The sequence below is a fragment of the Erythrobacter longus genome (assembly GCF_000715015.1).
GTDB lineage: Bacteria > Pseudomonadota > Alphaproteobacteria > Sphingomonadales > Sphingomonadaceae > Erythrobacter > Erythrobacter longus.
In genome coordinates, this window is record NZ_JMIW01000006.1 from 210,344 (window position 1) to 268,014 (window position 57,671).

Genomic DNA, 57,671 nt, shown 5'->3' on the forward strand with positions numbered 1-57,671 from the left:
TTCGCGTGTAAATTACCGTCCATAGTCGCACACATGTGTCCAATCAGATTGACACTACCTAAGGCAAGTTCATCTGCAGTTCATTGATTTAGGTCAAATTTGAAAATAAATGATGCCGCCTGATCATGCCGCTGCCAGAACATGGCCAGCACGCGCTTTCAAACCCTCCAGGTCAAGCAGGCGGATCCCTGAACGGCCCTGCGTCTCGATCAAGCCAAGAGAACGCAATTCGCTGAATTGGCGACTGACGGTTTCGATCGTCAAACCAAGGCTGTCGCCGATATCTTTGCGTGACATGGGCAGGCTCATTTCCTGCTGATTTCCCTCAACCGCACCAACCCGGTCGTTCATCGTGACAAGAAAGCTTGCCAGTTTCTCTTGCGCGGTCTTCCTGCCAAGCGCGACCGTCTTTTCCCGGCATCGCTCCAATGCGCGAAGTGCCCGGGTGAGCACTTCTGCCACCATTCCCGATTCCTCCTGAGCTAGCGCCAAAAATTTATCAGCAGGAAAATAAACCAGCTCACAATCCTCGAGCGCGCATAATGAATAAGCATGCGCGGTGCTCGACGGGATCGAAACAAGATCCCCAGCGAAATGGAAGGCAACCACCTGTTCGCGCCCCTGCGAGGCCTGCGCCACCAATTTTGTGCTGCCGCTTGCTACGAAGGCGATCTGGTCCTTGCCGTTGCCCCTGAACGGCGCGTCGCCCGCGCGGGCAGTGACAAACCGAGCAACCGATTGAAAGCGCAGGTGCGTTCCATCGGAAACGCCAAGCGGCAGCACTTCTACAGCAAAGCGTTCGAACAGCTCCGGAAAGGCCATGGATCAATCCCTTGTTTAATCTCAAGGCGTCTATGTGGGCCTCATGGGCGCAACCCACATTGATTTAGATCAATGCACGATCGTCTGACCCCAGCCATTTGACCGTCAGCAGCAAACATCCTGGGTCGCAATGGGCGGCCACTGCTGCTCATGGGAACAGAGCCAAGACAAATAAAGGTGGGAAGAAGCCGGCTTAGGCCAAACGGCCCTCCATCTGGCTGACGACAATTGTGTGTGATGCTGTTGTTATGCTGGGCGGAGCCCCCTCCAATTATTCAGGCTAAATCAGGGATTTGACGTAATGAAGAAGACACTATTTTGCGCCGCAACTGCTGCAATGGCAATTGTAAGCTCACCTGCTATGGCCCAAGAGGCTGGCGATATTCAGCTCAAGGTTGTGGGTACGTTCGTCTCGCCAGATGGCGGAATTGAGGAAGTCGTAGTCGACGGAGTCGGCCTTCCAGCTGGCACCGATACGGCGGCCAACGACAACTTCGTGCCAACGATTGCGGTTGAGTATTTTGTATCGAAAAACTTCTCTATCGAGACCATCGCAGGCACTACGCAGCACGACGTTGATGCCGTATCAGGTCTCCCGGCTGGCACCGAAGTCGTCTCCAACGCCCTTCTGTTGCCTGCGACCTTCACCGCAAAGGCCCACTTCGACCTTGGCGGGGTAAAGCCATATGTCGGTGCTGGCGGTGCTTATTTTATTTGGCTCAGAGACAGTGCAGGTGGAGGAATTGTCCCGTTGGGCGCGACCGACGCTGATCTTTCGAACGAACTAGGCTTCGTTCTGCAAGCTGGTGTCGATATTCCAGTGAACGATAGTGGATTTGGCGTGACCCTTGATGCGAAGCGCTATTTCATCGACACAACGCTTCAGGTGCGCGCAGGCGACACTCTTGTGCTTGAGACCGACCACAAGCTCGATCCGTGGGTGCTCAGCGCCGGAGTCAGCTATCGGTTCTAGTATGCAATAGGGGGAGAGGAATGAGCCAAGGCGATCACGCAAATGAATTGCAAACGCCGCGCGATCAGAGGCATTCGGGCGATCTTCAAATAGGAGATTTGCGCGTTGCCCTGATTGCTGGCTGGAAGGACTTTGTGGCTGCGCCGCGATATGGATTGTTCTTCGGAGCGATCTATGCGCTTGCAGGTCTTGCTCTAAGTTATCTTCTGATTGCGCGCGGAGAGGTCTCATGGCTGATCCCTGCAACGGCAGGTTTCCCGCTCCTCGCCCCCTTTACCGCCGTCGGCCTTTACGAAGTCAGCCGGCGACGCGAGCTCGACCTCCCTATGACTTGGCCCGCAATCCTGGGAGCAGTCAGAGGACGAGGCGACGAACAAATCTTGTCCATGGGCGTGATCATCTTTGTCGCTTTCGGCTTTTGGGTGATTATCGCGCATTTGGTCTTCTCCATATTCCTGGTCGAGGCCGGAGCAGGCTCTGAATCGCTGGCATTTTTGTTCACATCCCTTGGCATCACCATGCTGCTCGTGGGGAGTGTGATTGGAGCGGTGATCGCTTTGGTCTTTTTCGCGATCACCGTCTTCAGTCTCCCAATGCTGGTCGACAAACAGACCGATTTCCTAACTGCTATCTTCACGAGCCTGAGAGTGTTCCGTGACAATTTTTGGGTGCTGATAGCTTGGGCAGCGTTGATTGCAGTCATGTTGGGAGCGGCGATGACGCTTGCCTTCCTCGGCTTGCTGATCGTCTTGCCCGTTCTGGGACATGCAACCTGGCACCTTTATCGAAGGGCACTGCCATAATTGATAGGCGGACTTTGCGCTCAAAAGCGCAATCTGGTTTTGCATGTACCGGACAAAATGTGCATCCCTAGGCGAATTCATTTTTGCAAAGAGAGCGGATGCTATGTTCGAAGTGCCCAAGGACATCCAAGAATACCTGACAGTGCTCGATGACTTTATCGAGCGCGAGATCAAGCCGCTTGAGGCACGCGATGACAATATCCGCTTTTTCGACCACCGGCGCGAACATGCGCGGACCGATTGGGACAATGACGGGCTCCCTCGCGAAGAGTGGGAGGAGCTGCTGAAAGAGGCGAAAACCCTGGCAGATAAAGCCGGCCACTATCGGTATCAGCTACCCAAAGAGTTCGGGGGACAGGACGGCACAAACATTGGCATGGCAGTCATCCGCCATCACCTCGCCAAAAAGGGTCTGGGCCTCCATAATGACCTGCAAAACGAACACTCGATAGTCGGCAACCTTGTCCAGCCGCTGATGATGCGCGACTTCGGTACGCCATCTCAGAAAGAGCGGTTCATGGAAGGGATGCTTCAGGGCAAGCATCGCTGGGCCTTCGGCTTGACCGAAGAGGCCCACGGTTCAGACGCCACCCATATGGAAACAACGGCTGTGCGTCACACCAAGGATGGTGTTGAAGGCTGGCTCATCAATGGCGAGAAAATGTGGACTACGGGGCTTCACACCGCGACCCATGTCATGACCTTCGCGCGCCATTCGGGCGATGCGGGCGAGCCGAAAGGGCTTGGCTGTTTTGTTGTCGATACATCGGCTGAAGGATTTGAGGTTGGCGAATATCTGTGGACCTTCAACATGCCTACAGACCACCCGAAATGCTCGTTCACGGATGTGTTCGTCCCTGACGACATGGTATTGGGCGATCTTGACTGGGGGCTCGCCGCGGCTCAGCATTTCGTCCACGAAAACCGCATCCGGCAGGCGGCAAGCTCGCTTGGCGCGGCAGAGTATTGCGTGGCTGAATCGATTGCATATGCGCAGGAACGCAAGCCTTTTGGGAAGCCATTGTGGCTTAATCAGGCGATCCAGTTCCCGATCGTGGAGCTATCAACCCAGTGCGAAATGCTCCGGTTGCTGATCTTCAAGACCGCTTGGGAAATGGATCAGATGACCAAACCAGAGGTTGTCAAAAGGCTCTCTCACAAGGTTTCCATGTGCAATTACTGGGCGAACCGACTGGTGTGTGATGCAGCAGACCGCGCGATGCAAGTGCATGGCGGGATTGGTTATTCACGGCACAAACCGTTCGAACACATCTATCGCCACCATCGCCGTTATCGCATCACGGAAGGCTCAGAAGAGATTCAGATGCGTAAAGTGGCCGGGGTCCTGTTTGGAAAGATCAAAACCTGACGCACCTTATTCAATAATCACAAAAGGCGCCCACAGTGCAGGCGATGCTGCGCCATCGAGCGAGCGATCGCCCATCACTGCCAATTGCGCCTGTCTCAACGCTTCACTGCGTTCGACACCGCGGCTCGAATTTTTGACAGTGGCGACGCTAAGCCTTGCCGCAACATCATCGCGCACCGGCCAATGGGAGAGCAGCAAAGAACGCGCTCCTGCCAATTGGAATGCGCGGGCCAAACCGGAGTAAGTTGGCGATGCCTGCCCTTCACCAGCAGCAGTGTTGCAAGCGGACAAAACTACCCAGTCTGCGGCCAACTTCAACCGTCCTATTTCACTCGCCGTGAGGAGGCCGTCATTGTCCTCACCTTTATTGGCATTATCAGGGGTAAGGACCAAAGCCGGCTCGCTTAGCCCGGCGATCTGGCCACTGACCAATCCATGGGTTGCAAAGGCCAGCACCTGAAACTGTTTCAATGGCGCGGCACGAACCGCTTTTTCAGTGGCGGCGGCGCCTGACAGGACGAGTGTGCCTTCATCTGCAAAGGCGGCCTTGAGCGCGGCAAGCTCCTCGCTCGCGCCGGGAAGCGAGGGTAGAGCGCTGATTGTTTCTGCGTCCACGACCTGCCCCCTTAACGCCGCCCTGTCTGATGGAGGCGCTGCAAGGCTGGGCGCGCCGATCCCGGCAAAACGCTTTGGCGCCAAGGTCCGGGCAAGCTGACGCTGACCAAGGCCGGGCGTGATCGCGATGGCCTTGTCCTCGATAAGATAGCGCGGCCGCGATTGACCGGTTGGCTCTGTCACCAGAACGCTTGGCGGGATGACAGCAAGCGGCCCTCCAGCCGGGAAGATGAGCTTGGCCTTTGTGGCAACCAATGCGGTGATCTGCGAAGGGAAAATATAGCGATAAAGCGTATGGGCTGCATCGACATCAAATTTGTCTTCCCCGCCAAGGCTTGCATCAAGACTGGTCCGAACACTGCTGATCAAGCTACGCGCTTCAAACAGGGAGGTCATCGATTGACCCCACGCAAATCCATCCAATGTAATCGCAATGGTCACCACCCGGTCGGAATAGATCATCGGCAGGAGATAGGCTTCGTTTTCTGAAAGAAGCGCCTGTGCCTGAGCAATCGCAAGAGGTTGGGGGCGCAGATATTCTGCAAAATCGGGATACCCTTGGCGAAGTGTCGCCTCCGCTGCCTCACGCGCTGTCACTGCAAGCGCCAGCTCAGCCGACCCGCCATCGCCTTCCGCAAAACTGGCACGCGCGGCTTGTTCCGCGTTGCGCGCCAAGCGTACATCATCAAGCGCTTTGGCAAACCCCTCGGCATCTCCGGGGTAGGAAAAGGTAGCGGCGCTTAATGCAAGGTCGCTGATCACCGACAGCTGTGCGCTGCGCCAGGCACGTTCGTGGTCGCCATTCAGCAAGGAAATCAGCATGGAATCGCGAAAAATCTCAGTCCCATCTGACGCAATGGCGCGGCGATCCTGATCCTGCGCATAAACGTCGAGCAAACCCGCTTCATTAAATTCGAGCACCGGCGCAATCGCCTGTGCAGCCGCAGCGGTTTGCCCGGCCCGCGCAAGGAAGACAGCAGAAAGTGTCTGGCGCTCACGCCATTCAGGGGTTGTTTGATCAAGCTTTGCGTATTCAACCATTGCCAGATGATTCAAGGCCAACGCATCCCCATGCCTGCCCTGAATGCTCAAGATGTTGGCAAGGTCAGATCGTGCGCGGGCCAGATCCCTACCTGTCACATCGGCGCTGCCAAAAATGGTCAAGGCTGTTTGGAAATAATCGATCGCTTCTTCAGGCCGGGCCGCTTCGAATAAAAGGCGTGCTACGAGGGCTTGTTGGTAAGCCAGTTCGTTTTCATCCGAATACGCCTCGTTATTCTCAGCCATCATAGCGACGTCGACGGCCTCCTGATTGCGGCCAAGCCGCGAAAGCAAGACGGCGGTGTTTTGATAGATCGAGAGAAGCTGGGGATTATCGGGGCCCCATTCTTTGACGCCGATATCGGCGATGCGCCCGAACAAATCCGCCGCCTCTGCCGTGCGTCCCTTGTCCAACGCGATCAAGGCATTGGCAAGGAACACATAAAGCCATCCCAAGTGGTCATCGCGCGGGAGCAATTCGAAGGCGAGCTTTTCAGTGAAACGCACCGCCTCGCCGGCTGCCTGAAGGTCCTGATTGCGAAGGTAGGCTGCATATTGATAAGCAAAATTGACCCGCGCCGGATCGTTGGGAGCCAGGTCCTCAAGAGCAAGATCGAGCGCCTTTTTGTGCCAAGTGATAGACTTGGCAAGATCGTCCTCTTTGAGGAAATAATACCGCGCCAGATGATGCGCTGCAAAGGTTCGGGCATAGCACGGCGAACAGCTGTCGCTCACAACCATCTGGTTCAGTTGTGCGATGTAGTCTGCTTTTACGGTTTCATCTGTCACGAACGCCACGAGGCCATGCCCGACTGCCCCCATCCGCGCATCGACATGCAAATCCAGCGACTCGTTCTCAACGTAGAGTTCATGCGCCTCTTTGTACTTTGCCTTGCCGATCAGCCCCATGATGAGGTCAGATGTAAGCTTGCTGCGTTCAGCTTTTGACGCCTCATCCCCCATCGCGTCATAGGCTTCTTGGGCCTCGGGCAGAGAGCGGTTTGCATCGCCGTAAATATCGAAATACTGGGCCGCTGCAGGGGTTCCTGAAACAAGGATTGTGGCGGCTGCAAACGCCTTAATCAAAGACGAGAAAATATACCGCACGTTCGGGCCCCTCATTGACCAATTCGATCGAGTAACGTTGAGTGTAGAGGGGAGTAAACCGGCACGCTGGTGTCGCTTCACGCCCAACCGCACAAACGCTGCGCGACCTTTGATCGCTTACACTGATGCTGACCGGTCCAGATCCCTTATGCGAAACGGCAAGGGTGCTGGGTTCGCCGGATTTAAATGTCTGCGCGCTTTTCCAGCGCTGGCCCGGGGCAAGTTCACCGCGAACATAGGCAGGCCCCAGCAACCGTCCGCGATAAGCGGCTGCCTCTCCCCCAGAAAATGCCGCCCACTGCGCAAGCACATCGGCTTGCTCTTCACTGCGCGGGCCAATTCCGCTTGCATATAGAGCGCCGACTAACTCGCCAAGACGCGCCTTTTCCCCCAGGTCATGCGCCATCTCAGCATCAGCTAAGTCCCGCGCCAAGCGCGCAGCACGCGCACTTGGCGCGGGACGATCTGCAAGCGGCGCTTTTACTGAGGCAACCGATTGTCCGGTCGCGCTTGGCGCACAAGCGGCCCCTGCCAAAAGCCCCCCGGCCAAGGCCGCCAATGCAGCAAGTCTTTTACCCTCCATCGGATGATAGTTAGAGAGCTTGTCTCGCAAATTCTTGTAAGAACCCGACCAAGCAGAATGTCTTTGCATCAGCTACCCCTCCAATCTGAAACTTGAACCGGACACGCAGTCCTCAAGCGTCAATTGCAGACCATGGCGTTCAGCAATTGCCCTTGCCAAAGCCAATCCCAGACCGCTCCCATGCGCATCGTGCGAATGACCTTGACCTCTGTAAAACCGGTCGAAAATCTTCTTTCTATCCGCAGGCGAAATGCCCGGTCCGTCGTCTGAAACAACCAAAACAGGCCCCGGCCCAACTGATACCTCAATCTTGCCGCCGGGGGGAACATATTTGAGCGCATTGTCGAGCAGATTGGTCACCAATCGGCTCAGTTGGCGTTCTTCGCCATCGATCATTACCCCCGGAGCAATTTCCCAGGTAAGCGAATGGCCGGTTTCCTCTGCGCTCCCGGAATACAGTTCGCAAAGGCTTGTCACCATCGCGCTCAGATCAACCGGCAAAAGTCCAGCCTTGTCCCCGCGCCTGCTTTTGCTCGACGCAATATCGAGCAGCGATTCCAGCGTTTGCACCAAGCGTTTGATTTCAGCACGAGCCTCGACCAGCCGTTCTGCAACACGCGGAGCGGGCTCTGCCTGTAATGCCTTGAGCAAGCGATTATCCAGATGCGATAATGGCGTGCGCATTTCATGGGCCAATTGCTCGGAGGTTTCCTTATATGCCTCCATCAGGCCGCGCTGCCTCTCCAAAGCCCGGGCGCTGTGACCGGCCAGCTCGTCAATCTCATCGCGGCCTCTAACCCCGATAAGCTCAACCGCTTTGCCTGGCTCGCGAAATGCAAGATTGATACGGCCAATCCTGCGCTGCAAATCCAAGGCCGCCAATCGGCCCAGCAAGGCGACCAAAAGCACAAACATGCCCCCCCCTATTGCAAAGGCAATGGCGATATTGCGCAAGACCGCAGCGCTTGCGTCTGTCCGGCGCGCGACCAGCAAGCGCAAGTCCGGCCCCAGTTGTACAGCGCGGGCAAAACCGCGCGACTTTTCGCCAATCGCGATTGCTCCTGCCTCTGACACCATCGGATCAAGCGCGGGCCAGCGCGTAAGATCACCAGCCAGCCGTTCACCTGCATCATTGGCCAGCAGATAGTGCGGCGTTCTGCCTTCGGCTGGGGTGAGAGCCACGCGGTCGGCAATCCTATCCCGCAATTCATCCAGCCCGCTGGTGGCATAAATGTCGACAAGCCCTGCGATGTCCACATCGACCTCTTTTGCCGCGCCTTCATTCAAGGTCGTGACAACGGTTTGGTGGGTCACAAACCACAGCACCAAGACCAAAGCGAGGGACAGGCCGATCGCTGCCAGCACGAGACGTGAAAATATGGAGCGCCGGGCTTCCAAAGTCATTTGCCTTCAAGAATGCGGTAGCCAGAGCCAAAGATTGTTTCGAGCGCAGGCGTGCCAAAACCTTCTTCAAGCTTGCGCCGTAACCGTCCAATGTTGACATCAACCACATTGGTTTGCGGATCAAAGTCGATATTCCAGACATCGCGCAAAAGCATCTCGCGCGTGACCATTTCGCCAGCGTTTTCCATAAAATAGCGGAATAGTTCGAATTCCTTGGGACTAAGCGAAAGGTGTTGGTTGTCACGAAACGCAGTGCGCGCTTTCAAATGGCATTCAAATGAGCCGTAAATGATCACAGCCTGGTGCTCTTTGCCAGCAGAGCGCCGGTGGAGAGCCCGCAACCGGGCCATCAATTCATCGGGTTCGTAAGGCTTTGCCATGTAGTCATCTGCGCCTGCATCAAGCCCTTCGGCCCGGTCACTGCTTCGGCCCAAAGCGCTCATTATCAAGATCGGTGTGCCAATTCCGCTTTCGCGAAGGCGCCGGGTGATCGTCAGGCCGTCAATGTCGCCAAGCATCCGGTCAAGGATGATAACATCAAACGCCTCCATGCCTGCCCTTAAAAGAGCAGCGCTGCCATTCTCTTCCCAGATCAGCACATCGCCGCTTGCCTGAGCCAATTCGCTTACCGCAGCGGCGGTGCGTTGATCATCCTCAACATAGAGAATTCTGAGCGGTGTATTTGTCATTCCCCCATCCCGGCCACATTGAACGACCGCATGACTTTGTGCTGCGTCATGAGTTGCCATTGCTTAGCCTTCCCTGCAAGCGAACGATTAAGACGAACAAAAAGGCGCCCAAAGGGCAGGCTGTACCAGGCTTGCACAAAGCCGATGCAGCCTGCCCCCTCGGGTCGCTCAGTTAAGCGATTCGACCGATACCCATCCTTTGGTGCCAAAGTTGTCTTCAACTTCAACAAACAAACCTTCACGTCGACCGGTGGTATTGAGCGTTGTACCAGGCTCTAACCCGCGAACAGCTTCGCCATCGGCCATGGGCATCGCCATCATTGAAGTAGCAACAGTGACAGTCGTGATATTGGCGTTTTTTGATGCAACGCTGACCGCTGGCACCGAAGCGATCACAGCATCTTGAGCAACAACTTCATTGAAGGCGATGACAAAGGCTTCGACCAATTGCTTGCCGGTGCGGCTATCGCGATAGCCGACTTGATCGGCGCGTGCGATCCATGGCGATGATCCGCGAAAATCTAGCGAACTGCGCTTGACCGTAGCAGAGCCGGTAACAATGGTCTGGCCGGTCGCAGGCGAAAGCAGTTTGATGCCGGCGGCCACGCGCTTTTTCTTGCCGCCAAACATATTGAACATGCCCACAACCGCGCCTGCACCAGGCACTCGGCCCAGGACCTGCCCAGCTGCGCCTGAACGCACTAAGCCTTCAACCGCTGCCGACTTGGCGATTTCAATCGATTGATCGACCTCTTCGCTAGACCCGGCGATGACATTCATCAGAAAGTCGGCAGGTTGGCCGCTGGCCGCGGAATGGGGCGTGAAACAACCAGAGTCGATTGCGAAAGAATTGATAAGCTCGCGCGGTGAACCAAGGTCGAACTCCGCCCAGCCTTGCGTGTCGCCATCAACAACCGCAATAGTGCCAAGGCTCTCCTCGCAAGTCACAAGTTCAAGATCATCATCTGCCATTGCCGATGTTGGCGCACAAAGTGCCGCGATAATGGCGATGCTGGCCATACCTGATTTAAAGTGTTTCATTGCTTCATTCCCCTCGCATTGTTCTGCTTGCAGTTGTGTCGCAAGGGCTTTGAGGGGACCACACACAGCTTCTGTCACATGGATGACAATAGCTGTTAGAATTGTGGTCCCCTTGGCTAATCAGCGCATCTGGCGTTGTTCACCCCATGTAATCGTTCCGCCCATGATGGCCTCAATGTCAGCAATCGCCGCGGCCCTTTCGGCAGGTCCAATCGCGCCTTTGAGACCAGGTGCAATCGGCTGCGAAACCGAAACAGAACCATCAGCCGGATTATCACCGCCAGGCAGAGGCCCTACACCCCAACGGCCCCAATCGGTGGGAACCGCGGGCGTTTGCATCGGCGCGGCAGCGAGCGCATTTTGAACCGGATCAACAATCGACGCGGCTGCACCTTCTTGCCCGAATATCGCGAGGCCCGACGCAGCGACAACGCGGCCAAGGCCGCTGTCGGTCACATTCATCGCAAGCGCTGCATAGGCAGCGTCATCGCCATACAGCGTACCGCTGACATTGACGAAGCAACTTATCGAGCAGGTGTCTCCAGTTGAGGTGACGGTACCAACCGAGTTGGTGTAAGAACCGCCAAATGTAAAGCCTGCGCTGCCGACGACGAGGTTGATATCGCTGCTTGCCGGATTGGCTGCACCGCCGTTGGTCGACACAGACCAGCTGCGCCCGCCAACGGCCATGGTAAGGTCGTAGCCGACAAGGTTGCTTGCTCCAAAAGCGATGGCAAGATCGCCCGTGAGCGTGCCGGGCGCAGAGCCCGCGTTATCGGTTGCTGAAGTTCCACCGATCAGCTCGTAGGCGATCGTGCCGCCGGGCAGGCTTGTAGTGACTTCGCCGGTCATCACATGATAGCCGCCATTGGCGCCCACGGGGAAATCGAGATTGCCAAGAAGGCCAGCGGTTTGAACCGTGCCATTGGTCCATCTCGCCCACGCCACTTCACCCAAATCGGTGGCTTCAACGATGGTGGTGTCGTTGCTGGAGACGGTGCCCACGAGCGATGACATACCCGTGATCTGGCCATTGACGAAGTCGGCCGACCCACCAAAACCGGTGTTAAGCGAACCGTCGAGATAGGCGTAGTACACCTGACCATCGCGTGTGCCGGTAAAGCCGGTGCCGGTGCTGCCGCCGCCTGCACCACCATCATAAACACCATTCCCGAAAATCGCGGCACCATCGATACGCCTGGTGTTGATTGTGGCATCGACCGTGGTGGTCGCCGAATAGGTCAGGCCAAGCTGGTTGATATCGGCACCAGCGAAATAGCCTGCGAACGAAATCGTGCAATTGGCATCGCAAGCGTTGTCGCTGGTGGTGATACCGCTACCGAGCACCGAGAAATTCACATTGCGCCCTTGTGTCACGCGGAACTCTGATGTGCTTTGCGAGGCATTGGCGATGCCGCCTTCGGTGGAGAAGCCATAGACATAATCGCCGGTGGCCGTTGGCATGGTGATCTGGCCTTCGATGGCTACACGGTTGGTGGAGCCGAAAAGCACGGCCATATCCGCTTCGAACTTGCCTGGGGCTAGCGAGCCATCGGCGATAGTGGGTGCAGTGGCTGCTATCAGTTGATAATCGATGCGACCCATCGTTGGGAGCACGAAGGCACCCATCGAAGTGGGAGCCGCGATTAGGTAATGCAGTCCTTGTGTACCTGATAGCGTGGTGTCCTCGGAGGGATTGGTACTGCTGACATACAAGCCATCTCTCCAACGCCCGATGGCGAAGCGGTCATTGGTCGAGATATCGGTGACCATGGCCGTACCGATGCTGCGCGGGCGGAAGCTGTCATCGATTGCCGTGACACCCCGAGCTTCATTGAAATCGACGGTAGTGGCGCTGAAACCGCTCAAGCGCGTCGATGGTCCTGCAAGATTAAAGTTCACCCCGCTGGTCGCCGTAAAATCGCTCTGAGTGGCAAGGATCAACGGCGTACCTGCATCGCCGCCATTGCCGCCGCCCGTTCCGACGCCACCGGGCAGGGTGCCAAGGCTGGCCAAGGCGGTGCCGTTTTGGCCATAAACCGCCAGACCGCTGACATTGGAGAACCTGGCGTCAGTGGTACCGTTGGCGACGGCCGAGATTTGATAGGCAAAGCCCGCATATGGCGCGCCATCGCCAAACAGCGAACCGAACACGCGGGTTGAACAGGACACTGCGCAAGAGCCTTCGATCAAGGCGGTAGTGGTCAATTCTGTGCCAGAGGTGAAACTGAAGCGCCCATCTGCGCCGACCAACAGCCCTTGCGCATCGGGATCATCCGCGCCGCCAGCAGTGCGTGTATTCCACCCGCGCCCACCGAAATAGACATCGAAATCGAGGCCCACTTCGGGGATGGTTTTGAAAGCAATCGCCATCCGCCCGGAGAATGATCCGGTGGTGCCTTGTTCGACAAACACGTCAGTAGGCAATGTGCCACCAACCAGTGCGTATTCGACGGTTCCGGTAGTAGGTATACTGGTAGCGAAATTGCCAACCAGCAAATGCGTGTTCTGATTTGTGGCTTGCCCGTTCGCAACCGCGTTTTCATAGCGGGTGAAAGCCACATCATTGCCAAAGCGGCCATGCTCACGCAGCGTGCCTGCCGTTGTAGCATGATCGGTGACTACGCCGCTGGACGATGTTGTGGTCGTGATCTGGCCATCGGTTGTCACAGTGGCAGCCCTGGCTGGACCGAACGAGCTAACCCCTGGTTGCAATATGGCCCTATAATTATTCTCGAAATTTGTTCCTTGACCACCTGAAAGACCGGCAAAATCGTTCGGATTGCCTCCGCCAAGAAGGAAAGCGTAATAGTCGACAAAGAACGAATTAAGGTTGCCAAACCCAGCAAGTCCGCCCTGCAGGCCAGCGAGCGCGGCAAGGTACTGCTCAATCGTCACTGCATCCAGAACGGTATATTCGCTTGGCAAATTGCCCGCTTCGAGGAAGGCGAAATAGGCGTTTAGCTGCGCCACATAGTCGAGATAGATCGGTAGCGCCGCAAAGCCGTCAACGGCCCCTCCGTTATCAAGAAAGGCGAAATAGGCTAACAGCAATGCGCCATTATCGCCAAGCAAGGTATCGACCTGACCTGATTGCTGAACCGCGTTGAAAAACTGCTGTAACGTGCCAAGATCGCCCTCAGTAAAGTCTGACGGCAGGCCATTGGCAGCCAGGAATACGGCATAGGCATTGAGAGCGGCAGCAAAGGCCGGGAAATCCGGCGGCACGGGAAGCTGCGCAAAGTTATCCGGGTTTCCACCACCAGAAACAAAGGCAAAATACGCCTGATAGAAATCAGCAAGATCGCCAAGGAAGAACTGCGTTGCACCTGCCGTCTCAAGCGCGGCGAGATATTGCGCGATCACCTCTTGTGAAAGAGGGGTATAGGCCGATGGAATACCGCCATTCTCAAGGAATGCGAAGTAAGCGGCAAGATCTGTCTGGTATCCTGCAAAGATGTTTGCAGGCAGTCCGACAAATGCATCAACATCGCCGCCCGCCTGCAAGAATGCGAGGTAATCGGCGAAAAATTGGGCTTGGCCTTCTTCAAGGTTCGCAAGAAGCCCGGTGCGTGCAAGTGTCTCAAGATAGCTGCGCAAGGTCGCTTGATTGAGCACGGTGTAGCTGCTTGGCCGCTCACCGCTGGCAAGGAATGCAAAATAGTCGGCAAGCGCGGTCTGGAACTGGCCTGCAAAACCGATCCCGCCATTGTTCAGGAATGCTGTGATCAAGGCTTGATCGGCAGCGCTAAGCTGGAGCAGTAATCCGCTTTCCTGCAAGAATGCAATCGACTGCACGAGCGCTTCCTGACTTGCGTCTGCAAACTCACTAGGAATGCCGCCAGACCGCAAGAATGCAAAATAGGCAGTCGTGAGGTCGGCAAAGGAGGAGGCAAACAGGTCGCGGTTTTGCCCGCTGGCGATGAACGCCAAATAGGCATCCGCAAGAACGCGATCCTGTGCGCCAAGCGCGGAAATTGCGCCGGTCCGGCTGATGAAAGCGAGGTAGGCGTCAATATCGCCTGCACTTGTATTGCCACTGGCAAAGCCGCTGGGCACGCCGCCTGCCCGGATCAATTCGAGGTAACTCAGTGTGAAACTGCTATACGTGGTCAGGAACTCGGCACCCGATGCTCCGCTTGCGAGAAAGGCAAGATAGGTTCTGATGATGTCGGCTTGTGCTGCATTAAAAGGCGATCCGCCATAAGCGCGCTCAAGGTCAGCCGCTGCCGCCACCAGCAGCGCCAGATCACCGCTGGGAAACCGATCAAGCGATGGGTTTGCAACGGCGGCCTCAACCCTGCGCCCTGCATCAATAATGTCAGAGGACGCACCCGCGGCCGCAAGTCCATCGCCAAGGGTCACCGGAATGCCGTTCAATGCCGCATTAACAGGCCCCGAATCGCCGCCAATGGCAACAATTTGTGCCGGGTCCAAGCCATCAGAAGACACATTGCCGGGTTGCTCAACCGCTCCATTGGCTATGGTGCGCGTGGGGCTCTCGCCAGACTGCGCGCTCCACATTTGGCCTTCGCGATAGGGGCGTTGGCGTTTGCCCTCGGTGCCAACTCGAACAACGCCGGTGAGTGTGTGGCCAGAGGCTGTGCCGTCATTGGCTACCGAAAAACTGGATGAAGACGACGTGCCAACAATGCGCGCCACGACGCCGCCTGGCATTCGCACTTCCACCGGTGAATGCGCAGCGCCTGTGACTGTGATGGAGCCTTCAAAAAGGTCAATCGAGCCGTCTTCATTGATAGTGTATTGCGCCCCTTGTGTAATCGAGGCCATACCACCTGATGCCAGCCTGATCTGTGTAATGCCTTGGGCTTGCGTGGTGCGTTTGCCTGGCACAATCTGCGCGTCAGACGAGGTGAAGATCACGTCGTTGGCAGCAACTGCTCCGGGTACAAACCCTGTCAAAGCAAGGCTTGAACAACCAACCAAAAGGAAGCGCAGTTTGCGCGATGAAGTCATCGGAAACGAGGTCATGTCATATTCTCCTGATGGCGATCAAAATTCGAACCGGGCACCGACCGACACGGTCCAACGTTCGAAGTCGAACAGAGCGATATTGCTCCAGTTGCGGGTGTAAGTGGCTGTGGGCTGGAGGAAGAGGCGGTCGAGCACGGCAACCTTGAGTCCCGCTCGAAGATCAAGCCTTTCATCCTCGCGCTCGGCCAAGAACAGGGGGTCGGGCGCGTCATGGCGTCTCAGGTCAAAAGCTGCTCCACCCACGACTGCGACACGTTTGGAAACGGGCAATTCTGCCCCGACATTGGCGGTTACAAAGCCAAAACTCTGCGCATCGCCTGCTGTGCGCCGGGTTTCTTCTTTGCCGCCCGTAAGGTTGATCGCGAACTGTTTGCCGACAAACCCAACGCCCGCTGCAAACCGGTCGGCATCGCGCAAGGGATCATTGTCAAAGTCGAGCCTGTTCCATTGTGCGGAAATGGTAAGCGCACGCCCACTTGCAATTGGCTTTGTGTATTGCGCAATCGCCCCGTAACTTGTCCGAAAGCCGCTATCATCAAGCCAGAATTTCTGGACCTGGCCAGACAGCGACAGGACATCGCGATTGGCGAACGTGCGCGCATAACCAGCCGTTCCGGTGAGCGCGGCCTGATCGAAAGCACTGCTGTCGAAATTGTCGCGCCAGCTGCCGAGAGCGGAAGCGAAAAGACGATCTTGCCGACCGATCGCGGTCACTCCTGACACACCGGCGGTAACTTCGTAAAACTCGTCTTCCTGTGCGATCGCATTGGCACCAAGCTGTCCTGCGCCAAGGAAGCTGAACAGCGGGATCACAATGGTATCGAGCTCGGTGGCGGTGTTGATATTGCTATCAAAGCCCAACCTCGTATCGACGAAACCGCTCACATCCGATCCGCCGCCTGCAATCTGGCGATCAAATTGACGGACAAATCCGGTGAAGCGTTGACGCACCGGATCGGGCAGCGTTGGGTCTTCCACGACGGTCGCAAATTGCTCTCGCGCTGTATCGATATCGCCTGCAAGGGCATAGGCACGCGCAAGCTCCGCTCTTGCCGCTGCATTGCCGGGTTTAACCGCAAGCACGCGCTGAAACGCGATGATCGCATCGCCAAAACGTCCTGCATCCAGCGCGGCAATACCAAGCTGATAATCGAACGAAGGATCGCCCGCCCGCTCGCTTACTTGAGCATTGAGCGCATCAAATGCGCCTTGCGCAGCATTCTCTTCTGATTGCGTGGCTTCTTCATTTTGTGCGTGCGCTGTTATTGGTATCAAAATTCCGAATGAAGCGGCGCCCAGCATCGCTGCTTTGATCACCAATCTACAAAGTCTGTTCATCGTGTGCTTGCCCCCGGTTTGCCATCAATTGCCTCCGCAAAGGAGGCTCTGACAGAGCAATGGGGCAGTCACGCGGCTACGTCCGCTGACAAGCTTGGTTACGCTTATGACAATCGCTGTTAGGTGGCTGGAAAGTGTAAGGACCCCGGCGAAAATGCCGTCCTATTCGGTGCGCAATGCCTCAATCGGTGACAGGCGCGAGGCTCGGATCGCGGGGTAACTCCCGAACACCAAACCAAGCACCGCCGAAAAGGCCAAAGAGCCAAGAGCAACACCGATGCCAATGGGTACAGGAAAGTCGGCATAGGCGGTCAAGGCCGAACCAGCGAGCCACGCCAAGACAAGGCCGACTGCACCACCAAGCACACACAAAACCGCTGCTTCGACAAGGAATTGGTTGCGAATATCGCTGCCTTTGGCGCCCAATGCCATGCGCAGACCGATTTCACGAGTGCGCTCTGTAACGCTGACGAGCATGATGTTCATAATGCCAATTCCGCCCACAAGTAGCGAGATTGAGGCAATCGCAACCAGAACCGCTTGCAGGATGCCTGTGATAAACTGGCTTTCCTCCATAAACTCTTGCGTGGTGCGCACCCGGAACGGGTTAATCTCGCCATCCCGGACCCGGTAGCGGTCCTTCATCAGATTAGTGATATCGATCTTGCCTTGGACAAGAGAGGCCCCCTCTTCAAACCCGGCAAAGGCAAGTTGAAGGTCATCTGGCCCAGGCAGGCTGTCTCCAACAAAGCGTTGACGCATGGTGGATATAGGAAGCACAGCTGTGTCGTCATTATCGGTGCCGAAAGTTGATCCTTTTTCTTCGAGAACACCGATGACCTGAAATGGCACGCCGTCGACGCGCACGGTCTCTCCAACAGGGTCAAATTCGCCAAACAGAGTTTCGGCCGTGGTTTGCCCCAGAACCAGAACGCGGGCAGCAGAGCGAACATCGGCCTCACTTATATAGCGCCCGCGATCAGCGGGATGATTGGTGATCTGGCCATATCCCGGGGTTGTCCCGACCGCGCTGGTCGAAGTGTTGGCCCCTGCCGTCACCATATCAAGGGTTGAGCGCAATTGCGGCGCGGTGGCGATAACGCCGGGGACTTCGCGCTCAATCGCGCGCAGATCGCGGCTTGTCAGGCGGCCCCGATCGTACGATCGCCGCCCACCTTCATTGTCGGGTTCTGGCACGATAATCGCCATGTTCGAACCAAAGCTGTTGATCGACTGCATGACGGATTCTTGCGCGCCATTGCCAACGGCCACTGCCAGCGTCACCGCAAAAACGCCGATCAAAACGCCCAGCATTGTGAGAATAGAGCGCATCAAATTGGTGCGCAGCGCGGTCAAAGCAATGGCGATATTCACGCCCCAGCTGGAGAGGAATTTCTGGCCCTTTCGCTTTGCAGGGATGGTCGCCATTACGCCTCCTCCACCGCTAATGCGCCAGTAGCCACCGCGCGATTTTGGACCAGCCTGTCTTCAATCACCTTGCCATCGCGAAATTCAATCCGGCGCTTTGCATGGTCGGCAATCTCGTCCTCGTGGGTGACCACAATCACCGTAATACCAGCGGCGTTGAGCCCTTCAAAAATCGCCATGATCTCTTCGCTGGTGCGGGTATCAAGAGCGCCAGTGGGTTCATCGGCAAGCAGCATAAGCGGCTCTGTCACAAGAGCCCTTGCGATAGCCACGCGTTGTTGCTGCCCGCCTGAAAGCTTGGCAGGCGTGTTCAGCAATCGGTCGCCTAGCCCCATCTCGATAAGCTTTGCAGTCGCACGCTCACGCCGCTTTGCTTTATCCATCCCGGCATAGATTAACGGCACCGCCACATTATCAATCGAAGACGTCCGGGCAAGCAGGTTAAACTGCTGAAACACAAAGCCGATTTTCTCATTTCGAAGAACCGCCAGATCGTCGCTCGACATATCGGCGGTTGGCGTTCCGTCGATCAACACCTGTCCCGATGAAGGCACATCAAGGCACCCGATCATGTTCATGAATGTCGATTTGCCCGAACCGCTCTTTCCCATGATTGCGACATATTCGCCGTGCTCAATCGTGAGAGAGACGCCGTTCACTGCATGGATCACTTCCCCGCCAAGATTGTATGACTTGACCAGTTCGCGTGTCTCAATCAGCGGATGGCCTTGATCGGCGCTTTGGGTGGCTGGGATTGCCATAGGCCTGCCTCTAAGACCCCTCGCCAGAGCCATCACCGCGAAGGCTTTTGGACCGGACAAGGACCGCTTGCCCAGCTTCAAGACCGTCAGTGATTTCGACGTGTTCTTCGCCCTCAAGTCCAATTTTTACCGGCACGCGCCGGGGCAGATAAGGCTCCTCGCCCGGTACCCAGACATAGGCCTGCTTTGCCTCACCGGATTGCTCGCCGCCCTCTGGCTGTTCGCCCCGATCCTCCTCGCGCGGCAGAAAACGGGTCGAGGCGACCGGCACTCTCAAGACGTTCTTCTTCACGCCAGTGATGATCTCAACATTTGCGGTCATCCCGGTGAGCAAGCGCCCATCGGAATTGTCGACATCAAGGATCACCAAATAGCTCACCGCATTGCCATTTTGCGAGGCGGATTGGCGGATCTGCTGAACGAGAGCTTCAAATTCAGCTTCTGGATAAGAGTCCACGGTAAAGCGCACAGATTGACCTTTGCGCACTTGGCCAATGTCGGCTTCGTCCACCGATGCCTCGACTTGCATGCGGCTTGTGTCGGCTGCGATTGTAAAAAGGTTGGGCGTTTGGAAATTCGCCGCCACCGTGGTTCCTGGCTCAACCAGCTTATCGATGACAACACCGCTTGTCGGCGCAATAATACGCGTCCGCGAAAGGTCGAGCTGAGCAGATTCCAGCTCTGCCATGCTCTGAGCGATTTGAGCCCGCGCGCTTTGTGCCTGCGCCTGCGCAGAGCTTAAATTTGCTTTTGCCGCGACCAATGCGTTCTCTGCCTGGTCCAGCCCTGCGGTTGAAACAAAACCCTTTTCCGCCAGCTCTTTACGACGGGCAAATTCGCGGGTTTGCACTTGAACATCGGTGAGCGAGCGAGTGATGGAGGCCTCGGCCTGGGCAAGGCTTGCGCGGGCAAGATCAACCTGCGCGCGCGCCTGCGTCACCCTTGCGCGCGGACGGGTTGCGTCAATTTCGGCCAGCAATTGGCCAGCGGATACGGGCGAGTTAAAATCGACGTAGACGGCTGTGATCTGGCCAGAAACTTCCGCGCCGACATTGATCGTATTGAGCGCCCTTAATGTCCCGCTTGCGGAAACAACGCGGGCGACTTCGCCCTTTGACGCATCTTCTGCGACATATTCATAATCGCGGCCACCCGAGGACAGAACGGCCCACAAGATCAGAATGACGACCAGCGCGATAACTCCCGTTATAATTGGGTGCCGTTTGATCCAATCCAAAACTCGCTTCACAACACTTACGCCCCATTTTTTAAAGCATGAGCTATACAGCCAATCGCGCGCCAATCGAGTGCAAATGACGTTGTTTGGCAGATCAGCTTGTGCGGCGAACGATAGTTTTGCGCAATCTTACTCAAGGTCGGCTTCAGCACATCTTGTCAAAGCAGCAGTACCACATGGGGTATGACCGCTTTGTCTCTATTGCCCAGAACAACGAGCTTCCTTCCGTTCCAGATCGGAGAGGTCCTGCGCGAAGCCGCAGTGACAAGCGTCATTCCGCGCTTTGGACGGCTTGGGTCTGATGAGGTGCAGGAAAAGTCTGTCGGCGACTTGGTGACTATCGCTGATACGCAAGCCGAGGCGATAATTGCAGCAGGTTTGACAGCTTTGCGCCCGCGGGCGCGGGTCGTGGGAGAGGAGGCCTGCGCTGCCAATCCGGGCCTGCTTAAAAACCTTGATCGCGGCGAGGTTTGGATCATTGATCCTATCGATGGCACGGGCAATTATGCCGCTGGCCGCGCCCCATTCGCGATGATGGCTGCGCTCTTGCAAGAAGGCGAGATCGTTGCCTCGGCCGTTCTCGACCCCTTGTCGGATCGCCTTCTCTTGGCCGAAAAAGGCGGCGGCGCGTGGTTAAACGAAATGCGCCTCGTAAGCTGCGAACAAAGGCCTGTCCCTCGTGCGCTGTCCGGGATCATCAGCCATTTTCAACGTCCCCCAGAAATGGAAGCCAAAGCTGGGACCTTGGCAGATGACGGTGTGACCCTTCTTTCGACCCAGCGCTGTGCCGGGTTCGAATATGCGCGGATTGCGATAGGTGAACTGGACTTTGCGCTTTATTGGAGGACACTGGTTTGGGACCATGCACCCGGCATCCTTATTCTGGAGGAGGCAGGCGGCAAAGCGGCGCATTTGGATGGCACTTCTTATGCCTCTTCGCGTCCCCATCGGCCCATTCTTCTGGCGCGAAATAAGGCAATCTGGGACCACATCGCCTCTGCCATGGCACGCTGACGATCAAGCCTTCGCCAGCCGATCGAACGCCATAAGTCTCTCAAGCAAGGCGCGCATCTCTTTGAGCGGGATCATATTGGGGCCATCGCTGGGCGCGCTATCGGGGTCTTGATGAGTTTCTATAAAAAGGCCCGCAACGCCAATTGAAATGGCTGCGCGCGCCAATGCGGGCACAAACTCACGCTGCCCGCCAGAACTGTCCCCTCGCCCGCCCGGTTGTTGCACCGAATGCGTTGCATCGAACACGACCGGATACCCTGTTTCAGCCATGATCGGCAAAGAACGCATATCGTTCACCAGAGTGTTATAGCCAAAGCTGGTTCCCCTCTCGCACAGAAGAATATTGTCGTTGCCCGTGCTGCCGATCTTTTGTGCGACATTGGCCATGTCCCAAGGCGCCAGAAACTGACCCTTCTTCACATTCACCGCGCGCCCTGTGTTGCCCGCTGCAAGCAGGAGATCGGTCTGGCGGCACAAGAAGGCAGGGATTTGCAAGACATCCACGGCCTGCGAAACGGGTTCGCATTGCTCAGGCGCGTGAACATCGGTGATAACCGGGCAGCCAAATGTCGCCCGTATTTCGGCAAAGACATCGAGAGCCTTCGCTATGCCGATCCCGCGCGGTGAATTGATCGAGGTTCGGTTCCCCTTGTCGAAGGATGACTTATAAATCAGCCCAAGGCCAAGCAAGCTGCAAATCTCGCTCAAGCCTGCTGCCATTTCCAAGGCATGATCGCGGCTTTCCATCGCGCAAGGTCCCGCAATAAGGACGAAGGGTTTGTCATTCCCCATTTGCAATTCGCCGATTGTGACCCGCTTCATCGACGTCTCCTAAAATGATCCAAAGCTGTTTAGAATTTCGCCAGTTTCCATCCCGCGTGCAGCATTGATGCGAATGTGAGCCTCGTTGCTGAGCACTTCCCAGCTTCGCGCTTCCACTTCGGCCCAGCGTTCTTGCGGCACGACAACCACGCCGTCCTCATCGGCGAACACCACGTCACCATTGCGGATCGTGACGTCGCCGATCTGGATCGGCTTGTTCATTGATTTGACTGTTCCCTCGAACTTGACGTCGTTGCAGTGGCTTGCATGGGCATAAACCGGAAGGCCAAGACGCCGCACATCGGCTGTGTCGCGCGTGACCCCATCAATCACCGCTCCAACCGCGCCGGCCCTGATCGCAAGGCCTGCATTGAGATCGCCGAAATATGCTCTTTCCGGCACATCATTTGCGACCATGACGACATCACCCTGGCGCACGAAATCATAGGATTGAAGCGCGTCATAAATGCCCTTCCACGCATCCGCTGGGCCGCCGGGATCGACCTTTGCCAATTGCAATGTCTTGGCCCGGCCCATGATAGCGCCGCCAGTGGTTGGACGGATGTGCGCTGGCAATACGGCTGCTACACCCAATTCCTTGCAAGTATCAGCCAGCACCGTGGATGAGAATTGCCCCATCATTGCCTTGAACCGGACCGCTTCTGAAGCCCGTTGGCCCGCAGCGATCGTCTCAGCGACTTGAAAATCACTGTGTGTGTTGATGTCTATCTGCTCAATCGGGTCAAGCTCGAACAGTATCGGATTGGCCCCAAAACGGTGCCGGGGCGGTTTGCCGTCTGCGCCCTTGCGCACGATGTAGAGGCTCATTGCCTCGACAATGGTGTCTGACATTTCAAAGCTGTTGGGGATGCGCCCTTCGGCATCGATATAGGCTGGGGCGCTGCCTTCCCAACAATATTGCTTTGCCCGTGAAACACCCACAAGGCTGTCTGCCTCCGGGTTTGCAAGCAGGGTTTCGACCGCGCGCGTGACAGTGTCAGCAGTCACAAAAGGCGCAGTGCATAGCGCTTGTATCCAGAGGTCAGCCTCGGGCCGCTGGCTGCATTGCCAGGCGAACATTTCGTGCCCGTCGGTCGCATTGCTTGCGAGCGATTGCGGGCGCTTGACCCATGCAACTGGCAGATCATCGGCTAATTCAGCCAGCCCCTCATCCTCGGTATCGAGGCACACCTCAGTGATTAGGCGGCAATCGAGCAATTGTTTGAGTTTGCGCTTAAAAAGGTGCTCTCCATCAAGGATTGCCCGGTTTTTGCCCGGCACCCGCTCGCTGCCCCCTTTGGCAGGGATAAAGGCGACAATGTTCACGGCTTATCCTAGAATATCTTGAGCGTGGAGCATGCCTTTGAGGCGCCCCGCCTCATCGACCACGGGCATGACAAGCCATGCAGTTGGCGCTCTTTTGCGCAGGGAAAGAACGTGGCCAAGACTCAAGCTATCACGCACCGTATGCGGCGTTGCCCTCATCATATCGCCCGCCGTAACTGCTGATATGTCCACCCCTGACTGCAAATGCCGGCGCACATCGCCATCAACGATGAGGCCTAGCAATTGATCGCCTTTGCCAACGACACAGGCGGCTCCCAGCCGTTTGGATGACATTACCGTCAAAAGCTCGAGCAAAGGCGTCGCCTTTTGCACTTTGGGCAAATCGTCACCTTGCCGCATCAGGCTGGCGATAGGGATCATCTGGCGCCCTAAAAGACCAGCGGGATGGTGGCGCAGAAAATCCTCGCGCGTAAAGCCGCGGTGTTGGCTCGCCGCGATTGCCAGAGCATCGCCGATTGCAAGCTGCAATGTCGTGCTGGACGTCGGAGCCATGCCCTGCGGGTCAGCTTCCCGCTCAATCTCGGCGAGGATCACATAATCGGCAGCGCGCACCAATGGCGATGCCTTCCGGCCCACAATCGCGACCATGTCGCAGTCGCGAGCCCTAAAGGGTGGCAACAGGCGGACAAGCTCTTCGGTCGTGCCGCTGTTGGAAAAAAACACGACGACACTTTGCGGTTGGACTGCGCCCAAATCGCCATGAGCCGCCTCGCCTGCGTTGAGAAACAAGGCTGGCATATCGAGGCTCGAAAATGTTGCGGCGGTTTTGGCTGCGATATGGCCAGATTTACCGATCCCTACAAAGACAATGGGCTTATCTTGACGGGCGAGAAGGGCAACCGCCTGCTCGATATCGGGCTGAGGCGATTGTGCAAGAAAGTGCGACAGAGCATCGCGCTCCTCGGCAATCGTATGGTAGAAACCATGCGCTGGCCGATGGGCAAGTGTCGGCTGAATAGTGGTCAAAGCGTTCATGCAGCGACCTCATCCATTGCGGCCCAGCCAGCTGCAAACACTGCGATATTTCTCTCCCAGCGCGCTGGATCAAACGGTGTGGTGATACGCTCGAGCAAGGCCGAACCCGTAAGGCACGGATCCCTTGGTGAAACAAGGTTATTGCCCGCATGATAGGCAAACCAGATACGCGCCATTTGCGTATCTGGCCGCGCCGCATTTCCCGCCTGAATGGCTGCGAAAAACGCCTCAAAATCATCATACGCGTTAAGCCATTTGCCCGTTGCAAAGCGCGACTGGCGCATAATGGGCGTGCCGCAAAACCCGGCAAGCGTATAAGACTTTGAATTGCCCAAAAGCACACCATCAGCGCAGCGCATAAGCAGCGAGGTGCTTCGCGAGGCGCAAGGTGCCTCACCCTGTATCAGGCGCACGTCATTCGAGTGTGTCTCAACCACACGTTCAAGCGCGCTGTTGTCGACATAAAGATCATTGAGAGGATGATTTGTAAGGGCCAGAAGCGCTCTGCCATCCAGCGACGCCAGCATGTCCTCGACTAACAGCGCATTGGGACTGCGGCCCACTCTATGGTGGACGTAGAAATTCTCTTTGTGTTCGTATTCCAGCGGCATGAACAACACCGGGCGATCATCCGGAAGGCCTGCCCACTCGCGAAACTTGCGCAAGGCGGATTGGCGCGTCTCAGGCGCATTTGCCAATCGGTCCCAATAAGGCTCCATCAATTGGCTGAGCTGCGCTTTGTGTGCGTCTTCAAGCGGGGGCAAGAGGCCGTGATCGAACGGTTTTTCGGCGAAGTGAACCGCGCCAACCGGGAGCAGCAGTGGATCAGCACCGCCTTCGGTTATATGGCGCACAATGCCGGGAAACTGGGCAGGCGTCTCAAAATCAGCCGACCGGCAAAGAACAAAATCGGGGTTCATCTGGCTTACAAAACCGACAATTTGCGCCCGCTGGACAGCGTCGACGCGCATGGATTTGTGATCTTCATCAGTGACAATATGCCAAGCTACATCTGGCAGGTGCGCGCACAGGTCATATTGCTGCTGCATGACCCCGGTGCCCTGCCAAAAAATGGGCGCGAGGATGTGCACCTCATGGTCGACAGCCAGCTTTTCGATCAGCGGCAGTATGATGCGCTCAAACCACCACGGGGTCACCGCTGGCAAATAGAATAATACGCGCATCACCTGCCCCAGCTAAATCCATGAAACCGCAAAGGTTCGCGGTTCGTGATGGAGCAGGGTTAGATCACGAGGGTAATGATCGGTTAACCATGGGACCCGTGGTTCCTGACTAGGGAAAAGCCCCTACTCAACGCCTTTCAGCCGCGACTAAGTTGGTTCCACAAGATTGTCGTCCGAGTTGCGATCAACATATTTGTTGTAGGGATCAATGCCGAGCCAAGTGGGCCGTTTCTGGGTGATGATCTTTATCTTTTGCGTGCCGGATTTGATCGGGCGACGTTCCATCAAAAGCACATTTGCCCGTTCAAAGACACCCGCACCGGGACGCTGTGTAAAGGCACCGATTTCGATTTGGTCGCGCAGCGCCGCCTTGGATTCATTGCCTTCACCATCGGCATAAAACTTGGCCGCAGCAATGGTAAGCGTTGTCTCAAACGTGCCATCGGAACGCTCTTTGACCACCGCCTCTTCTGCCTTGAGGTCATACACCGTGATCTTCTGGAGCAGATCGCGAACAAGGGCGCGCTCTTCCTCATTGCGAGCAAGCGAGAAGAAGCCTGACACAAGATCTTTTGAGTTTGCATAAGGCTTGCCCTTGAAGCGGAAGCGGTCAAGCAGATCGGCCAGCATCGCATTGACGCGGTCTTCGCCCAGACGGTCCTGGAGCAAATACAAGGCCACAGACCCTTTGCGGTAATGGATGTAGTCCTGATTTTCGACGCGCTCCAAAGGCAGTTCTTCAAGCGCTTCGCTGCCTCGGGCGGCCAGATAACTGTCCAGCTCGAACTTTAAGAAGCGGCGCATATCGTCTTCGCCGTACATCTCCTTCATCACCATAAGGGCCGAGTATTGCGCCAATGTCTCAACCAGCATGGTTCCGCCCTGTTGGTTGGCAGAGATCAACTGGTGCGCCCAATATTGGTGCGCGGCCTCGTGCGCGGTGATGTAGGTTACGTAATCAATCTCACCCGGATCAGCGAGATTGGCGAGAAAGCCGATGTCCTCTGAATAAGGCATGGTCCCTGCGAATGCCTGCGCAAAGCTGGCATAGCCCGGGAACTCAATAATCCGCGCATAGTCAAATTGATAGGGGCCAAAATTGGCGCGGTAATATTTGAACGATGCGTCCATCGCATCGATCATGCGCTCTGCGTTGTAAGGGTGCTGCGCGTCGTAATAGACTTGCAAATTCACCCCGTCCGCATCGCGGTCCATGATTTCATAGCGGGCCGATTGGATTGAGAAAAAGCTCAAAACAGGCGCGGTCGACTGGAAGCGAGCGATACGCCTGTCGCCTTCCACCACGTCAGCGACCCTTTTACCCGGCGCGATTGGTACCTGATCGGCTGAAGTCGACAAAGTGATGTCAGAATTCACCCAATCCGCGCCCACATAATTACCAAGGTGATCGTGATCATCCTCAAGCTTGGCAGGGCGCAATTCAGGCTCAAGCCCATAGCTGCGACGGGTCGCCCGGTCGGTTAGCAAACCTTGTTCATCCATACCGATTTGCGGTGTAAATTCGCTGTTATTCAGAAACGTGCCGTTCTCAACCAGACGCGTATCGTAACCGCTCGCACTCATCGCTTTGTGCCAACGCTGGGTTTTGAAGTTCAGGCTCGCCGTTTCGCCAGGGGCAAGCGGCGTGTCAAAGCGATAAATGCGGTGTTGATAGGTTTCATCATTTGTCTCAAGCGTCGCCCCCGCCACATCGACATCCAGCAATTTGGTTTGCGCATCCAAAAGCCTCACGTGAAGCGTTTCAACCGGTGCGCCGGTATCATTGACCATCGTGTAGGCGCCCGATGCTTCCATGCGGCGTTCTTCGGGATAAAGATCGACGTCAAGCAAGACATCGGTGAGCGTCGGCTGCTTTACATCGGCGTATTTCAGGTATTTTTTCTCGTAATTGGCGAGCAATTCTTCCTGCTGATCATTTGTCCGATAGGTGTTCTCGACATTCATCTGATTGTAGAGAAACAACCCCGTTGCCACCGACGTCAAGGTACCCGCAAGACCAAGTGCGCCAGCCATTGACATAGCCCGGCGAGGAAGCGCTTTTAGACGCGGCATCAATCGGGTTTCCGTCCCGCGACGCCACAGCAGATGCGCGAGGACAGCCATAAGCAGTGCCATTCCGCCGAAATAGAGCCGCAGCCACCAACCAAGCGCGCCGCCTTGGGCATTGCCGTTCATGTCCGAAAGCGGGCTGAATTGAATATCGCCATACAGGATCAAGGGATGCCCCAGCCCAATGCCGACAAAAGTCTCGGAGGCAACAATGTGGAGCAGCATCAGACCCCACCCGACATATTTGTTAGGGCTTAGCGCTTGGACAAAGACCGACAGGATCGCGATCATAAGAAAATCGACGCTGAGCGGTAGAACATACCAGGAGATGTATTTGTCCAGTTCGAAATTGAAGTACCCCCGGCTCGCCTGCACGACAAGAGCAGCGATCACCGACACCATCAATGTGGCAAAAAGGACCACGGCAACTGCGATGGTTTTGGGAACCATATAGGCCCAACCAGGAAGCGAAGTGCTGTCGATGATTTCATGGAATTTGCGGTCGCGGTCACGCCAAACAAGCTCGCCGCCATAATAGATGGCAATGATGAATGGGATGATCGCAAACGAGCCCAACACGACCTCGATGATTGAGAATGTCGCAGGGATGCGCGGGGTGCCGTAGGTTTCGGTCCCAAAGAACAGGGATGCAAGGCAATTGGTCAAACCAAGCGCCAAAAGCACAGGGAACGCGGGGCTTCGGACAACCTGCGAGATCTCGAAGCGCGTCGTCTTTATCAGCCGCGCAAGGCCCGCCTTTTCCGGCTGTGTTTCAGGCAGCACATCGACCGTTTGCGGTTCGACCCTGGCAAGCTTTGACGCCTGTTTTTCGAGCTTGCGAGCCTTGCGCGCAGATACGCCGCGCTCCGCAAAACTGAACTTCCACAAGGCAAAAGACAGTGCCACAACGGAAAGGCCAATCGCACCCAATCGGTTCGCTAACATTGTCCCTGTTAAGGGCGGCAATTGGCTGTTGAGTTCTGTTGCCGTCCAATACCGCGTTTCAACGCCGACCGCAGCAAGGCCCAAGGGCTCAAACAGTGCAGCGATATCGCGATATTCCGGCTCTCCTGCAACTACGCCCAGAAACACAAAATACAGCACCAGAAAGGCGACCACCGCGACATAGGTGTACATCATCGAGCGCGTGACAGTCGCCACAGCGAAAAACACAGCGCTGAGCAAGAGCACGTTTGGCACGGAGAAAAATCCGAAGCTGACCAGATAGTCAGCCCATCGATTTGGGCCCAGAGTTTCTGTATCGAGCCAAGGCATCAACGACCCGATAAAGATCGCAAATGGTATCGCGACAAAGGCAATAAGGGCGACGCACAGGGCCCCTGCAAACCGCCCCATAAGATAGGCGAATTTTGTGACCTGTGTGGAACGGACCATGGGCCCAAATCCGCTGTCATCATCACGCACGACGACATTGGCGACAAATGCCGTGGTCACGAACATAAAGAAAAGGCTCATGATCTGCTGAACCTGCAGGATTGCCGACGGGCTATTCACATTGACATTGCCCCCACCGCCGATCTGGACCTGTTCGATCACAACAGACGCATAAGTCAGGAGGAAGAAAATAGCTGTCGCTGCCCAGAATACCGGGTTGCGCAACTGATAACGCAGCTCAAAAAGCGCGATCGAACCGAACATGGGCGTGCCTCCCGCTTACGCTGCTTGCGTGGCTTCAGAGGCCGCACGGCGGCTTTGCGCAAGGGTTGAGAAATAGACATCTTCCAGCCCGCCATCGACGCTCGAAAAACCGTCGCCCGGGTCATGGTCGCACAAGATGTGAATGATCGTCTCACCTGCGAAAAGCCGGGTGGAGATAACCTCATACATGGAGCGATAACCATCAAGCTCACCGCGCTCGATAGTCTTGGCCCAGATCGTGCCGCGCGCCTTGGTCATCAAATCCCTGGGCGCGCCCTCAAGCTTGATCGAACCGTTCACCAGAACCGCCATGGATGGACACAGATCGGCGACATCTTCGACGATATGAGTGGAAAGGATCACGACAACATTCTCGCCAATTTCAGCAAGCAGGTTGAGGAAACGGTTGCGCTCTTCCGGGTCAAGACCGGCGGTCGGCTCGTCAACGATGATGAGATCAGGATTTCCGATCAATGCCTGCGCGATGCCAAAGCGTTGGCGCATACCGCCAGAAAAACCCGCAATCGCTTTCTTGCGCACGTCCCACAAATTGACCTGATTTAGGAGCGTCTCGACCGTATCCTTACGCGCGCCGCGTGATGAAATGCCTTTGAGCACCGCCATGTGGTCAAGCATATCGTAGGCGGAAACGCGCGGATAAACGCCGAAATCCTGTGGCAGATAGCCAAGGCGTTTGCGCAAGGCTTCGGGTTCGGCAAGGATGTCGAGACCATCAAACGTAATCTCACCAGAGCTTGGCGTTTGAAGCGTCGCAACCGTGCGCATCAGGGTTGATTTGCCTGCGCCGTTTGGCCCAAGCAGTCCGAACATGCCCTTGGGGATCGTCAGGCTCACATCATCAAGCGCTCTCACACCGTTAGAATAAACGTGGCTGACATTCTTAAGTTCGAGCATGAAACACATCCCTCTATTTTGCCGTGAGATTAGTGAGGTGTGTTGCCCATGTAAAGCACCAGATTCAAACAGGCCCCATCATTGGCTGATGGCAATCGACAAACTGCAATCCTTTAACGAATGCGTGCGCCCTAGCGAACCCGCGAGGGGGCGATCAGAACAGCGTTTGCAATCAAAAGATCAAGCCCATCAAGATACGCCCTGGTCGAGGGATCATGCGCAAAGCCAATTGTCAGACCTCGCCCTGTTCCTTGCGCCATCATATAAGGCTTGAACGCCAGCTGGCGCCGGTTTTCATCCCAGACATAGCCGCTTTCGATCAAAACGCCCGGAGCCGCGAACCGCATCACATTGCTGCCAACGGCCCGGTCGAGCGGGGTATATACCAGGGACCCAGTTGCAAGGACCACCGCGCCTTCATCATAACCGGCGGACAGGAAACTCTCTTTATCGGCAACCGTATTCAAGAGCGCACCGGGCAAAGTATCGGGGAGAGCTTCCTGGCTGGCAATAGCCTCGCGGTATTCCTCTTCGTTTGTGATTTCGGTCGCCTTGGTAAGCGATCCTGCCTCTTCTTTGTCATCAGAAGCACTGAGCCCAAGAGCGGCCTCGCGCTGAATGGAAAGAAGCGGATCATCGCCCGAAGCAAAAGCGCCAAGCGAATTGCCCACAGCCACAAGAATCCCGCCCCGCTCCACAAAACTGCGCAGGTTTCGAACACCGCCAGATCCCATCGCACTGCGCGGCGAACCGTCGGGCACAAGCACCACATCGTAATCCGAAAGGTCAGCCCGGCCAAAACGGTTGGTGCGAATAGGCACCACCGGCAGGCCCAAACGCTGCTCCAGAACATAGCGCATGCTACCTGCACTCAGCTGCGATACGCCTTCGTCCCATGCAATCGCCACTTTAGGCAAGGTAAGACGCACGAAGGAAGAACTGCCAAGGTTAGGCCCGTCTTCGACCCAGCTATCAGCGATACCCACGGTTTCTGCGCCGACCTGATCGGCAAGCTCACGCAAACGCGCCATCTGCTCTGGCGTATTCATTGCAGTAGGGAACAGGACGGTTCCGCGCGGGAAGGTGCGCCCATCTTTCGTGAATGCCTCATCGCTTGCACGCGCATCTATGCCTTCACGAAGGGCAAGCGTGACAAGCCGCGCCTGTCCGCTGTCGTTCCATGGAACAGCCACTGCATAGGCACCTGAGGCATTGCCAACAGGAGCAATCGGCTCTGCGCCCGTCAACCGTTGCCCACCGACCGCGCGATTGCATAGATCAACCTCAACGCCAGACATCGCACCCACAGCCCAAGCCGTCACATCGTACAGCTCATGCGCAAGATCTTGAGATCGGCGTTTCTCCTGCTCTACGATAAATTCACGCGGCAGCTCGGTGTCTTTGTCAAGCAAGCTTCGCACCAGCTTACCGGCAGGCTGCGCTTGGGGAATGGCGATGTAGCCTTGCGGATAAGACCGCCCGCAAGCGGTGACCGGACCATCGCGCCGGACCACTTCAATCCCCTGCGCTGCGAGCCTTCGGCCGAGCCCTTCCGCGTTCCAGCGGCGGCTTGAAAGGTCAATCACATAAGAGCCCGATCCCGTAGCACCGTTTGCATTGGCGCGCCTGTAATTGGCGTAATCGGCCAAGAACCGATCCGCGTTCAGGGCGACCGCTTCTGCTGTCGAAAGGCTTGCGACAAAGTGGTTTCTGACGGTGGCCGCGTAAGGCAAAACTGTGCCATCGCTTCGATCCCAGACCAGCCCTCTGGCAGACCCTTGCTCATAGGTCATACCAACCGCACCCTGGTGCGCGTTCCATGTGTCGCCATATCCCGGATAGAACAGGTCAAAAATCTCGCGGGTGAAGTATGGTTCGCCGATGCGATCAAAATGGCGCGCATTATTGCGCCCAATCACTTCGTACAGGCTCAGCTGTTCTGGGGTGATATTGGGGTTCACCGGGTCGGCAGCTGGCGCAAAGAAATAGGTTTGGTCCCCGCCCATTTCATGGATGTCCGCAACAACAACCGGGTTCCATTCCTGCAACGCGGCGACTTTCCCGCGTGTTTCGGGCTGGCTCAACGTGAACCAGTCGCGGTTGAGATCAAACATGTAGTGATTGACCCTCCCGCTTGGCCAGGTTTCGTCGTGTTCAGCTGCCTGACGATCACCGATTGGCATCATACCAAGAGCATTGCGGAAATGACTGACAAAACGAGCCCGACCATCCGGATTCTGGACCGGATCAAGCACAACAATTGTGTCAGACATGATTTGCTGAACGCGGGGATCATCTGTCGCGGCAATCAGATGATACGCCATCATAATCGCCGCATCGGTCGATGCGATTTCATTGCCATGGACCGAATAGGCAAGCCAGGTCACCGGCAGCGCGGAACCGTTGCTTGCCCGGCCAGCGGCAATATTGGCCATATCCGCCTGAATTTCGCCCAACCGCGCCATGTTTTCAGGAGCCGTCAGCACCAGATAATGCAATTTGCGCCCCTGCCAGCTGGTCGCATATTCGACCATCCGCACACGGTCAGGCGCTGCTGCGGCAAGCGCTTTGAGATACTGGACAGTCTCTTCGGGACTTGTGATCCGCTCTCCGGGTTGATGCCCGATCACTTCGGTTAAAGTCGGTATAGCCGCATCAAACTGCGCCTCCTCAAACGATTGGGCAAACGCCGCGCTATGTGCGGTAAGACAAGCGAATGCGGCTGCAAGATATGCGGCGCAGAGCCGGAAAGGTCGTGTCATCATGGCCATGGTCTTACTCGTTACATTGCAGAGCGCAAGAGAACGCGTTGGAGACATCCTGCCGGCTTAAGAGCATAGGGGTGCAATGGAATACCCCCGTTCACTGTGCCCATAGAGCAACAATATTTCGATCTGAGCGACAGAATTGGTCTTTTTCAGTGCCGCTTCCTTGACACTCGCAAAACTGAGCTTGAGCATAAGGGCAGAACAAAAAAGGACGTACCGATGAAACCTCTCCAACTTTCGGCGCAAGCATTGCTGCTTGCGGCGGCCAGCACTGTTCCATTTTCTGCTCTCGCTCAGGATGTTACCACCGCTTCGGGTGAGCAAGAGGAGGAGCAAAGCAATCAGATTGTCGTAACCGGATCGCGCATCGCGACGGATTCGACAACTTCTCTGCCCAGCCCTGTTCAAGTCATCACGGCCGAAAACCTTCGGGCGGCCGGTGAAATCGACATCTCGCAAACACTGCGCGAACTCCCCGCACTTCAAGGTTCAGACCCAGCGACACTTTCGGACGCCCAAGGCCTTGCTCTCACCGGTGCCAGCACGCTCAACCTGCGCCAACTGGGCACGAACCGGACACTGGTGCTTCAGGATGGACGCCGTCACGTGCCGGGCATCGAAGGCACCGCGACGGTTGATGTCGGCTCAATTCCATCGGCGCTTATCGCCAATGTCGAAGTTCTAACCGGCGGCGCGTCTGGCGTTTACGGCGCAGACGCTGTTTCGGGCGTTGTGAACTATATCATGCGCGATGGCCGTGATTTTGACGGGCTTGAGTATCGCCTCCAAGGCGGGATCAGCGACGAAGGCGATGCAGAGGAATTCTTCGGCTCGGTAGCAGGGGGCGGGACGTTCAACGATGGTCGCGGCAGCGCGGTCTTCGCGGTTGAATACTCGCACTCCACATCGATCCTCAACCGCGACCGCCCTGATTTTGCAGGGCCCGGTTTCTCCTCGTTCAACCCGAGCAACGCGTTCTTGAACGGTATCCTGGGCCTCGATCCCGATGCAGAGAATGCGTTTGTCCCGAACCGCACACTTCCAGTGTCTAGTGCTGGCTCTACCATTGCGCTTGACCCAACCCCGTTTGCCTTTCCGTTTGGTCAGTTGCTGTCGTTCGTGTCCAACTTTAACCCGGCGACGGACACTATCCCGAACATACCGGGCACCTCTATTCCCGTGCTTCAGATCATCGACGCCGGTGGAAACTTGCGGGCGTTTAATCCCGGCATTTCAACCGGGGCATTCAACGCTAGCGGCGGCGATGGCATCGCCATTGGTGAAACAGCGCCGGGCCTCACGCTTATTCCGGAGCTAACCCGCTTTAACGCGGCCGCGGGCGTGGATTATGAGATTGCGCCAAATCTCACATTCTTTGCCGATGCAAAGTTCTCTTATGTCGAAACCAGCAATATCGCCGGCATTCCATTCTCGGACGACATTCCAATCGCGCTCGACAACCCGTTCTTGCCACAAGCATTGGTTGACCAGATTGCGGTTGTGGATGCGCTTGGCCCCGACACGCCCAGCATCTTTGTTGCGCGCGACAACCTCGGCTCTGAGACCGGCTCAGGCACCGATATCGAGCGTTCGACCATCCGCGCATCGGGTGGCCTGCGTTGGGAGTCGCCTGACAATAACATCGCGCTTGAAGCGACCTACACCTGGGGCCGTACCGAGGTGGACGACACCTTCCGCAGCGCCCGTGTAAACGACCGCTATTTCGCCGCGATTGACGCCGTCGCGCTGACCGCTGGCAACCTTGATGGAACCGACCCGATTGCCGCATTTGGCGGTAACGGTCCGGGCACGTTGAACGCCATCCGCAATGGTGAGAATATCGCTATTGATGCTGGCACTGCGCAGGTCGGGGATATTGTTTGCCGCTCCGAAGTCACCGGCAACCCATCGCCTGGCGCTCTTTTTGTTGGTGGTCCGCCGCTGTTCGCAGATGGCACGATCATCAATGGCGTCGACGTCAGCGGTTTGACGCGGCCTGTCACCTATCAAATCCTTGATGGACAATGCGCTCCGATCAACATTCTGGGACCGAACTCGATCAGCGGTGATGGCGCAGCGTTCGCCTTCCCCAACCTGCTCGATACGACGACCATCGAACAGCAGCAGTTCCTCGCGGTTCTCTCTGGCGACACCGGGCACTTCTTTGAGCTTCCCGGTGGTCCTATCGGCTTTGCGGCAGGCTTTGAATATCGCAAAGACACCTCGCAGTTCATACCCGATGCCTTCTTCCAGATCGAAGGCGACGTCATCACCAACAACGCCGTTGTCATCAGCCCGTCGCCAACCGACGGTCAGGGCATCACGGTCTATGAAGGTTTTGGTGAAATCAGGCTTCCGCTGCTTGCAGACATGCCGTTTGTTGAGCTGCTCGAAGTCTCGGCAACGGGTCGCTATTCCGATTATAACACCATCGGAAGCACAGAGACATATTCGTTTGGTGCGATCTATTCCCCGGTCGAATGGCTGACCCTTCGCGGTACGTACTCACGGGCCATCCGTGCGCCTAACATTGGTGAGCTTTTCGGCCCACAAACCGCAGCTTTCATCGATGTGGACGCTGACCCTTGTGACGATGGCAACATCAACAACGGAAGCGCAAACCGTCCTGCAAACTGCGCCGAGTTTGTCGCAGCGGGCTTCGACAGCTCCGACTTCCTTACCGCGTTTGTTACCGGCACAACCGGCGGCAACCCGAACCTGATCGAGGAAACCTCGGACAGCTTCACGATTGGCGGTATCTTTGAACCAAGGGGTGCGCTCGATGGTCTTGTGGTCATTGCCGACTATTACGACATCGAAATCACGGACGCTGTTGGCAGCCTGACGGGTCAGGCGATTGCCAACGCATGTGTTGATTTGCCATCGACCGACAACCAGTTCTGCGGCGCAATTCAGCGTAACCCGAACAATGGCGGTGCGATTTCCGGCTTTACGTCAGGCAATATCAACCTTGCGTTCCTGCGGGCTCGCGGGATCGACTTTGAAGTCCGGTATGAATTCGATGCGCCGTTTGGCAATGGTGACTTGGGTGTGTTCCAGCTGACAGCTGCGGGTTCGCACTTCCTGGAACGCTTCACCGAAAGCGACCCGGTCATTGGCGAAACCATCGCGAATGAACCCGACCCGATTCAACAAGAGCTGCTGATCACAGACCAGGCAACCGTAAGCGACCTTCTGGGCGTCATCGGCAACCCGGACTGGATCGTAAACTTCGGTCTCAACTGGCGCAATGACAACTGGAGCGTTGGTTGGAGAACCCGTTTCGAAGACAACACGCTGCAACGCTCCAACGCGGCCAGCACCGATGTCGAAATCGTCAGCGGCGAAGTCGTGGTGTCTGAAAACACCGGCCTGCTCGATCCATCGCAGTTCCGCACCGGAAACGCGTTCGAGCATGACTTCAACTTCACTTATGATGTGAAGGACAACGTGCAGGTGTTTGGCGGCGTGAACAACGTATTCGACCGCACACCATTCCTCGGGAGCCTCGCGCGCCCAGTGGGTCCACGTGGGCGGTTCTTCTTCCTGGGTATCTCAGGCGGCTTCTAAGCCCGGCCTTCCAGGCTAATCACGCAAAAAAGGGGCGCGAAGGTCAGACCTTCGCGCCCCTTTTCATTGGAATGACAAGTAGCCGTATTCAGGCGTTGCCGTGTTCTTGTCTGGCAATCTCATGCAGCCAATCGGCATGGCGCGGTGCGGTTTTGGTCTTGCTCCATTCGTCGAGCATCACAGGGGCAACGCGCTTGAGCTCTGCATATTGCTCATCACTGCCAATGTCTGTGGCAAGCTCCACCCGGTGGCCATTGGGGTCGAAGAAATAGATCGACTTGAAGATGCCGTGATGGGTCGGGCCAAGCACGTCGATGCCTTCAGCTTCGATGTGAGCCTTGGCGGCAAGGAGCTCTTCTTCCGAGCCGACCTTGAATGCAAAATGCTGCACCCATTGAGGCGTGTTCTCATCACGGCCCATCTCAGGCTGATTGGGAAGCTCAAAAAAGGCGAGGATATTGCCGTTCCCCGCATCAAGGAACACGTGCATATACGGATCGTAGTCGCCGGTTGAGGGCACGTGATCCTCGGCAAAGGCGGTGGTGTATTCCATGCCGAGCACACGGGCATACCACTCAACCGTTTCCTTGGCGTCCTTGCAGCGCAATGCCGTGTGATGGACGCCGCCCAATTTGACAGGATGGCTCATTGCGCAGGCTCCTCTTGAACATTGAGCACGCCGCGCGCGACTTGATCGCGCTCGATGCTCTCGAAAAGGGCTTTGAAGTTGCCTTCACCAAAGCCATCTTTGTAGTCGCCCACGCGCTGGATGAACTCGAAGAACACGGGGCCAATGCGCGGTTCTGCGAAGATTTGGAGGAGGAGGCGCGGTGCACCGCCCTCGGTCGTGCCATCCAGCAGGATCCCGCGCGACTTGAGTTCGCTTTCGTCTTGGCCGTGGCCGGGGAGGCGCTCGGACAGCATCTGATAGTAGGTCTCTGGCGGCGCGGTCATGAACGGCACGTCTAGCTTCTTCAGCCGGTCCCATGCCGCCACAATATCATCGCAGATGAGCGCGATGTGCTGAATGCCTTCGCCGTTATATTCGCGCAGGTACTCTTCGATCTGACCTTTGCCGTTCTCGCCCTCTTCATTCAGCGGAATGCGGATCTTTCCATCAGGCGCGGTCAGCGCTTTGGAAGTGAGGCCGGTGTATTCGCCTTTGATGTCGAAATAGCGGATTTCCTGGAAGTTGAAGAGCTTCTCATAAAAGTCGGCCCAATAGGCCATGCGCCCGCCGTAGACGTTGTGGGTGAGGTGATCGATCAGCTTGAAGCCGCAGCCTTCTGGATGCTTGTCGACGCCGGGAAGATACTCAAAGTCGATGTCATAGATTGAGAGGCCCTCGCCGCCTTCATCAGCATAGCGATCAACGAAGTAGAGGATCGAGCCGCCGATCCCGCGAATAGCAGGAATGCTGAGCTCCATTGGACCCGGCGCATTGGCAACAGGCTCTGCGCCTTGTTCGAGCACATGAGCATAGGCTTTGGCTGCATCGCGCACGCGAAAAGCCATGCCGCAGGCGCCGGGACCATGCTCGCGCGCGAAGTACCATGCGGCGGACTTTGGCTCATAATTCACCACGAGGTTGATCCCGCCCTGACGCCACAGAGCCACATCTTTCGAGCGGTGGTTGGCGATGTGGGTAAAGCCCATGCTTTCAAACACAGGTTCAAGCATACCCTTTTCCGGCGCTGAGAATTCGACGAACTCAAAGCCGTCAAGGCCAGCGGGGTTTTCGAACAGATCGCCTGGATAGATGGTCATATGTGATGCCTTATGTGATGAACGCTGCCGAGAGAGGAATCAACGAAATGTAGTTTCGTTTGAAACTATCTAGTTCAAACGCCGCCATTTGTCAAAGGGCGGCATCCTCAGCCGCTCGTTGGAGCGGTAGGAAATCAGAACAGTCCCTCGAGTGGGATAGTGGCAGGTTTAGGCGATGCGTCCGATATTGCGGCCACGCTCATCGCGGGTCACAGCCAGCCTGGCGCCAAAGGGGCTTCCCCCCTCAAACGCCGCGCGGGTGGGTTCGTTGGACAAATCCGCATTGCCCACCACTCGCTCGCCAGCATCATTGCGGCCAATCCACACTGCATCTGCGCCCTTTTTGGTGACGTTGATGGTGTAGCTCTCAACCACGGCGCTCTCAAACGGCTCGTGGCTGCGCGGGACGCCGTTGTTGGCATCGGGCAGTTTGGCAACGCGCGCCTGCGACCAGTCCGCTGGCTCGGTCGAATATACGCCGGTTGCATATTTGCTCATCCAGCCGCCGTTTGCGCCCACCAGAGCAAACTTGCCCCTGTTGGCACGCACGCGCTCAACCGCCTCGACAATCGCATGGGCGGAATAATTGTTTCCGGCCCCGCCAAAGAACGGCAACCCGCCCGTCAGCGTGAGCCCGCGCGGGTCGTTGGCGCTCAAACCAAAGTGATCAATCTGATTGAACACCGGGATTGCAAAGCAGGAGTAGAAATCGAGGAAGGCCATGTCCTCCATGGCCTTGCCCGCGATGGCCAAGGCCTGCTCAACGCTCGCAATCGAAGCCGGGTTTGCGGACAGGTCAGGCCGCTCGGACAGCTCCAATTCGGTCGCCGAGGTGACGGCGTGAATATGCACCCATTTGTCTTCGGGCACGCCCATTTCGCGCGCTTTGCGGGCGCTTGCGATCAGGATCGCCGCCGACTGGTTCACCTGATCGCGCGCCACTGTCATGCGGGCATAGGGCTCTGCGACGATCCTGTTGCGCTCGGTGATGGTGGCAAGTTCCTCAGCGCTGCGCGCTTTGGGAGCGGCCGCGTGAGGGTTGTTCGCCGCAACGCGCGTGAAAGGTTCGAACAGCTCGCCAATCTTGAGGCGATATTCATCGAGGCTTAGGTCCAGTTTTGCCCGGCGCGCATTCTCGGCGATGGCATACAGCGGGATGGCTCCGGTCGCGCCATGGGCAAACAGACCCATTTCCATCAGGCCATCGCTGCCATAGCCCCGGTCCTCAAGGCTGCCTTCGACCTCTTCGGACCAATCGGGTTTTTCGCCTTTGGCTGCAAGCGCAAGGGCGGTCGAAATCGCCTCCGCCCCGACAATGGCTGCACACCCGCTCTCACCCGCCGCAATCGCCTCAGCGAACTCACCGACGAGGTACTGGTTGTACTGGCCGCCGGTGGTCGAGAGGATTGCGCGGCTTGGGTTCGCGCCCACGCGGTTTGCAATCGAGCGCGGCACATTGTTCGAGCCACCGAAGGGCGGTTCGCGGTCGGGCCGGGAGATTTCAAAGGCGCGGATCGCGCCCACGGTGTCGATTATGGGCGCGACGGGCTGGGTGGCGCCGCTGTCAGCAATCGCTGCTGCCAACGCACGCCCGCCCAGGTCCATGTAGGACAATGCCTCGTAACCCGGTTCGCCAACACGCTCCGAATATTGCCCGACGCCGATGATGACCGGGGTGTTGTCTGCCACCATGATCTAGCGCCTCAGTCTACGAAGTCCTCGACGCGCTCGATGATGATCGCAGGGGCCATGCCTCCGGCCGCGCACATGGTGACAAGGCCGCGCTTCTTGCCCTGACGCTCAAGCTCATCGACCATGGTGCCGATAAGGATCGAGCCGGTCGCGCCGATAGGGTGGCCAAGAGCAATAGAACCGCCATTGACGTTGACCTTGTCCCAATCAAGCTCAAGGTCTTTCACGAACTTCGCCGCGACAACCGCAAACGCTTCATTGATTTCATACAGGTCGATGTCGTCCTTGGTGAGGCCCGCTTTTTCAAGAACCTTCTTGGCCGCTGGCACCGGGGCGTTCAGCATCAATGTGGGATCATCGCCCATATTGGCGGTCTGGACGATGCGCGCGCGGGGCTTGAGGCCGTGCTTTTGCGCATAATCTTTGGAGCAGATGAGGACTGCCGCCGCACCATCGACAACGCCCGAAGAGTTGCCCGCATGGTGGAAGTGTTGGATGTCCACGTCAGGATACTTCTGATTGATCAGGCCCCGGAAGGTGGTGCCGTTCTTGTCGAGCGGCACGTCGGCGATTTTGACGAAGGCCGGGTTCAATTCACCAAGCCCTTCGAGAGTGGTTTCCGGACGCGGATATTCATCGCGGTCGAGGATCACATTGCCTTCGTCATCCACCACTGGGACAACTGACTTGTCGAAACGCCCCTCTGCGATTGCGGCTGCGGCGCGCTGCTGTGAGCGGTAGCCCACCTCGTCGAGTTCTTGACGGGTGAAGCCCTCGATAGTGGCAATTGCATCGCCGCAAATACCCTGGTGCGATTGCGGGTGCTTGGCTTGGAGGCGCTCGTTATGGCTGCCCATCATGGGACCGGGGATCCCTGCCTGCATCTTTGCTTTCGCCATTTCTGCGGTCAGGCTCATCATTTCAGTGCCGCCAGCGACAACGCAGTCTTCCATACCGCTCATCACCTGAGCAGCAGCCAGCGCCACAGAAGTTATGCCGCCGCCACAGAATCGGTCGAGCGTGGTGCCTGAAGAGGTAATGTCATAGCCAGCATCAAGCGCCGCCATCCGGCCAAGGTCGCCCGCCTGAGGGCCATCCTGGGTGGAGGTGGACCAGATCACATCATCAACCGTAGAGGTGTCGAGGCTGTTACGCTCCGCAATCGCTTTCAGAACCGTTGCCCCCAAATGCTGCGGGTGGGAATCGGCCAAAGCGCCCTTGCCCTTTTTGCCAATCCCGCGCGGGGTGCGCACTGCGTCGATGATATATGCTTCAGCCATGGTCTCTCTTCCCTTGAACTCGTTTTTATCGAAAATGCGGTTGACGGGTGCGTAAAGCGTCTGCACTCCATACACAAGAATTGAGTTTCAATTTGAAATGTCAAATTTGATAGGGAGAGCTCCCGATGAGCGAACAGGTGAGTGAAGAAGTTATAACTGAGGTCGAAGACGGCGTTCTGATCGTCACGATCAATCGCCCCGAAGCCAAGAACGCCATGACCAAGGCCGCATCCGAGGCGATTGCTGCGGCGATGGACCGGCTCGATGCCGAAGACGATCTGCGGGTTGGCATTCTGACCGGGGCTGGCGGGACGTTTTGTTCGGGCATGGACCTTAAGGGCTTCCTTCGCGGCGAAAGCCCAAGCGTACCGGGACGCGGATTTGGCGGCGTGGTTCAGGCGCCTCCCGCAAAGCCGCTGATTGCAGCCGTTGAAGGCTATGCGCTGGCGGGCGGTCTTGAGCTGATGATCGCGTGCGACCTCGTGGTCGCCAATGCGGGTGCGAAATTCGGTATTCCAGAAGCCAAGCGCGGCCTTGTCGCAGCGGCTGGCGGGGTGATGATGCTGCCCGATCAAATCCCTGAGCGGGTGGCGATGGAACTGGCGCTGACTGGCGACTTTATCGATGCAAAGCGCGCCTACGAGCTTGGCATGATCAACACTGTCACCGAAGGATCAGCGCTTGAAGGCGCGAAGGAACTCGCCGCCAAGATCGCGGCAAACGGTCCGCTGGCCGTGCGCGTGTCCAAGCAGATCATGAAGGAATCGCGCGGCTGGCCTATGGACGAACGCTATGACCGCCAAGGCAAGCTGATCGCGCCTGTCTTCGTCTCAGAGGACGCCCGGGAAGGCGCAGCCGCTTTCGCTGAAAAGCGCGCGCCTAACTGGAAGGGCAAGTAACACGAAGCGGGCGTCCTTTTGAAGCGCCCTGTCGTAATTCTATTGGGATTTAAGGAGAGAGATATGCCCGTCATTGACGTAGCGCAGCCCGAATTCATGGAAGACGAAGAGATTTCGATCTTCGCCGATGCCGTGGGCAAGTTTTATCAGCAACACGCACCCCAAAAGCGCGTCCAGAAGTGGCGCGATGAGGGCCAGGTTGAACGCGAGTTTTGGAACGAGGCGGGAGCCGCCGGCCTTCTCGGCGTGTCGGTCCCGGTCGAATATGGCGGCCACGGCGGCGATTTTCGCCACGACATGGTCGTGATCGACCAGCAATCAAAACACGATGTCGATGGCTTTGCGGCCTCCTTGCACAACACCATCATCCTTCCCTACCTCGTGCGTCACGGGACCGAGGAGCAAAAGCAAAAGTATCTCCCAAAGCTCGTGACCGGTGAGCTTGTCAGCGCGATTGCGATGACCGAGCCGGGCGTTGGCTCCGACCTTCAGTCGATTACTACGACGGCGCTGAAAGACGGCAATGGCTACCGCATCAACGGCGCGAAAACCTATATCTCGAACGGTCAAACGGCCGACTTCATCGTCGTCGTTGCCAAGACCGACCCGAATGAGCGCGCCAAGGGCATTTCGCTTATGCTGCTCGAAACCGAAGGCGCAGAAGGCTTCCAGCGCGGCAAGAAGCTCGACAAGATCGGGCTTGATGCAGCGGACACTTCGGAGCTGTTCTTTGACAATGTCTTTGTGCCAGCCGAAAACGTCCTTGGCGGGGTCGAGGGCAAAGGCTTCTACCAGCTGATGGGTGAGCTTCCGCAGGAGCGCCTCGTCATCGCAATGGGTGCCTGCACCGGCATCGAGAAAGCGCTCGACACCACCATCGACTACGTCAAATCGCGCAAGGCGTTCGGGCAGACCATCTGGGACTTCCAGAACACGCAATTTGTGCTCGCCGACCTTAAGGCGCGCGGCACAGCGGCGCGGGTCTTCGTCAACGATTGCATCGCAAAGCTGCTTAAAGGCGAGCTTGATGTCGCAACCGCGAGCATGGCGAAATACTGGTGCACCGAGCTTCAAGGCGAAGTCGTCGACAAGTGCCTGCAACTGCACGGCGGCGCTGGCTACATCAACGAATACCCCATCGCCAAAATGTACCGCGACAGCCGCATCACGCGGATCTTTGGCGGTTCAAACGAAGTGATGAAGATGTTGATCGCACGCAGCATGTAAGCCGATCAATCAGAAACATTTAAAAAGGGCCGCTCGGGAAACCGGGCGGCCCTTTTTGTTGAGGTAAAAAAAAGGGTGATCCGGTTGCCCGGATCACCCCCTTCGTTTTTGGCTAGAACGCTTAGAACTTCGTCCGGATCGTCGCGCCATAGGTGCGAGGTTCAAGGGTAAAGCTTGAGCGGGCATTGATCGCGCCGGTCCCACGAAGAACGTTGTTGAAGGTCACGCCCCGTGTGATCTCATTCGTGAGATTGAGGACGTAAAGTTCAAACGTGATGCGTTCATCGAATGTCCGAATACCAGCGCGCAGATTGATCTTGATGTTGGCGTCCTGAACATCGGCAACAATTAGCGGGGCCGCATCAATCGCGGCCTGGGTTGCCGCGACGGTCGCCCCTTGCGCAGGTGGGACAATCGCCTGTGTCGACGTACGTTCGTCTGACACCATGCGGACTTGCCCTGCGGCGAAGAATTCAAGCGTGTCGCTGAGTTCGGTTTCATAAAGAGCCCCGGCAATCGCGGTAATTTCCGCCGCATTGGTGAGGTCATTGCCGCATAGCGATAGAACCGTCACGCTGGTCAGATCGCCTGCGCAATCATCGGGATACCGCGCATCCAGGATCGTCGCGCCAAGGTTGAAAGTCCAATTGTCACTCGGGCGAATGACGCTTTCAATCTCGACACCGGTCGTCAGCGCTTCGGGCACGTTGAACGATTCAAAGGCAGCGCCTGTAAATTCCAGAACCTGGAAGTTCGAAAACTCCTGATGGAAACCAGCGATGTTCAGGGTGACTGCATCATCAAGCAGACGGGCTTTCAGACCGACCTCATAGGCATCGACCTCTTCCGAAAGGAAGGTCGGGTCTGCGCCCAGAACGCCTGCGGTTGTATCGAGGTTGATACCGCCCGCCTTAATGCCGTGGGTGAAGCTGGCATAGGTGCTGATATCCGGCGTGATTTCGTAGCCCAATTTGACTGTGTAGATGAGTTCATCATCATTAAAATCGGCCTGGAAGGTTTGCGGCAGCGGAAGAACCGCCGACGCTGGAAGATCGGCCGGGGCCGTGAAGCCAAAACACCCGGTTCCCAATGCAAGCGGTGCAAGCGGCCCTAATGCGCCTGGAATAGACCCATTGACAAAGCCAGGAACAAGGGTGTTGCAGACGTCGTTGGTGTTCGCGACCTGCGCAAACCCGCCCGACTTGCTTTCGTCGGTATAGCGAAGGCCAAGCGTAAATATGAGACCATCGGTGATCTCGAAGTCGTTGTGCGTGAAGATCGACCAGCTTTCCGCTTCCTGAGTGAACCGGTTGGTGCTCGTCGAGCCTGCTGGATCAAAGCCCGTCAGCGCGGTAAGCGGATTGGCCCCCAGCGTTCCGAGCGTTGCCCCGCCTGAAAGACCTGCAAACAACGCGCCGATATATTCGCCGTAATCCTCGCCAAGGAAAAACGAGTTGTTCGCCTCGATCTGTTCATCCGAATAATAACCGCCAACGAGCCAGTTCAAACGGCCATCAAGCGCCTCACCCTGGAACCGCAATTCGGCGGTGAAAGTCTCGATTTCGGTCAGCAGCTCAACGTTAAACACATCGACTGCAGAGAAGTCTGAATCGTAGAATTCTTCTGCATCAAAACTGCGGTAGGACGCGATAAAGATCGCCTCCGCATTGTCTCCGATGGGATGCTCGAATTCACCAAGAATGCCCCAGTTATCGACATCGGCACGCGGGGCGAAGCTTGCTGCAACCGCACGGTCTTGTGCCGCTTCGTCAAATCCTGCCTGATCAAAAGGATTGGTCGCGAAGTTGCCCAACGGCTGACCACCATTCCCCGGAAGGCCGACCGCCGCGTAAAACGGGGCAATCGGTGTTTCGAAAACCGACGTTGCAACACCGGCACTGGATTGGTTGTTTGAATAGTCACCGATGATGCGACCTCTGAAGCCGCTATCGGTTTCCCAACCGATTTGGCCGCGAACAAGATAGCGGTCAGTGTCATTGGTGTCGTCGAACTGGGTGCCGGTCGCATCAACAACTGCAATCGCACCGTCGCGTTTACGATAGGCACCGGTGAGGCGCAACGCTAGCGTGTCTTCCACAATCGGGAGGTTGACGGCACCTTGCAGGCTTATCTCGTCGAACCGGCCGTAAGTTGCGTTTGCAAAGCCGCCAAACTCACCCAAGTCCGGGCGGACAGTTGTAATGTTCAACGCGCCTGCCGAGGTGTTACGGCCAAACAGGGTGCCTTGCGGCCCGCGCAGAACCTCAACCCGTTCGATATCGACGAACTCGCCAAGAGCAACACCGGGACGCGACTGATAAGCGCCATCGATAAAGATACCGACCGCAGACTCAAACCCGATGTTGTTCGAAGTCGTACCAACGCCGCGGACACGAAGCACCACCGAACCGGCGGCGGTTTGCGCGGTCGTGCTGGAGAAGCTTGGTGCCACCGCAGTGACGTCTCTGATCTCGTTTACGCCCTGGCGTGCAAGCTGCTCAGGTCCAACTGCTGTCACGGCCAATGGAATATCCTGCACGTCCTGCGCGCGGCGCGTTGCCGTCACGATAATGACGTTGTCATCCGCCTCGGGCGCGGCTGCCGTCTCACCGTCCTGCGCAAATGCTGGTGCTGTGAATGAACTACAGGCCATAAGGCCAGCCGCATAGGCGGCAAGCTTGCGTGTCATATTTTCTCTCTCCACTTCCATCTGGTTTATACCAGAATGGTTTCCGGAGCAGAGATTATCAGGGGTTTCCGACTTGCCAAGGGACCTCAGTTAGTTATCGGGCCGATGATGTAAAAATGCCACAACTTACGCTGCAGCGCAGCATTTGTGCAAAGTCGTGCTGCCTGGGAACAATTTTGTTTCGAAAGTCCGCCAAAAATAGCGCGTAGGCTAAAGCCCTATGCGAATGCCAAGCCAGACGGTCCGAGGGACCCCAAGATCAATGTCACCGCCCGAATTGCGGGTCACAATCGTCTCGTCAAACACGTTTTCTGCTCGCGCGATGATTGACACTGCGTCGTTCAAAGGAACCTGCGCAAACAAGTTTAGCGTTGTCGCGGCTGGAAGGACGTCGGCTTCCTGATCATCCTCGAACTGCGAGCTGACGTGCCGAAGCGTTCCGGCAAGACGCACGCCCTGAGACGGCTCCCACGCGAGGGTCGCCGATGCCGAAAATTCGGGGGTTTGTGGTGGACGGTTCCCATCAAGCGCCACGGACGCACCCTCCCCATCGATCGTGGCATCTGTGTAGGCAAGCGATGCGTCGAGGCTTACCGCGCCAAATTGCAAGGCAAGCGCACCTTCAATTCCAGCAGCATCAATCGCGGGCAGGTTCTGGCGTTGGCGCAGATTGGGCTCAATCGTCACATTGGCAATGGCGTTCTTCACCTTGTTGTCGAACGCTGTGACGGAAAGCGCCACGCCGCGTGAGGGTTGCCAGTCAAAGCCTGCCTCAAACCCTTCGAGCCGTTCGTTCTCCAGCTCTGCATTGGCCTGCGTCACGACAGGGAAAACCACGAAAGGGCGGTAAAGCTCGTTCAATGTTGGCAAGCGAAGGCCGGTGTAAGCAGCCGCGCGCAAGGAAAGCCCGCGCGCTGCAGTGATGGTTCCGCCCGCCCTCCAGCTAACCGTCCAGTCGGAACGGTCAGGGGCCACGGTTTCGCTGACCAGATTGCCATTGGCATCCACAGCGCGGAAAAATCCATCCTCGATCCGAGTGTGATCGGCCCGAAGTCCGCCGGTCAGCACAAGGGGTCCAATCGACCAATCATCCTCAAGGAATAGCCCAAGATTGCTGTTCACCCCGCCCGCTCGGCGGCTTTCGCGAAGGGCGCCGGTAAAGGCGCTAAATGCGTCTTCCTGAAGCTCTCCATCGCTGCGGCGATAATCCGCGCCGATGCGGACGTCGTGCCCCTCTGCCACAGGAGGGCGCAGTTCGAACTTACCGCCAAGCCCGGTGGAAGGCGTATTGCGCTGATCGAGCACGCGCGTGAAGCGGGTGGAACTGATGATGATATTGTCGAAATTGCGCGCCTGCACATAGCCAAGCACATCAAACTGCCAGTCGCCTCTACCAACGATCCGCAAGCTTGCGTCCTGGCCCTGATGGTTTGAATCCGCACCCTCAAAGCGTAAGGTACGCCCGTCATCAAAAGCGCTCACACGCGCCTGAAGCTCTACATCTGGCGAAAGCGGGGCAACCGCGCGAAGACCCACTTGCCAGCTGTCGAATGCCGCCCGTGCGCTGGCCGGGACGCGGCTGTCGTCGGGTGTCGTGAAGAAGCCGCGCCCCCGGTCCCAGCGCCCGCTCACCACCGCAAATCCACCACCAAGCTCCTGTGCCACGGCGCCCGTAAGCTCCGTTTCTTCGCGGTCATTGACCAGCAGGCTGGCCGCCGCATTGCCGATCGTTGCAGGTCCTGCGCTTTCCAACTCGATCGTTCCAGCGAGCGCGCCAGCGCCAAAGGGTCCAGAGCCCCCGCCGCGCGTCACCCGGATGTTTGACAGCGTATCAGGTGAAATCGACGATAGCGGGATGTAGCCAAAGAACGGATCAGCAACCGGCACCCCGTCCAGCAATACCAGAGCGCGGCTCGTGGCATTTCCACCCAGCGCCCGCAATGTGACACCTTGGGCTGTCGGATTGGAAGAACGGCTGTCGGAGCGGCGAAACTGCTGAAAACCGGCCACATTGGAAAGCACATCTTCGAGCCGTCCTGAGCCGGTAGAGACAATCGCCTCCCGGTCAATCTCGACGGTCGAATACACGATATTGGACAAGGCAGGCTCAAGCCCCTCACCCGTCACGACAATCTCGTCACCTTCCCCTTCGTCCTGCGCTAAGGCAGGAGAGGTGACACACAAAGCGAGGAGCGAGGCGGCGGTGAGCCGAAAGGGGGTCTTCATGGTCGCAGCGCCTAGCCTCTTCGCACTCGCCTTCGCAAGCCAAAGTAAGTTGCTTTTTGCAATCATGACTCGCTTTTGCCCGCCCCATGTGCTTACCTTCACGTCAACTGGAGAGAAAATAGATATGCTGGCAACACCACCCGACTTCGACGTCCTCATCGTCGGTGCAGGCATTTCCGGGATTGGAATGGCCGCCCACATGCAGATGAAGGCGCCCAATCACACCTTTGCGATCATTGAACAACGCGAGAATCTGGGCGGGACCTGGGATTTGTTTCGCTATCCCGGCATTCGCTCGGACAGCGATATGCACACGTTGGGTTTTGATTTTGAACCGTGGCGTCATGAAAAAAGCATCGCGGATGCGCCTGCGATCCTCGAATATCTCAACAAAATCGTGGACGATCGCAAAATCCGTGACCGCATCCGCTTTGGCCACAAGGTTATCTCTGCCAATTTTCGCAAAGACGAAGCGCGCTGGCACGTCGAGATGGAGCTATCCGATGGCTCGCGCACACATTTGACCGCCAACTTCCTTTATCTGGGCTCTGGCTATTATGACTATGATGAGCCGCATGATGCAGGCTTTGAATTGGGCGAATTTGAGGGCCAAGTGCTCCATCCGCAATTCTGGCCCAAAGACTTGGATTACACCGGCAAAAAGGTTGTAGTCATTGGTTCTGGCGCAACGGCTGTCACCATTGTCCCATCAATGTCGGACAAAGCGGCCAAAGTCACCATGCTCCAACGCACGCCAACATGGATGTTTGCGCGCCCTGCAAAAGACGGGGTTGCCAACTTCTTGCGCAAAATCCTGCCAGAACGGGTTGCCTATGCAATCACGCGGTTCAAGAACATCCGCTTTCAGGATTTCGCCTTCAAACGCGCCCGCGAAAATCCGGAAAAGGTCAAAGAAGCGCTTTATAAAGGCATCGAGAAGGCGCTTGGCCCGGACTACGACAAGGCCGCCTTCACCCCGCCTTACAATCCTTGGGAACAACGCCTCTGCCTCGTGCCCGATGATGACCTTTTCGAAGCGATGAAAGCGGGCAAGGCTGAGGTTGTTACTGACCATATCGAAGCGTTTGAGAAAAACGGCATTCGCCTCAAATCGGGCAAATTCCTTGAGGCAGACATTATCGTCACCGCAACCGGATTGAAGCTTGCTATCGCTGGTAAGATCGCGGTGAGTGTCAATGACGAGCCCGTCGATTTCTCCCAGCGTTATTACTACAAAGGCTGCATGTATTCCGACCTTCCCAATTTGGCGGTTGTGTTTGGATATATCAATGCAAGCTGGACCCTACGCGCAGACATCAACTCCGATTATGTGTGCCGTGTCCTCAATGAAATGAAAGCTAAGGGAGCCGATATCGTCAATCCGGCGATGACACCTGCGATCAAGGCGACGATCGAGGATGAGGACATCTTTGGGGATTATTCGAGCGGCTATCTTCTGCGTGCCAAAGACATCAATCCCAAGAACGCGAATGCATATCCATGGCGGCTTAATCAGGAGTATGTCCTCGACAAAAAGCGCATGGAAAGCGATCCGGTGGACGATGGCATCCTCGTGTTTTCGCGCGCTGGTGCCAATGCACGCGGCGCTGATGAACAGTTGGAGGCAGCGGAGTAACTCTGCTGCTTTAGGAATGGATTTCACGGGGCATTTCGCTTAGACGATATCCCATGAGTTCCCCCAAAACCGTTCAAGAGAAAATCTGGACCGCAGGCCTTGTCATTATCGGTGATGAGATCCTGTCTGGTCGCACCCACGACAAGAACATCGGTCAAATCGCCACATGGCTTCAGGTGCAAGGCATTCGCCTGGCTGAGGTTCGCGTGGTGGCCGATGATGAAGACAAAATCGTTGCCGCGGTGAACGCACTTCGCGCCGAGAACGATTATCTCTTCACCACGGGCGGCATTGGCCCAACCCATGATGACATCACGGTCGATGCGGTCGCAAAAGCCCTTGGCGTGGACGTCGTGATCCACCCGGAGGCGCGCTCCATTCTTGAAGGCTATTACGAGGGGCGCGGCGGGCTCAATGAAGGCCGCCTTCGCATGGCGCGTGTACCCGATGGCGCAGAGCTTATCCGCAATAAGAAATCAGGCGCCCCCGGCATTCGCCACGGCAACATCTTTGTCATGGCAGGCGTCCCGCATATCGCGGCAGGCATGCTTGATGCCCTCACCGGAGAGCTCGAAGGCGGCGCGCCTTTGCTGTCCGAGACGGTTGGCTGCTGGACCGCTGAAAGCGAGATCGCAGACCTGCTGCGCGAAGTCGAAGAAGCGCATGAAGGGTGTCAGATCGGCTCCTACCCCTTCTTCCGCGAGGGGCGCGTAGGCGCAAACTTTGTGGTCCGCTCCACCGATGCAGAAACGGTGAAAAGCGCGGTCGACAGCCTTACCGACGGGCTCGCGACCAACGGATTGGACTTTACCCCCGGCGGTATTTAGCGCGCCAATTGAAGAGCCTGGAATTCAGGAACACGATTAAGCGACCTGCACATGGACCTGCGCCAATTCGGACGCTGCAATCACATCCATGGGCCGCAAGATCAGCGTCTCACGGTCATGGCCTGCCGCAATGCTCAGCACATCGCCTGCGCACACCGTGATCGGCTCAGGGAACGCGTGCAGCACCTGCAGCCAGCCACCATCGGTATAGCCATCGGGATGATTGTCGAAGGTGATCCCTTGCGCCAGATCGACGTGCATCCATTGCACAATGCCTGTGGCCACACCGTCTTTGGTAATCTCTATGCGAAGCTCGCGAAGTGCGCTGCCATGTTTGGGTTTGGTGAGGTCGAGATGCACCAACTCCACATCGGGTGACAGGCGCTTCCAAGCTGTCATTGTACCGTGGATCGGCAATTTCGCAGGCCCCAATGCACCAAAGCGCGAGACATCAAATCCCGACACCTCATCAACAAAGACATAATCGTCCAGAACCGGGCTTTCGACCAGGCACCCAATCGCCGAGGCTGCGCGCGGGATCACAATCACATCGCGCGTTAGCAAACGCTCGTACGCATCTTCAAATGTGTCGAGAACGCTTTCAGCCAGAAGATCGCTCGACAGGATTTCGGAGACGAGAATATCGGCGCGCGCCTCTAAATGGGTGCCCACTTCCAATTGGCCCGACGGCGCAGTGTGGACCGCAATCTGGTCTGCCAATCCATTGTCAGCGATAATCGCGCGGGCCGCATCAGCGATCACCGGGCTCATTTCGCAAGCCGTAATCGTCTTAGCCCCCGCGCGCGCGGCCATCATGGAAAGCAGCCCGCTCCCCGTCCCGATGTCGAGCACATGTGCATCTGGCCCTGCCTCATCAATCGCGGCCACAATCGCTGCTTCAAACGCATCATTGCGGCGTGTATCGTTGAGCATCGGGATATGCCAGAACGGCACCAGCTCTGCGCGAAGGCGGCGGATTTGATGCTCAATCGTGATGTTTGCAGGGTCCAGGCTCAATGCGCGGGCAAATTGCCCCAATGCCTCTTCCTTGCGCCCCGCATTGGACAACATCACGCCCAGATTGCTTGCCGCGACCGGATTGTCCGGGTCCGACGCGCAGCTTGCCTCAAGCGCCGTGATCGCCTTGTCCATGCGACCTGTGCGGCTGTAGATCAGCCCCTTTTCGTGGTGAGCAATCGCATGGTCTGGCACGATTGCCAGCAGCGCATCCCATTGCTCCATCGCCTCGTCATTCGCGCCGCACTGGCCCAGAATGCCTGCAAGGATCGGCAGCACATCGACCACCCTATACCCCCGCGCAATCACTTCGCGGTACCGCGTCTCGGCAGCGGCCAGATTGCCTGCCTTCTGAAGCTCCATCGCCTCTTCAAGCAGAGTGCGCGTCTCGGTGATGGTATCGGGGGCGTCTGGCATACAGTTTCCTTAATCGTGCTGTTATCTCAGTGCCCCTGAGTAAGCTTGTTAAGGATAAGGAAGCTCTTGCGCTGACTAAGGGTTTTTCGCAGGCGGGTTCATGGGACCAATGGCCCGGGATTGGGGACTGTGATAGGCGAGCTTCGCAAGATATTAGTGAGGGATCATATGACAACCATCGAAGGGCCCAATGACACAGCACGCGGCCTCTTTTCCGATCTGCCGGGCGTATTGCTAAACCATCGTATCTGGGTAGGCCTTCTCGCCATCCTGATTTGTGCAGGCACATGGACAGTGGACCTGATGGATCTGGTTTATAACTGCCCCTATTGCCGCGCCCAACGCACGGTGATTGGCTTGCTTGGCCTGCTGCTTCTGATGCCCAATCTGCGCTTCTGGCTCGTCCGCTATCTCTCCGCCGTTTTCGCCGTGTTCGGCCTTGGTGTCGCAGTGCGCCAGCACTTTGGCGGATGGGCGGCGATGAACCGGGGTGAATTTGAATGGGGCGAGATGTGGTTCATCAACCCGTGGCTTTTGTCCGGCTGCGCGATCTTCATCATCACTGCGCTGGTGCTTTTGATCTGGTCAGAGCGCGCGAAGGATTAAATGTGAGGCAAAGCGACAACGAAAAAAGGGGCCAGAAGCAGTAACGCTTCCGGCCCCTTTTTGATGTTTCTACCGAAGTGAGCAAGCGAAGCCTTCGCTTGCTCTACCGCTTCGCAGCTTGAGCGCGTTACGCGCCTTCTACCTCGCTCAGGTCAACCTTGAGGCCCGGACCCATGGTCGAGGTCAGCGATACCTTCTGGACGTACTTGCCTTTGGCGCCTGTTGGCTTGGCTTTGACAATCGCCTGCGTCAGCGCTTCGAAGTTTGCCTTCAAAGCTGCGTCATCAAACGACAGCTTGCCGATGCCAGAGTGGATGATGCCCATCTTCTCAACGCGGAACTCAACCTGGCCGCCCTTGGCGTCCTTCACGGCTTGCTCAACGTTCGGAGTGACAGTGCCAAGCTTCGGGTTTGGCATCAGGCCCTTTGGACCAAGCACTTTACCCAAGCGGCCAACAACGCCCATCATGTCAGGGGTTGCGATCACGCGGTCGTAATCAAGGTTGCCGTTCTGCATGTCTTCCATGAGGTCTTCAGCGCCAACCTTGTCAGCGCCAGCAGCGGTTGCCTTGTCAGCGTTCTCGCCGCGTGCAAACACAGCAACCTTCACGTCTTTACCCGTGCCCGATGGAAGCGAGACCATGCCGCGAACCATTTGGTCAGCGTGGCGCGGATCAACGCCAAGGTTCATCGCAAGCTCAACAGTTTCGTCAAACTTCGCCTTGTGCGCGCGAAGCGTCGCGATGGCTTCGTCCACGGTGTAGAGCTTTTCATTGTCGAGCTCAGCAACGGTTTTTTGCTTTTTCGTCAGTTTCGCCATGGTCTTAGCCCTCCACCTCGAGGCCCATCGCGCGTGCGGAGCCTTCGATGATCTTTACAGCAGCGTCGATGTCGTTCGCGTTGAGGTCTTTCATTTTGACTTCCGCGATTTCAGCGAGCTGTGCACGAGTGATTTTGCCAACCTTGTTCTTGTTCGGCTCACCAGAACCCGATTTGATCTTCGCAGCCTTCTTGAGAAGGAAGGAAGCAGGCGGGGTTTTGGTGGTGAAGGTGAACGAGCGGTCTGCATAAACCGTGATCGTGGTGGGGATCGGGGCGTTCTTCTCAAGGTCCTGTGTGGCAGCGTTAAACGCCTTACAGAATTCCATGATGTTGACGCCGCGCTGACCCAGAGCCGGGCCGATTGGCGGGCTCGGGTTTGCAGTACCAGCTGGCACTTGCAGCTTGATATAGCCTTCGATTTTCTTGGCCACTATGGGCCTCCTTTCGCACTGTCTCCGTCACTGTTCCCAGCGATGGATCATGTTAAGCGGTCAAGCAGCTGTCCGATCAGACGGCCTCCCGCATGGATTCGCGTTCATTGAACACGAGCGCGTTCCACTAGCGTTTCAGGGCGCATATGCAAGCAAAAAAGCCGGTAGCGCCCGCCTGAGTTTGACACACTTGACACACTGTCCAGGAACCAAAAACCTTACCCTCGAAAGACAGCCCACAAGTGCCCACAAGAATGGCGGAGCAAAAAACAGCTGGCACAATGTTCATGCGGCAGCCCCTATCGAACATTGGGCAAAGTAGGAAAATGGCCAAGCGACCCGATTTCAGAAGCCAGGATTACCTAAAGCTCGCCTCGCTCATACGAAGGAGTTTTCATCCCCTTGGTCCGGCTGGTGAGGTGGTATTGGTGGCACAGCTCGCATTTGTAGGCGCGCAAGGTAACGTCCGCGCGCGCCGCGACCTCTTCGGCGGCTGCGCGCGTGGCAAAGCGTTTCTTGCGATTGCAGATGCGGGGGCTGGTCTTCACCGTATGCCCCCAAGCAGCGATTACTTGACCAGTTCGACCTGTTCAAAGTCGAGCTCAACCGGGGTTGCGCGGCCAAAGATCGAAACGCTGACCTTGACCTTGGCTTTGTCGAAATCGAGCTCTTCGACCACGCCATTGAAGCTTGCAAACGGTCCGTCGAGCACTTTGACCTGATCGCCGATTTCATAATCGACGCTGATCTCTTGCTTGGGCGCTGCTTTCGCTTCTTCAACGCCGCCAAAGTAACGGGCCGCTTCACGCTCGCTGATCGGTTGCGGCTTGTTGTTATTGCCAAGAAAGCCGGTAACTTTCGGCGTATTTTTCACAAGGTGATAAATGTCATCGTTCATGCGCAATTTTGCGAGCACATAGCCCGGCATAAACTTGCGCTCGACCTGGACCTTCTTGCCGCGCTTTACCTCGGTCACGGTTTCGGTCGGGACTTCGATTTCCTCAACGCCTTCGGTAAGGCCAAGACGATCAGCTTCCGCAAGGATCGCCTCTTTCACCTTGTTTTCAAAACCGGAGTAGGCGTGGATGATATACCAACGAGACATGAAAAATGTGTCCTTGAAAAGTGCTTGTGCGCCTGAATCAGGCGAGCGTGAGCAAGAAGTTGACGACAGCGTTGAACAGGCTGTCGACGCCGAAGAAGAACAGGGCGAGGACCACCATGAAGATAAAGACGAAGATCGCTGTGCGAACCGTCTCCTCGCGGGTGGGCCAAACCACCTTGCTGGTTTCGGTGCGCACCTGATTTACGAATTCAGGGATAGTCGTCTTGCGCTTCTTTTGCGCTGCTCCCTTTGCTTCAGGGGCCTTGGGTGCCTCAGCCATGTGCTTATTCTCTCAGCTACGCGTGAAATTACCGTTTGATCCGTTTTCAGGTAGGGCTCATCGCCGCCAGGAACAAGGTCTCAGGCTGGCTCAAATTGCTACCAATGTCGGAATTGGCCCTGCGAATAGGGCGATTCCCCGCCAATGGCAAGAGCAAGCAGGCCATCGAGGGCCAAATCGCGGTGGCACGCTCATTTCCCCTAGCCAGCCGCCCCTTGCGGCGATAGCTTAGGCCCTATTCAGCCAAAGGACTGGCCACCTATAGATAAGGCCAGCGCGGCACAGGGCAAAGTTAACGGGGATTTCAAACACAATGGCAGCAGCAGATAATGGGTCGATGAGCATGATCGATCACGTCACCAATGTCTCTGACTTTATCTGGGGTGGGACTTGGAACGGCGAGACGCTTTCCTGGCTGTCGATTGCTGGCAATCCGATCCCGCCGATGGTGATCATCCTGCTTGGCGCAGGGCTTTACATCATGTTCGGCCTCAAATTTTACCCGATCCGCCAATTGGGCAGCGCCTTTGCCGGCCTGTTCAAGGGACGCAAAAGCGAAGGTGACGGGGAAATCTCTCCATTCGCTGCGCTTTCAACTGCGCTTTCGGGACAGGTGGGCACAGGCAACCTTGCAGGCGTCGCGACCGCAATCGCCTTGGGTGGTCCGGGCGCAATTTTCTGGATGTGGATCACCGCACTTATCGGCATGGCGCTTGCCTTTGCGGAAGGCTCGCTTGCGATCCGGTACCGGGAAAAGACCTCCGACGGGGTCTATCGCGGCGGTCCGATGAGCTACATCATGATAGGGCTTGGTCCCAAGTTCACCTGGCTTGCCATCGTCTTTTGTCTTGGCACGTTGTTCTCAGCGATGGTGACCGGCAATTCCATTCAGGCAAACGCCGTGGCGGACGGCCTCAATGAACTGTTCGGCATCGAGGAATGGCAGGGCGGATTGATCGTAGCGATCGCCGTGTTCGTCGTCATTATCGGCGGTATCAAATCAATCGGCGGCGTGGCGGAGAAGGTCATTCCTTTCATGGCGGGAGCCTACATCGTGATGGCCCTCATCGCTCTTATGCTGAACATTCAGGATATTCCGGCGACCTTCAGCCTGATCTTCCGCGGTGCGTTCGGCTTTGATGCAGCAGCGGGCGGATTTACCGGCGCCATGATTGCTTTGGCGATCCGGGCCGGTGTTGCGCGCGGGCTTTTCTCTAATGAAAGCGGACAGGGCTCCACCCCAATTGCGCACGCTGTGGCACAGACCAACGATCCGGAACAACAAGGCCGCATGGCGATGCTTGGCTGTTTCATTGATACGATCGTGATCTGCACCATGACGGCGCTGGTGATCCTCACCGTACAGGGCGATTTCACCAATGGCGGCGCAGCGGTGGCCCATGCCTATGAAAGTGACCTTCAAGGCTTCGCCATGACATCGGGCGCTTTTGCAGCAGCCTTCCCGTTCGAGATCGCTGCGATCCCGCTGGGCACGCTGATTGCATCGACAGCGCTGATCCTGTTTGTGTTCACCACTCTGCTCACCTGGAGCTATTATGGCGAGCGGGCGATCACGTTCATCTATGACCGCATCCCGGGCTCGACCCGCGGCGGTGAGAAGGTCTTGCACATGATCTGGCGCGTATTGTGGTGCGTGGTGATTTATGTCGGCTCCACGCAGGACCTTACATTGGTTTGGCGGCTGGGCGACATCTCCAATGCGGCGATGGCTCTGCCTAACTTGCTCGCTCTGCTGCTGCTTTCAGGAGTGGTGTTCAAGCTCGCTCAGGGGATGCGCGATGCGGGGCCAAACCACACGGCAGACACACCCGAAGAGCCTGAGGAATACTAACCCATTGATGGTTGGTTAAAACGGAAATGGGAGCGTTCTACTCGCAAGAACGCTCCCAACACCCGGATACGGGTCCCCCCAATAAGTTGCGGCCTTCATTAAGAGCCCGCTGGAGGCTCATGCACCCTTGATCAGCTTCGCCACAAGTCATTGCCCTTGTGGCAGTGAGCCTCACAAGCTGGACGCGAAAGATTGCTCTTTTGCGTCAGGCCGCGAGCAGCAATCCGAAGGATTGGCATACGGTGATCTTACCCCCCAGTGAGGTCACCGCATGATATCATCGCGTGATATGATCTTCAGGCCATTTCGAGAGAGATCGTGCCTGACACCAAGTCCTTCGAATCGCTGAACTCGGGGCGGAAAATGCA

At 56.8% G+C, this 57,671-nt stretch carries 41 protein-coding genes; 11 read left to right on the top strand and 30 right to left on the bottom strand.

Going from position 1 to position 57,671, the window contains the following annotated elements; translation table 11 throughout:
* Positions 1-123 precede the first annotated feature (123 nt).
* Complete coding sequence (locus tag EH31_RS13105; protein ID WP_034960994.1) at positions 124-822, bottom strand: Crp/Fnr family transcriptional regulator; 699 nt, start codon at positions 820-822, stop codon at positions 124-126.
* 301 nt (positions 823-1,123) lie between these two features.
* On the opposite strand from EH31_RS13105, the gene EH31_RS13110 reads away from it, so the two are divergent.
* The 3 genes from EH31_RS13110 to EH31_RS13120 all read left to right on the top strand — a co-directional run bounded on the left by EH31_RS13110 (position 1,124) and on the right by EH31_RS13120 (position 3,967).
* A complete protein-coding gene (locus tag EH31_RS13110; protein WP_034960996.1) occupies positions 1,124-1,795 on the top strand; it encodes an OmpW/AlkL family protein in 672 nt (223 codons plus the stop codon).
* A gap of 20 nt (positions 1,796-1,815) precedes the next feature.
* Complete coding sequence (locus EH31_RS13115; RefSeq protein ID WP_034960999.1) at positions 1,816-2,598, top strand: DUF2189 domain-containing protein; 783 nt, start codon at positions 1,816-1,818, stop codon at positions 2,596-2,598.
* Between the two features lie 103 nt (positions 2,599-2,701).
* Complete coding sequence (locus tag EH31_RS13120) at positions 2,702-3,967, top strand: acyl-CoA dehydrogenase family protein (protein WP_034961002.1); 1,266 nt, start codon at positions 2,702-2,704, stop codon at positions 3,965-3,967.
* A gap of 6 nt (positions 3,968-3,973) precedes the next feature.
* Here EH31_RS13120 and EH31_RS13125 read toward each other — a convergent pair whose 3' ends face one another.
* The 10 genes from EH31_RS13125 to EH31_RS13170 form a co-directional block, all read right to left on the bottom strand.
* Entirely contained in the window at positions 3,974-6,730 is a 2,757-nt protein-coding gene (locus EH31_RS13125; protein ID WP_161782150.1) for a CHAT domain-containing protein, read from the bottom strand.
* Positions 6,702-7,313 carry a hypothetical protein gene (locus tag EH31_RS16990; protein WP_051699253.1) on the bottom strand — a complete coding sequence of 204 codons (612 nt, stop codon included), beginning with the start codon at positions 7,311-7,313 and terminating at the stop codon, positions 6,702-6,704. The genes EH31_RS13125 and EH31_RS16990 overlap by 29 nt, the downstream gene beginning before the upstream one ends.
* Positions 7,314-7,385: 72 nt before the next feature.
* Positions 7,386-8,717 carry a sensor histidine kinase gene (locus EH31_RS13135; protein ID WP_034961006.1) on the bottom strand — a complete coding sequence of 444 codons (1,332 nt, stop codon included), beginning with the start codon at positions 8,715-8,717 and terminating at the stop codon, positions 7,386-7,388.
* The gene (locus EH31_RS13140) at positions 8,714-9,406 is read right to left on the bottom strand and encodes a response regulator transcription factor (RefSeq protein WP_034961007.1); all 693 of its coding nucleotides are present in this window, start codon (positions 9,404-9,406) and stop codon (positions 8,714-8,716) included. The genes EH31_RS13135 and EH31_RS13140 overlap by 4 nt, the downstream gene beginning before the upstream one ends.
* A gap of 168 nt (positions 9,407-9,574) precedes the next feature.
* Complete coding sequence (locus EH31_RS13145; RefSeq protein ID WP_034961009.1) at positions 9,575-10,447, bottom strand: SH3 domain-containing protein; 873 nt, start codon at positions 10,445-10,447, stop codon at positions 9,575-9,577.
* 120 nt (positions 10,448-10,567) lie between these two features.
* Positions 10,568-15,439 carry a hypothetical protein gene (locus tag EH31_RS13150; protein ID WP_034961011.1) on the bottom strand — a complete coding sequence of 1,624 codons (4,872 nt, stop codon included), beginning with the start codon at positions 15,437-15,439 and terminating at the stop codon, positions 10,568-10,570.
* Positions 15,440-15,460: 21 nt separating this feature from the next.
* Entirely contained in the window at positions 15,461-16,780 is a 1,320-nt protein-coding gene (locus EH31_RS13155) for a tetratricopeptide repeat protein (RefSeq protein ID WP_081853402.1), read from the bottom strand.
* A 162-nt stretch (positions 16,781-16,942) separates the two neighbouring features.
* Positions 16,943-18,208 carry an ABC transporter permease gene (locus EH31_RS13160; protein WP_051699255.1) on the bottom strand — a complete coding sequence of 422 codons (1,266 nt, stop codon included), beginning with the start codon at positions 18,206-18,208 and terminating at the stop codon, positions 16,943-16,945.
* Positions 18,208-18,969: an ABC transporter ATP-binding protein gene (locus tag EH31_RS13165; protein WP_051699256.1), complete on the bottom strand. Its 762-nt coding sequence runs from the start codon at positions 18,967-18,969 to the stop codon at positions 18,208-18,210. The genes EH31_RS13160 and EH31_RS13165 overlap by 1 nt, the downstream gene beginning before the upstream one ends.
* Positions 18,970-18,979: 10 nt before the next feature.
* Positions 18,980-20,206 carry an efflux RND transporter periplasmic adaptor subunit gene (locus EH31_RS13170; protein WP_051699257.1) on the bottom strand — a complete coding sequence of 409 codons (1,227 nt, stop codon included), beginning with the start codon at positions 20,204-20,206 and terminating at the stop codon, positions 18,980-18,982.
* Positions 20,207-20,389: 183 nt separating this feature from the next.
* On the opposite strand from EH31_RS13170, the gene EH31_RS13175 reads away from it, so the two are divergent.
* Entirely contained in the window at positions 20,390-21,220 is an 831-nt protein-coding gene (locus tag EH31_RS13175; RefSeq protein WP_051699258.1) for an inositol monophosphatase family protein, read from the top strand.
* 3 nt (positions 21,221-21,223) lie between these two features.
* Here EH31_RS13175 and kdsA read toward each other — a convergent pair whose 3' ends face one another.
* The 7 genes from kdsA to EH31_RS13210 all read right to left on the bottom strand — a co-directional run bounded on the left by kdsA (position 21,224) and on the right by EH31_RS13210 (position 32,957).
* A complete protein-coding gene (gene kdsA, locus EH31_RS13180) occupies positions 21,224-22,042 on the bottom strand; it encodes a 3-deoxy-8-phosphooctulonate synthase (protein WP_034961013.1) in 819 nt (272 codons plus the stop codon).
* A gap of 9 nt (positions 22,043-22,051) precedes the next feature.
* Entirely contained in the window at positions 22,052-23,368 is a 1,317-nt protein-coding gene (locus EH31_RS13185) for an RraA family protein (protein ID WP_034961015.1), read from the bottom strand.
* 3 nt (positions 23,369-23,371) lie between these two features.
* Entirely contained in the window at positions 23,372-24,364 is a 993-nt protein-coding gene (locus tag EH31_RS13190; RefSeq protein WP_051699259.1) for a KpsF/GutQ family sugar-phosphate isomerase, read from the bottom strand.
* Entirely contained in the window at positions 24,361-25,548 is a 1,188-nt protein-coding gene (locus EH31_RS13195; protein ID WP_034961018.1) for a hypothetical protein, read from the bottom strand. The genes EH31_RS13190 and EH31_RS13195 overlap by 4 nt, the downstream gene beginning before the upstream one ends.
* 147 nt (positions 25,549-25,695) lie before the next feature.
* Entirely contained in the window at positions 25,696-29,277 is a 3,582-nt protein-coding gene (locus EH31_RS13200) for an ABC transporter permease/M1 family aminopeptidase (protein WP_034961020.1), read from the bottom strand.
* 15 nt (positions 29,278-29,292) lie between these two features.
* Complete coding sequence (locus EH31_RS13205) at positions 29,293-30,192, bottom strand: ABC transporter ATP-binding protein (protein ID WP_034961022.1); 900 nt, start codon at positions 30,190-30,192, stop codon at positions 29,293-29,295.
* 131 nt (positions 30,193-30,323) lie between these two features.
* Positions 30,324-32,957: a M14 family metallopeptidase gene (locus EH31_RS13210; RefSeq protein ID WP_241765925.1), complete on the bottom strand. Its 2,634-nt coding sequence runs from the start codon at positions 32,955-32,957 to the stop codon at positions 30,324-30,326.
* A gap of 222 nt (positions 32,958-33,179) precedes the next feature.
* Between EH31_RS13210 and EH31_RS13215 the strand changes: the two genes are divergently transcribed.
* Positions 33,180-36,530 (top strand): TonB-dependent receptor domain-containing protein, encoded by a 3,351-nt coding sequence (locus EH31_RS13215; RefSeq protein ID WP_034961024.1) that lies wholly within the window; start codon positions 33,180-33,182, stop codon positions 36,528-36,530.
* A gap of 88 nt (positions 36,531-36,618) precedes the next feature.
* Here EH31_RS13215 and EH31_RS13220 read toward each other — a convergent pair whose 3' ends face one another.
* The 4 genes from EH31_RS13220 to EH31_RS13235 all read right to left on the bottom strand — a co-directional run bounded on the left by EH31_RS13220 (position 36,619) and on the right by EH31_RS13235 (position 41,269).
* Entirely contained in the window at positions 36,619-37,179 is a 561-nt protein-coding gene (locus EH31_RS13220) for a VOC family protein (protein WP_034961027.1), read from the bottom strand.
* On the bottom strand, positions 37,176-38,297 hold the full coding sequence (gene hppD / locus EH31_RS13225) for a 4-hydroxyphenylpyruvate dioxygenase (protein WP_034961029.1): 1,122 nt from the start codon (positions 38,295-38,297) through the stop codon (positions 37,176-37,178). Before hppD ends, EH31_RS13220 begins: the two co-directional genes overlap by 4 nt.
* A gap of 168 nt (positions 38,298-38,465) precedes the next feature.
* Complete coding sequence (locus EH31_RS13230; RefSeq protein ID WP_034961031.1) at positions 38,466-39,989, bottom strand: acetyl-CoA acetyltransferase; 1,524 nt, start codon at positions 39,987-39,989, stop codon at positions 38,466-38,468.
* A gap of 11 nt (positions 39,990-40,000) precedes the next feature.
* On the bottom strand, positions 40,001-41,269 hold the full coding sequence (locus EH31_RS13235; protein WP_034961319.1) for an acetyl-CoA C-acetyltransferase: 1,269 nt from the start codon (positions 41,267-41,269) through the stop codon (positions 40,001-40,003).
* 125 nt (positions 41,270-41,394) lie between these two features.
* Here EH31_RS13235 and EH31_RS13240 point away from each other — a divergent pair, with 125 nt between their 5' ends.
* Together EH31_RS13240 and EH31_RS13245 are read left to right on the top strand one after the other, a co-directional pair.
* Positions 41,395-42,168, top strand: a complete 774-nt coding sequence (locus EH31_RS13240) for a crotonase/enoyl-CoA hydratase family protein (protein ID WP_034961032.1) — start codon at positions 41,395-41,397, stop codon at positions 42,166-42,168.
* 63 nt (positions 42,169-42,231) lie between these two features.
* Complete coding sequence (locus tag EH31_RS13245) at positions 42,232-43,395, top strand: acyl-CoA dehydrogenase family protein (RefSeq protein ID WP_034961034.1); 1,164 nt, start codon at positions 42,232-42,234, stop codon at positions 43,393-43,395.
* Between the two features lie 121 nt (positions 43,396-43,516).
* On the opposite strand, the gene EH31_RS13250 is transcribed toward EH31_RS13245, so the two are convergent.
* Together EH31_RS13250 and EH31_RS13255 are read right to left on the bottom strand one after the other, a co-directional pair.
* A complete protein-coding gene (locus EH31_RS13250) occupies positions 43,517-46,084 on the bottom strand; it encodes a TonB-dependent receptor (protein ID WP_051699261.1) in 2,568 nt (855 codons plus the stop codon).
* A gap of 210 nt (positions 46,085-46,294) precedes the next feature.
* Positions 46,295-48,310: a TonB-dependent receptor plug domain-containing protein gene (locus EH31_RS13255; RefSeq protein ID WP_034961036.1), complete on the bottom strand. Its 2,016-nt coding sequence runs from the start codon at positions 48,308-48,310 to the stop codon at positions 46,295-46,297.
* A gap of 124 nt (positions 48,311-48,434) precedes the next feature.
* Between EH31_RS13255 and EH31_RS13260 the strand changes: the two genes are divergently transcribed.
* Both EH31_RS13260 and EH31_RS13265 read left to right on the top strand, forming a co-directional pair.
* Positions 48,435-49,946: a flavin-containing monooxygenase gene (locus EH31_RS13260; RefSeq protein WP_034961323.1), complete on the top strand. Its 1,512-nt coding sequence runs from the start codon at positions 48,435-48,437 to the stop codon at positions 49,944-49,946.
* Between the two features lie 53 nt (positions 49,947-49,999).
* On the top strand, positions 50,000-50,773 hold the full coding sequence (locus EH31_RS13265) for a competence/damage-inducible protein A (RefSeq protein ID WP_034961039.1): 774 nt from the start codon (positions 50,000-50,002) through the stop codon (positions 50,771-50,773).
* Positions 50,774-50,809: 36 nt separating this feature from the next.
* On the opposite strand, the gene EH31_RS13270 is transcribed toward EH31_RS13265, so the two are convergent.
* Entirely contained in the window at positions 50,810-52,207 is a 1,398-nt protein-coding gene (locus tag EH31_RS13270) for a tetratricopeptide repeat protein (protein WP_034961041.1), read from the bottom strand.
* Positions 52,208-52,375: 168 nt separating this feature from the next.
* Between EH31_RS13270 and EH31_RS13275 the strand changes: the two genes are divergently transcribed.
* A complete protein-coding gene (locus EH31_RS13275; RefSeq protein WP_199797039.1) occupies positions 52,376-52,813 on the top strand; it encodes a hypothetical protein in 438 nt (145 codons plus the stop codon).
* 127 nt (positions 52,814-52,940) lie between these two features.
* Here EH31_RS13275 and rplA read toward each other — a convergent pair whose 3' ends face one another.
* From rplA to secE, 5 genes are all read right to left on the bottom strand, one after another.
* On the bottom strand, positions 52,941-53,633 hold the full coding sequence (gene rplA, locus EH31_RS13280) for a 50S ribosomal protein L1 (protein WP_034961043.1): 693 nt from the start codon (positions 53,631-53,633) through the stop codon (positions 52,941-52,943).
* Positions 53,634-53,637: 4 nt separating this feature from the next.
* On the bottom strand, positions 53,638-54,066 hold the full coding sequence (rplK, locus tag EH31_RS13285) for a 50S ribosomal protein L11 (RefSeq protein WP_034961044.1): 429 nt from the start codon (positions 54,064-54,066) through the stop codon (positions 53,638-53,640).
* Between the two features lie 362 nt (positions 54,067-54,428).
* Positions 54,429-54,614: a hypothetical protein gene (locus EH31_RS13290; protein WP_034961046.1), complete on the bottom strand. Its 186-nt coding sequence runs from the start codon at positions 54,612-54,614 to the stop codon at positions 54,429-54,431.
* Between the two features lie 20 nt (positions 54,615-54,634).
* Positions 54,635-55,171, bottom strand: a complete 537-nt coding sequence (gene nusG, locus EH31_RS13295; RefSeq protein WP_034961048.1) for a transcription termination/antitermination protein NusG — start codon at positions 55,169-55,171, stop codon at positions 54,635-54,637.
* A gap of 37 nt (positions 55,172-55,208) precedes the next feature.
* Positions 55,209-55,451, bottom strand: coding sequence for a preprotein translocase subunit SecE (gene secE, locus EH31_RS13300; protein ID WP_034961050.1), 243 nt, complete (start codon positions 55,449-55,451; stop codon positions 55,209-55,211).
* 313 nt (positions 55,452-55,764) lie between these two features.
* Between secE and EH31_RS13305 the strand changes: the two genes are divergently transcribed.
* Complete coding sequence (locus EH31_RS13305; protein ID WP_034961052.1) at positions 55,765-57,303, top strand: alanine/glycine:cation symporter family protein; 1,539 nt, start codon at positions 55,765-55,767, stop codon at positions 57,301-57,303.
* Positions 57,304-57,671 lie beyond the last annotated feature (368 nt).

Coding starts and splice junctions, on each gene's coding strand:
- EH31_RS13250 (WP_051699261.1), bottom strand. CDS start 46,084: ATGACACGCAAGCTTGCCGCCTATGCGGCTGGCCTTATGGCCTGTAGT.
- secE (WP_034961050.1), bottom strand. CDS start 55,451: ATGGCTGAGGCACCCAAGGCCCCTGAAGCAAAGGGAGCAGCGCAAAAG.
- EH31_RS13220 (WP_034961027.1), bottom strand. CDS start 37,179: ATGAGCCATCCTGTCAAATTGGGCGGCGTCCATCACACGGCATTGCGC.
- EH31_RS13120 (WP_034961002.1), top strand. CDS start 2,702: ATGTTCGAAGTGCCCAAGGACATCCAAGAATACCTGACAGTGCTCGAT.
- EH31_RS13165 (WP_051699256.1), bottom strand. CDS start 18,969: ATGGCAATCCCAGCCACCCAAAGCGCCGATCAAGGCCATCCGCTGATT.
- EH31_RS13135 (WP_034961006.1), bottom strand. CDS start 8,717: ATGACTTTGGAAGCCCGGCGCTCCATATTTTCACGTCTCGTGCTGGCA.
- EH31_RS13245 (WP_034961034.1), top strand. CDS start 42,232: ATGCCCGTCATTGACGTAGCGCAGCCCGAATTCATGGAAGACGAAGAG.
- EH31_RS13205 (WP_034961022.1), bottom strand. CDS start 30,192: ATGCTCGAACTTAAGAATGTCAGCCACGTTTATTCTAACGGTGTGAGA.
- EH31_RS13270 (WP_034961041.1), bottom strand. CDS start 52,207: ATGCCAGACGCCCCCGATACCATCACCGAGACGCGCACTCTGCTTGAA.
- EH31_RS13105 (WP_034960994.1), bottom strand. CDS start 822: ATGGCCTTTCCGGAGCTGTTCGAACGCTTTGCTGTAGAAGTGCTGCCG.
- EH31_RS13210 (WP_241765925.1), bottom strand. CDS start 32,957: ATGATGACACGACCTTTCCGGCTCTGCGCCGCATATCTTGCAGCCGCA.
- EH31_RS13160 (WP_051699255.1), bottom strand. CDS start 18,208: ATGGCGACCATCCCTGCAAAGCGAAAGGGCCAGAAATTCCTCTCCAGC.
- hppD (WP_034961029.1), bottom strand. CDS start 38,297: ATGACCATCTATCCAGGCGATCTGTTCGAAAACCCCGCTGGCCTTGAC.
- EH31_RS13235 (WP_034961319.1), bottom strand. CDS start 41,269: ATGGCTGAAGCATATATCATCGACGCAGTGCGCACCCCGCGCGGGATT.
- EH31_RS16990 (WP_051699253.1), bottom strand. CDS start 7,313: ATGGAGGGTAAAAGACTTGCTGCATTGGCGGCCTTGGCCGGGGGGCTT.
- EH31_RS13275 (WP_199797039.1), top strand. CDS start 52,376: ATGACAACCATCGAAGGGCCCAATGACACAGCACGCGGCCTCTTTTCC.
- EH31_RS13265 (WP_034961039.1), top strand. CDS start 50,000: ATGAGTTCCCCCAAAACCGTTCAAGAGAAAATCTGGACCGCAGGCCTT.
- EH31_RS13140 (WP_034961007.1), bottom strand. CDS start 9,406: ATGACAAATACACCGCTCAGAATTCTCTATGTTGAGGATGATCAACGC.
- EH31_RS13145 (WP_034961009.1), bottom strand. CDS start 10,447: ATGAAACACTTTAAATCAGGTATGGCCAGCATCGCCATTATCGCGGCA.
- EH31_RS13255 (WP_034961036.1), bottom strand. CDS start 48,310: ATGAAGACCCCCTTTCGGCTCACCGCCGCCTCGCTCCTCGCTTTGTGT.
- EH31_RS13230 (WP_034961031.1), bottom strand. CDS start 39,989: ATGGTGGCAGACAACACCCCGGTCATCATCGGCGTCGGGCAATATTCG.
- rplA (WP_034961043.1), bottom strand. CDS start 53,633: ATGGCGAAACTGACGAAAAAGCAAAAAACCGTTGCTGAGCTCGACAAT.
- EH31_RS13305 (WP_034961052.1), top strand. CDS start 55,765: ATGGCAGCAGCAGATAATGGGTCGATGAGCATGATCGATCACGTCACC.
- EH31_RS13175 (WP_051699258.1), top strand. CDS start 20,390: ATGACCGCTTTGTCTCTATTGCCCAGAACAACGAGCTTCCTTCCGTTC.
- nusG (WP_034961048.1), bottom strand. CDS start 55,171: ATGTCTCGTTGGTATATCATCCACGCCTACTCCGGTTTTGAAAACAAG.
- EH31_RS13155 (WP_081853402.1), bottom strand. CDS start 16,780: ATGAACAGACTTTGTAGATTGGTGATCAAAGCAGCGATGCTGGGCGCC.
- EH31_RS13190 (WP_051699259.1), bottom strand. CDS start 24,364: ATGAACGCTTTGACCACTATTCAGCCGACACTTGCCCATCGGCCAGCG.
- EH31_RS13240 (WP_034961032.1), top strand. CDS start 41,395: ATGAGCGAACAGGTGAGTGAAGAAGTTATAACTGAGGTCGAAGACGGC.
- EH31_RS13115 (WP_034960999.1), top strand. CDS start 1,816: ATGAGCCAAGGCGATCACGCAAATGAATTGCAAACGCCGCGCGATCAG.
- EH31_RS13150 (WP_034961011.1), bottom strand. CDS start 15,439: ATGACCTCGTTTCCGATGACTTCATCGCGCAAACTGCGCTTCCTTTTG.
- EH31_RS13200 (WP_034961020.1), bottom strand. CDS start 29,277: ATGTTCGGTTCGATCGCGCTTTTTGAGCTGCGTTATCAGTTGCGCAAC.
- EH31_RS13195 (WP_034961018.1), bottom strand. CDS start 25,548: ATGCGCGTATTATTCTATTTGCCAGCGGTGACCCCGTGGTGGTTTGAG.
- EH31_RS13215 (WP_034961024.1), top strand. CDS start 33,180: ATGAAACCTCTCCAACTTTCGGCGCAAGCATTGCTGCTTGCGGCGGCC.
- EH31_RS13260 (WP_034961323.1), top strand. CDS start 48,435: ATGCTGGCAACACCACCCGACTTCGACGTCCTCATCGTCGGTGCAGGC.
- EH31_RS13110 (WP_034960996.1), top strand. CDS start 1,124: ATGAAGAAGACACTATTTTGCGCCGCAACTGCTGCAATGGCAATTGTA.
- kdsA (WP_034961013.1), bottom strand. CDS start 22,042: ATGAAGCGGGTCACAATCGGCGAATTGCAAATGGGGAATGACAAACCC.